Raw genomic sequence first — 56,777 nt, 5'->3', positions numbered from 1 at the left:
CCCCTTAATAAAATCAATCATCTCGCGGGCCTCCGCGTTCGAGAAAGCGTGCAAAACCGATCGTGGCGAGAAAGCCCATCAAGGCAATCACAATCGCCGCGTCGAGAAAGCTTGCCACATCGGTTTTGATCGTATAAACCGCGACTAATCCCACCACGGTGGTGGAAAAAAGCTCCAGCGCCACTACCCGGTCGGGAAGGCTCGGACCGCGCACGATGCGCACAAACACCAGAATAAGCGCCAAGCTCATAATCACTTGGCTAATGAGAATGACATGATCCATTAGCGAAATAGCTCCAGTGCCCGGTGCTCCATCTCTTTTAGGTTACGCCTTAGTTCTTCCTCATCATCGAGAAACATGGCGTGGATATATAGCACTTTGCGGTCATCCGAGACATCCAGGCTCAGCGTCCCTGGCGTCAGCGAAATTAAGTTAGCCACCAGCGTGATTTCCATCTCGGTGCGCGCGGATAGCGGCATGGCAATCACCCCCGGCTGCATGTGCCAGGGCGGAGTCACGATATCGAAGGCGACGCGCAAATTCGCTTGCGCCAGCTCCTTCATAAAGAACCCCAAAAACCCCACCATACGCGGTATTCGCGCCGGATAGCCTTTGAGCGAATCCAGATGGGGCTCAATCAGCACCAGTGTGATATAGCCAAACACCATCCCGACCAGCAGGTTCAGGCCTGAAAAGTCCCCGCTCAGCACCACCCAAGCGAGCCCCAGCAGCAAATTCCAGATGGCACCGGTCATGGTGTAACCTCCTGGTTGTCAGAGCGAGCCGACTCCCCCAAGACCGCTTCAATATAGCCCGCGGGATGAAAAAGCTGATCGCCGATCAGGTTCATCACCCGCATCACCGGTTCGGCGAATAGGCCAATAAAGACCGACAAGAGCGCTAAAATCACCACCGGGAGATACATCATCCACAAGCTGGGTTTCACCAGGCGGCCGTCATCGCCCGCCGGCGTGCTCTCTTTAGGTACCCGATTGTCATCGGGAAGCGCCTTCCAGAAAACCTCGTGCCAAATCTTCACCATCGAGTAGAGCGTCATCAGGCTCACCGCCAACGCGACGGCCGTGATGACGTAGGCCTCGGCCTCAATGCCGGCACGCACGATAACGAATTTGGCGAAAAAGCCCGACAGTGGCGGAATACCCGCGAGCGCGAACGCCGAGATAAAAAAGGCGACGGCAAGCCATGGGCGCTCGCGGTAAAGGCCGCCCATTTTTTTCAGCTGATAGGTGCCTTGCAGCCGGTGGGTAATGCCGCTGATCAAAAACAGGTTGGTTTTCACCACGATGTTGTGCACCACGGCGAACACTCCGCCCGCAATCGCCAGCGGCGTATAGAGCGCAAGCCCCAAGATCATGTAGCCAATCTGGCTGACGATATGAAACGACAAAATGCGCCGAAACTCGTACTGTGCGGCGGCTCCCAAGACCCCGGTCACCATGGTCAACCCCGCTCCCCATAGCAGGATGGTTTGGATATAGTCCATGGATTGGTCGAACAGCAGGGTAAAGACGCGAAACAGCGCATAGACGCCCACTTTGGTTAAAAGCCCGGCGAACAGTGCCGACACCGCCACCGGCGGTGTGTGGTAAGAGGCCGGCAGCCAGAAAAACAGCGGAAAGGCCGCTGCCTTAATCCCGAACGCGATCATGTACATCACGGCGAGCACTTCGAGCATGCCCTGATGCGCCACACGATCAAAGCGCAGCGCGATATCAGCCATGTTCAGCGTGCCGACGGTACCGTAGGTCAGGCCGATAGCGGTGAGAAAGATCACCGAGGCGAGCAGGTTCAGGGTGACGTACTTGATCGCTCCTTCCATCTGCGGTCGCTCACCGCCAAGAATTAACAGCGCGAAAGACGACACCAGCATCACTTCAAACCACACGTAGAGGTTGAAAATATCGCCGGTCAGAAAAGCGCCCGCCACTCCCGCCAGCAGCAGATGCATCAGCGGGTAATAGCCAAATTTTTCGTGCCCCCGGCCGGTGGTGGCGAGCGAATATATCCCAATCGCCAGACCAATGATGGCCGTCATCAACACCATCACAGCACTTAGGGTATCGGCGATCAGTGTAATCCCGAACGGCGCGGGCCAGCCGCCCATCTGCATGGTGATATAGCCATCCGTCAAGGTGACGATAAACAGCCAAAGGCTGACCACGAACAGGGCGATAGTGCCGGTGACGGCGATAAAGCGCTGCATCGGACGCGAACGCCAAAACAGCAACGAGATCGCCCCGGAGAGCAAGGGCAATAAGATAGGGAGCGCGACTTCAGGCCTCACGTATCGGTATCCTTCATTTTATCCAGATCATCCGCTTTGACGATTTCGTAAGCCCGCCGAATCAGCACCACCGCAAAGGCCAACACGCCAAAGGCAATCACAATCGCGGTGAGCACCACGGCTTGTGGCAGCGGGTCGGCGACTTCGCCTAGCGGCGCGGACAGGCCCTTGGGTATCAAGGGAGGCGCGCCTCGCGTCATACCCGCTGTGGTGAAAATCAGCAGGTTGGCGGCATTGGAGAGCAGCATCAAACCAATGACCAGTTTGACAATCGAGCGACGCAGCATGAGAAAGATCGCGGTGGCGTATAAAAGCCCTATTCCCATCGCCATTAGCGGCTCCATAGGTCACCTCCCTTTTTAGCTGCCCCTGTTATGACCTGTGGCTCATGGCTCATCTTTATCCACCTCCATCAGCGTCATCACCATGCCCGTCACCGAGCCAAGCACCGCGAGATACACCCCCATATCGAATATCAGTGGGGTAGAGGCTTTAAACTCGATCACCGGGATCGTCCACCACTGCGCGGTCATAAAGGGTTGATCAAGAAACCACGCGGGAAACACCGACACCATGCCCAAAAGCAGCCCAACGCCGATCAAGTCACGCGGGTCGACCATGCGCAGCACCTCTTTGGTCGCTGACACCCCAAAGGCAAAAAGGTAAAGCGTGAACGCACCGGCGGCGACCAATCCGGCGATAAACCCTCCTCCTGGCTCGTCATGACCCCGCAACAGCAAAAACACCGAGAACAACAGCTGCAACGGCATCAAAAAACGCGCCGCGGTATTGAGAATAATCGTGCCTGACTTAACCATCGTAAGTCTCCTTGCGCGCCGGTGGCTTGTTCTCGGGCGCTTTACTGCCTTCCGCTTGGCCATTGCCCGCTATGTTGTGCCCGTGGCGCAGTTTGAGCATGGCAATCACGCCAATCGCGGCGAGCGCGAGGACAAACATTTCACCCAGGGTATCCAGGGCGCGGTAATCGACCAAAATCACGTTGACGATGTTCAGCCCGTGGGCCAAGGGCACGCTATTCTCCACCATGTACTGGGAGATGGGTTCAAACTGCTGAATGCTCCACGCGGTAAGGATCAAAAGGCAGATCAGTATCCCCACAATAGCGGCCACAATCCCATCGCGAATGCGCTCAAGACTGCTGGAAAGATTGGAGAAACGTGGTAGCCGGAACAATACCAACACCAGCAAAATCACCGTCAGGGTTTCCACCAGCAGCTGGGTAATGCCTAAGTCGGGCGCGCTGAAAAGGATAAAAATCAGCGCGATCGAAAAGCCCATGACGCCCACGGAAACCACGGCCCCCAGACGCGAACGCGAAATAGCGGCAAATAGCGCGCCCATGGCCATCATGCCCACCACCACCACTTCGTGGAAACGTACATCAAACTCCAAGGTGATAATTGGCGAATGGCGCACCAGCAGCGACGTCCCCACCAGCGTAGAGAGTGTTAGCAGCATGATAAGAATGTAGTTGCGCATGTAGCCGTTCTGCAGCAGCCGCGTTTGCCACTCGGAAAAACGCACAATGGCCGCCATGACGGCCTCATAACCGGCTTCTGGGCTGTAGCGCATGAGCGGGGATAGCAGCAGCAGTTGTGCGCGAATGCGATCCCAGCGCCTGAAGAGCCAGTAGCCCAAGGCCAGGCTCACCACCGTCATCACAAGGGGTAAATTCACCCCGTGCCAGAGCGAGAGATACGCCTCGACGGACTCCCCCGCGACCGCCGATACTGCAGCGGTCGTTATCCCGGTCAAAAGTGATGGCACCACGCCAAGCAGCAGTGACAAACCCGCAAGCAAGGCAGGCCCGATCAGCATGGCCAGCGGTGCCTCATGGGGTACGCTCGGTGTTTGGTGGCGCTTGCCATAAAACGGACGCAGCGCAACAATGGCTGCCACGGCAATGGTCAGAAACGCCGCGGCAAAAGCCAACACGATTAAAAGCCCCCGAAAGCGACTCGCCTCCAGTACGGACTCAAGCATCAACTCCTTGCCAATAAAGCCCAGTAGCGGCGGCACTCCGGCAAGCGACAGTCCGGCGATCAGTGCCACGCCCGCGGTAATCGGCATGAGCGGGCGCAAGCCCCCCATCGCCGTCACGTCCTTGGTGCCCGTTTCGTGATCCAAAATGCCGGCCAGCATAAAAAGCGCCCCTTTGTAGAGCGAATGGGCAAGCAGAAACCCGACAAAGGCGACCATGGCACCTTGCGTGCCAATGCCCAGCAACATGGTCAGCGTTCCTAGCGCCATAATCGTGGAGTACGCCAGTAGCTTCTTGATATTGGTGAACTGAATGGCCATAAAGGCGCCGGTAAACATGGTCACACCGCCCACTAGCGTCAGTGTCCCCACCCAGAGCTCCGTGCCGCCTAGCTCCGACTGCAGCCGCGCCAATAAATAGATACCCGCCTTAACCATCGTCGCCGAATGCAGATACGCGGAGATCGGCGTGGGCGCGGCCATGGCATTGGGAAGCCAGAAATGAAAGGGAAACTGCGCCGACTTGGTAAAAGCGCCCAACATCAAACAGATGAGCATCGGCGTATAGAGCGTGTGCTCGCGCAGGTCAGTCTCTAAAGCGGCAATCTCATGAAGCGACCAACTGCCACTGGCCACACCCAAAAGCGTCAAGCCCGCCATCAGGGCAAGGCCCCCCGCCACGGTGACAAAAAGCCCTTGCCGCGCTGATTTTCGCGCTTCGAGATCGCCGTGATTAAAGCCAATCAAAAGGTAGGAGGTGATGCTGGTCAGCTCCCAAAATACAAAAATCGTCAGCAACCCATCGGCCAGCACCAGCCCCAGCATCGACGCCATAAACGCCATGAGGGCAACGTGAAAGCGAGCTAAATCGGGGTGGCCTTTCAAATACTCACCGGCATACACCAGCACACAGGTCCCAATGACAGTGATCAAAAGACCAAACAGCAGCGATAACCCATCGAGCAGAAACGACAGGCTAATTCCCAGAGACGGCACCCACGCCCACTCTAGCAGCAAAGGCCCCTCGGTGAAGACCGTCGGTGCCTGCAAGAACAACCACACCGCCAAAAGCGCCGGAAAAAGGGCCAGCACCATGCTGGTTCGCTCCGCAAACCAGCGTTGCAGCAGCGGTGATGTCGCCGCCAACACAAAACCCAGCAACACGGCCACCTGAATCAAGAGACTCTCCTTATTGGCTGCATCGTCATGGGCAACAAACTCATGGGCAATACCGTCATGGGCAGACCCTCTTCATGGCAACAAGAGAAAAGGCATGAATGGTTATAACAAAAAGTCGTAACTCATTATAGCCGTAGCAGAAGTACAAACGGCGAGCATTACGCTCGCCGTTGCGTTCACTGCTTTTTGCACAGCCACCGATTAGCCAAGCCAGCCGCCCAACTCGTTATTAACCACCTGCAGCAGCGCTTCGATATGGTCGTCACGGTCGTTCAGGCAAGGGATATAGGTAAACGTCTCACCCCCGGCTTCCATGAAGCTATCGTGAATCTCCTCCTGGATCTCCTCCAAGGTTTCCACGCAGTCTGAGGAGAACGCTGGGGACACCACGGCGATATGCTTGTGGCCTTGTTTTGCCAACTCCGCAACGTGATCCACCGTCTGCGGCCCCACCCACTTCTCCGGGCCAAACTGCGACTGAAACGCGGTGTCGACCTCTTCTTGGGTAAACCCGAGCTTTTCGCGTAGCAAGCGTGTGGTCTTCTGGCATTGGCAGTGGTAGGGGTCGCCTTCCAGCAAGTAGCGCTCTGGAACCCCATGATAACTGGCCACAAGTTTGCTTGGCCGCCCCTCCAAACCGTCGTAAGCCTCCTGCACCGAGTTCGCCAGTGCTTGAATATAGGCAGGATGCTCGTAGTAAGCGGGCACGGTGCGAATAGACGGCTGCCACTTCATTTTCATTAAGGTGCGAAAGGCCTGATCGTTCGCCGTGGCCGTCGTCGGCGAGCCATACTGCGGATACAGGGGGAAGAACACGATCCGCTCGCAGCCCTTCTCTTTCATGCGGTTCAGCACGCTCTCCGTGGACGGGTTGCCATAGCGCATGCAGAAATCCACCTCGACATCATCGCCGTAAAGCGCCTTGAGGCGTTCGGTCATTTTTTCCGTCTGCGCGCGGGTAATGGTCAACAAAGGACTTTCGTTTTTTTCCGTGTTCCAAATCCCCTTGTACGCCTCACCGGAAGAGAAAGGCCGCTTGGTCAAAATCACCAGCTGCAAGAGCGGCTGCCACTTCCAGCCGGCATAATCGACGACACGCTTATCGGAGAGAAATTCACTGAGATAGCGGCGCATTGACCAGTAGTCGGTGTTATCAGGGGTCCCTAGGTTTGCCAGCACCACCCCCACTTTTGCTCGAGCAATAGGGGGGTGATCACTAGGGGCGTGGGCCAAACGGCCTTCACCGGGCTGATCCATCGCAACATCGGTGGTCATGCAAATCTCCTCTCGCAGCGCCACTTGGGCGGACACGTAATTTGTGGGTTTAGCTTAGCATTTTTCGGCAAACGGGCGGCATGAAGTTATACTATCAACATTATTTGTATAACTATAGGCAAACCCATGTCCAAGCCGTTGATTCTTGTGTTGGGTGATCAGCTATCGCTCTCACTGCCTACGCTACGCCATGCGCCTGAAAACGCTGTAGTCGCCCTGTGCGAAGTAGCGGATGAGGCGCACTACGTCCCCCACCATATTCACAAAATCGGCCTCTTTTTGGCGGCAATGCGACACTTTGCCCAGGCCCTGCGCGAAAAGGGCTTCACCGTTCATTACACCGCCCTGGACGATCCTGATAACACGCACGCTATCATCAGCGAAGCCGAACGCTTAGCGACCGCTTACGACTGTGACCATATTGAAGCGGTCCGACCCGGCGAGTGGCGGCTTTGGCACGCCATGAAAAAACGCGAAACCGCCGAGCGTCCTTGGCGGTTGATCGAAGACGACCGCTTTTTCACCACGCCTGAGGATTTTGCCCAGTGGGCCAAGGGGCGCAAGCAGCTGCGCCTGGAGTATTTTTATCGCGAGCAGCGCAGGCACACCGGCCTTCTGATGAAAGACGGTGAGCCGGCAGGCGGACAGTGGAACTTTGATCACGACAACCGCGAGCCGCTATCCGAGAACGTAGAGCCCCCTCGCCCGCCGCAGCACCGTCAAGATGCCCTCACCCGCGAGGCGCTAGCGGTGGCCCAGCAGCATTTTGGCCATCACATGGGGACGCTTGAGACGTTCAACTGGCCGGTCACGCGGCGACAGGCGCTCGCGGATCTGCGCCACTTTATTGATCACAGCCTGCCCGATTTTGGCCGCTATCAAGACGCCATCAGCGATACCGACCCTTTTCTGTTTCACTCGCGTTTAGCGGTCGCGATGAATATAGGCCTTCTCTCACCGCGCGAGGTATGCGCCGCCGCCGAGAAGCAGTACGAAAAAGGCCGCGCACCGATTAACGCAGTGGAGGGCTTTATTCGGCAGATTCTTGGCTGGCGGGAGTACGTGCGCGGCCTGTACTGGACGCAAATGCCCGGTTACAAGCGCGAAAACCGGCTGGGTTTTTCCCGTGATTTGCCGGCCTTTTACTGGGACGGCAACACCGATATGCGCTGCCTGCAGCGCGCGATCGAGATGACCATCGACAACAGCTACGCCCACCATATTCAGCGCCTGATGGTAACCGGCAACTTCGCGCTGCTGTGTGGCGTGAAGCCTGAGGCACTGTGTGATTGGTACTTGGCGGTCTATGCCGACGCCTGTGAGTGGGTCGAACTGCCCAATACGCTCGGCATGGTGCTCCACGCGGATGGCGGCTTGATGGGCTCAAAACCTTACTGCGCCTCAGGTAAGTATATCGACAAGATGTCCGATCACTGCCAACACTGTCGCTACACACCAAAACAGGTCACCGGACCCAAGGCGTGCCCGTTGAATAGCCTCTATTGGCACTTTCTGGCCACCCATGAAGGCGAACTACGTGCCAACCCGCGTATGAAGCTGATATATGGCGCACTCGACAAAATGAAAGAGGAAAAACGCGACGCCATGCGGCAACAGGCTGAAGCATTCCTGACCCAACTCGAGACAGAATCAAGTTACGGAAAACCCTTCCATGTCAAGGGCTACTACTCATCCGACGATGGACGCAACGACTAACCCCTACCCCGAGAGGAGCGAAATGAGCCGTTTTTATCCGTTGAACGCCAAGGCGCCCGTCACCCTATTTCACGACGGTCACTGCCCCTTTTGTCGCGTTGAGGTTGCCTGGCTTGGCAAGCACCGCCACCGCGAGCACGTTAAGCTCGTGGATATCCAAGCTCCCTCCTTTCACGCCGACGCGCACGCGACCGACTTCGCCACCATGATGGGAAAGCTGCATGTGCTGGATAGTCAAGGGCAGTGGTATATCGGAATGGATGCCAGCCGGGCCCTCTATGCTGTGTTGGGCTACCGGCGGCTGGTGTGGCTCTCTTGCTTACCCGGTTTGCGCGGCGTGATGGACGCGGCCTACCGCTTTTTTGCGCGACGCCGGGTCAAGCTGGGTCGCTGGTGGGAAAAACGCAGGTTAAAAAACCAACGGCATACGTGAGGTTAGGGGCTCACTGTAGTGAGCGTCGCGGCCAATCACCTCGTCATGGGGCACATGCTGTACCAGATACGCGCGATGGATGCCGGCCCGTTTTAACTCGTTGTAAACGTCATCGAGTGAGCGAAACAGCATCGGCTTGCCCCGCTGGGTCAACATGTGCCGCTTGCCCTCTACGTCTTCTAGCTCAGCTTGATAGAAACGGCTGCCCGCATGCGTAATAACGCGAATTTCGAAGTTATCGTGCTTTTCGACAAATGCCTTAAGCGCTTTGAGTTCCATGGATCCCTCCTGTTATGAACCTTATAGTTATTGATGTCATATCGCTGGGTGTGCCACTGGGTGTCTGCATTAGTAGGGTTTAGCATGACGCGACCTAGTGACACTCCCATGGCGTTTTCATTTCAACCTTATGACGATCACAATATAGGAGAGTTCCCCACTTATTCACACTAGGTCAGGGTTAAAGCACACGTCAGGGCGCTGCATCGCGTCTTTCGACTACTGATACTCCGAAGGGTCGATCGCTTTGCCCAGCGAGTTGCGGTCAATCCAATTACCCGCTTTGGTCTCTTTATAGCGAAAGACCACTTGGTCGCCAATCGCGACCGGCAACTCAGCATCTTCGGTCTGATAGCTGTACTTCTCGCCATCGACGGTGAGAAAGTAGCGGTAGAGATCCGGCATACCCAACCACTCTTTAAACGGCCCTTCGCGCTCCATTGCTTGCAGTTCGCCCCGCGCTTGAAGTTTGGGTGTACGCTGCCGATTACCGCGTCGAAAACCACCTGCCATCGCTAATCCCCTCTGGTATGAAATCATGGATAAATAAGCGTAAAGGGCTGCGCATTATACGGGCTCGCCGCTAAGGCTCAAGTCAGTCGCCAAATGCCTCACCGTAGCTATCCGGCGCCAAGTCCTCAAAGCGCGTGTATTTACCGATAAACGCCATGTGAACCGTCCCAATTGGGCCGTTACGCTGCTTGCCGATAATCAGCTCCGCCAGCCCCTGGTTATCCGGGTTGTCTGGGTTGTACACCTCATCGCGATACACAAAGGCGATAACATCTGCATCCTGTTCAATCGCGCCGGAGTTATGACTGACAATGCCATCGGCTAACCAACACGCATTACCGGGCACGGTGAGGTCAAAGACCTCCTCCTCACCACAGGCCCGAATATCCACCACTCGATCCCAAAACATATCACTACTGGCAAGCTGTTTTAGCGTGTCGTTTTGCAGAAGATTGGCATAACTTTCAAGCGTCTCCCGGGAGGGATCAAAATTAAAGTGCGCAGTACCTCCGTAAGAGGTTCCTCGTAAAGAAGCCATCTTGCGCTGGCTAATACCTTGAGCCTGCATCTGATTTTTCACATAACTAAAGACGTCTCGCGGCAGCGTATCCAGATTCGTATTGCTCTTCAGCTCTTCTTTCAAAAGCCGTTCCACAATGGGTGCCTGATGCCCAAATGCGCCTACAAAAGACATGTAGCGACGCTGCTGCTCTGCACCTGATACATCAAGGGTAAACCAACCTTGTCCATTACCCGAGATCACATTCCGGATACGCCCGACGATACCAAATCTCAGTAAGAGTGCTGCGATATCATCGATCAACTTGCGGCTAACTGTGGTGAAGTAGAGGCGTACACGGTGGTTTTTATCTTGCGTGATGCTTCCGTCAGTCGCCCAGATATGCCGCAAAAATAGAGCAAGCTGATCATCAGAGAGCTGAAATACTTCATTAGGGATATGCTTTTCAGCCGAACGCTGCCCAAATATTCCCAGGTCTTTCAACCACCTGCCAACTCCAGCGGGATGCCAACGGTTTCCGTTCCCGGCAATGACCAATTGATGCCAATTGCCACGCCCGGCGTGCCGCGTCACCGTTGAGCCAAACGCTTCAGCTGCATCAGTCACGGCTTGGCTATTGGCTTCACATGCGGTCGTGTAACGCAGAGGCTGGTGCTTAATGTAGCTGCCATCACCGAGTAAATGGGCCAGTAATATAATGGCCTCCTCTCTCCAAACTTTGGGGGAAGTAGGCTCACTGACCTTTCGTGCAACAGCAAGGCGATCGCCTACCTTAAGCTCATTAATCCGCTTCCAATCAAACAGCCCCTTTAAACGGTGCTCAGCGGTACAACGTATCTGTCGACCACTCGCCAGCTTGACTTCAAAAACCGGTTTTTTTCCAACAGACCAAACTAAATCACTATAAGCTGGCTGGATACTTCCCTGCTCATTAACAGACAAAACCGCCGGTGTTTTACCTACCAGCTCCGCAATGGGTACTCTTTGCCCATCTGCCAACATCACCCGCGTATCGCCTGTGACACACTCACGAAGATCCGACATCACCGGGCGTTTGTTGGGGCGCTGCTCAAGGGAGCGGTTAAGCTGCGACAGTGCCACCACCGGGCAGTTAAACTCTTTGGCTAACCCTTTCAGTGAGCGAGAAATTTCGGAAATTTCACCGGTGCGATTTTCCGAAAAACCGGGGATCTGCATCAGCTGCAGATAGTCGATCATGATCAACGCCATGTTGCCGTGCTCGCGCACCACCCGGCGAATCCGCGAGCGCATTTCGTTGGGCGAAAGGGCCGCGGTATCATCGATAAAGAGCTGTTTATCCTTGAGCAGATTAACCGCAGACGTTAGACGCGGCCAATCCTCGTCTTCTAACTGACCGGTACGCACACGCGTTTGATCAATCCGTCCCAGCGAAGAGAGCATCCGCAACATCAACGATTCCGCCGGCATCTCCATGGAGAACACCATGACCGGCTTATCGCTGGAAATCACGGCATGTTCGACGATATTCATGGCGAACGTCGTGTTGTGAACACAAATATCTTCGGCGATGAAGTTATGCGTCTCATCCACCGTTAAATCAAAGACTTGCTGCATGCCAAGCGGCTCAATGGAGACAACCTCATCCCAATAAATATCGGAAGCCGCTAAATTTTCGAGGTAAGCATCCCCCCCTAACAACCGGGCAAACTCAGCCGCTCGGTGACGTGATAAACAGCGCTCACTACGGCCTGATAAGTGCGGGTTATACCCTACCGGTAAGGGTGCCTGCGTTTGCTCGAACAGCTCGCGCCAAGAACGCTCGCCTTTTTTAGCCAGCACATAACGATTAACCGATGGAGGCAAGCTATCGCGGTTGCTATGTATGCGCTTAGTGTCAATACAGGCGCTAAGCGCTTCTAATGCCCCCTCTTTGCTGAAGATCTCCACTTCCCGGATAAAACGTTTTTGACTAGTCTGATCAAGGATTTCAAGCTCCCAAGGAGATTGGCACAGATTGGCATCGCGGCTCTTTTTCTCACGAATTTTGCTCAAAATACCAAAGCGCAGTAGCAGATGTTGCACATCGCGGATCAACTCACGGCTTGACGATGCGTAGCTGATGCGCCCTTGGCCGTTTGCTTGGACAAAGGCGCTGCCATCACAGGCAAAGAGTCGGTTGAGAAATAGTGCCAACTGCTGTTTGGGCAAACGAAATATGCACTCCGGCATCCGCTTATCTAATGCCTTTTTTGCCCATACACCATGCACTTCAAGGAAGTGCCTCACGGGGTTAGGGGCATTTTTGGCCATGGCGGTATAGTCAGACGCAGAGTCGTCAACCGTTAAAGGTATATTCAGCGTCTCGCAAAGACGCATAAACGTTGGCTCAATGGGAACGGCCTTACCACTGCACCAGGCACTCACCGCCGCTTTACTCACATTTAGCAACGCAGCTAGCGCCTCCCCTGTCATGCTCTGCGCCTGGAGCTTCTCACGTAAGGTTTGTGAAAACTGCGCTCGCAATGGCTTTAAGCGTGCCGCATCGCGGCTCACCCGCAAAGTAGGTGTTCGATCAACGCTTTTTTGGGTATTTTCTACCAAACGGCACGTTACCCCAGGAAAATGGCTCACCGCTTGCGCAAAGTCAGCACGTAGCTCGGCGCTGGCGTTGGTGAACATGGGGCAGGTTTGCGTTGTGCCGCCGTCGGCCAGCATATAGGCCAAGATTTTTACTTGGTGCTCAGGCATTGCCTCGTGGCCAAATACCGGTATTTCGCGGGGTACCGCGATGCGCTCGCCAACGGCTATTTTTTGCAGCGGCTGCCAACCATCGCCGGTTAAAAACGGGTGCGTTAGCGTTGTCGCCACTTCTCTGCCTGTCGCGGTACGCACACGGAAAACCGGCTTTTCACCATCATCGACAAACGCCGATGCATGTGAGCGTCTCAGCTTAAAATCATCAGTTAACGTCAGCAGCGGCGCTTGTTGACGAGCCACTAGCTCATCAATGGTGACCAGCGCACCACTTTCCGGGTCGACCAGCCGCGAGCCACTCATCAAGCATTTCCCCATCGAGGGCCGTCCGGCAATGATGACCATATCGGAGGGCTGCAACCCGGAGGTCATTTCGTCCAAGTCGCGGAAGCCGGAGGAGAGGCCGGTCATCTCGCCTTTGAGATTGAAAAGCTCATCAATACGGTCAACTGCTTTGGTCAGAAGGTCACTCATGCCGATAGGACCGCCGGTTTTGGGTCGCTCCTCGGCAATTTGAAACACGAGCCGCTCGGCTTCGTTTAACAGCTCATCGGCGGGGCGCCCTTGCGGTGCAAAAGCCCCTTCGGCGATTTGGTTCGCTGCCCGAATCAGCTTACGCAGTGTCGCACGCTCGCGGACAATATCGGCGTATGCACGAATATTGCTTGCAGAGGGGGTATTGCGCGCCAGCTCGGCAAGAAAGGCCAACCCTCCGACGGTATCCAGCTGATCGCGCCCTTCGAGGGCTTCGGACAGTGTGACCACGTCAAGCGGCTGCCCTGCTTCGGCAAGATGGCTCATCACGTTGAAGACCAAGCGGTGTTCGTAGCGATAAAAGTCATCGGCGACGAGGCGATCCGAAATGTTGTCCCACGCCTGATTATCAAGCATTAACCCGCCCAGTACCGATTGCTCGGCTTCCAGGGAGTGTGGAGGCAGTTTCAGCGCTGCCGTTTCTTGATCAGCGGGGTCTTGCATCACGATCTCCTTCGCTCAATCGCCATGGCCAAACAGAGGGAATATCCTAACGGGGGGAGCATGCTATCACTAGCGTGACGGGCTGTTTCCAAGGACAAATGTACCGTCAAAAAGGATAGGGTTTCTTTTTAAGACAAAAACAAAGGGCGCGGGAATTCCCGCGCCCTTTGAGGCGTCAGCGTTGGCGAGAGCGTTTACTCTGCGACAACGACCACGCGAACAACGGCATCCACTTCAGCGTGCAGGTGGAGGTCGATGTCATATTCGCCAGTCTGGCGAATCGGGCCTTGCGGCATACGCACTTCGCTCTTCGCCACTTCGATACCGGCGGAAGAGATAGCGTCCGCCAGGTCGCGCGGGCCGATTGAGCCAAACAGTTTGCCTTCTTCACCGGCTTTCGATACCAGCGAAAGCTCGATGTCGTTAAGCTGCTCAGCGCGCGCTTCGGCTTCTGCCTTACGCTCTGCAGCCTGGGCTTCAAGCTCAGCACGCTGGGCTTCGAAGGCGGCAATGTTATCCTTGGTGGCCGGAACGGCTAAGCCGTAAGGTACCAAGTAGTTACGACCGTAACCGGGCTTAACGGTGACTTTGTCACCCAGGCCGCCCAGCTTACCAATTTTATCGAGCAGAATGACTTCCATCTCGTAAACCTCTTGTCAATTGCTGCGGGCAAGGCGTGCGCGAACGTTCGCGAATGTATCAATTAACCCTAACAGCAGCACAATGAGAATCGTGGGCCACGTGGTGATGAGCAGTATATAAAAAGCCACCAGCCACAGCCCGTTCATCCCCTTTAATCCAATAACACCATGCACCAGCGCGATACCCGCGACCAGCAGTGGCACCCAGATAAGCATCGAAAAGGCGGGTAGTCCGAAGAGCACACTCACCACACCCACCACCGCAAGAACCGCTAGCTCTTTTGGCGCCAGCCGCAGCGCATGAAACTCCTCGCGAAAGCCGCCCGGGTTGTAGAGGCCCGCTTGCCAACTGCGCGCTAATACCAAGCAAACAGTAGCCGCAATCAGAACCACTAACCCCGTGACGCCACCCACCACAAGCTCGGCCAGGGTTTGCGTATCATAGCCTTGCTGGGACAGCTCACTGAGCACGCTATTGACCTCTTGCGAACTCTCGCGCAGCTGAGTCAGCATAGCCTCGGTGCTGCCTGGCGGGGTAAAAATACCTATCTGCACCATTACAGCGGCGGCGATAGCGCCGGCGATGAGCGCCTCGCTCCAGCGCATACGCTCGCGTAGCACCACCGCCATTAAGGTCACCAGCAGAACACTGGCCAGCGGTATCACATCGCCTTGCATCCACCACCATCCGGCGGGAAGCGCGGCAGCGATAATCACGGGTAGCGCAGGTGCAAACCCTTTACGTAACGTGACAAGCCCAGCAATCGCCGCCCCCAGCCAAAAAAGCCAAGGGATTAATGACGCAAGGGCCGCGCCGCCTACAGCGTAAGGCGTCGCCTGCATCAACCAACGGGCGAGTGCCAGCATCACATTAACAACTTACTGGTGGCTATCGGTATAGGGCAGCAGTGCTAGGTAGCGCGCGCGCTTAACGGCGCTTGCCAGCTGGCGCTGATAGCGTGCTTTGGTGCCGGTGATACGGCTCGGAACGATCTTGCCGGTTTCGGTGATGTAAGCCTTTAGCGTGTCCAGATCTTTGTAGTCGATCTGCTTGACGCCTTCAGCGGTGAAGCGGCAAAACTTACGGCGACGGAAAAAACGTGCCATGGATAAGCTCCTTTATACGTGCGGTGAGGGTGAATTAAGCGGTTTCTTCGCGCGGCTTCTCTTCGCGACGCGGACGCTTCTCTTCAGCCGGCTTCATCATCGGTGAGGCTTCGGTGATCGCTTCTTTGCAGCGCACAACCAAGCTGCGGATGATGGCGTCGTTGAAGCGGAAGATGTTCTCGATCTCTTCGAGCGTCTCGCCGGTGCACTCAACGTTCATCAGCACGTAGTGGGCTTTGTGGATCTTGTTGATCGGGTAAGCCAGGTGACGGCGGCCCCAATCTTCTAAGCGATGCACAGTGCCACCGTTTTCGGTCACGATGCTGGTGTAGCGCTCGACCATAGCCGGCACTTGCTCGCTCTGATCCGGATGGACCATAAACACGATTTCGTAATGACGCATGGAATCTCCTTGCGGTTTGGCAGCTTCCATTGAGACGTTAACCGTTGGCGGCACGCACACAAGGAAGCAAGGAGTTAACTGAAATGCAATTTGCACCACTCACTTAAGCGCCAACGCTTAAGCAGTCGTGCTAAGGCATCAAGCAGTGCTGGTCGTGAACCAGCCGGTATAACAGCCTGCGCCTGTTTACAAGGCAAACAGGCGCAAGCATTTTAGTGGGGCATGGGTTAACTTGCAAGCTGGCGTTGGCGCACCGCTTCAAACAGGCAAATGCCGGTGGCAACAGACACATTAAGACTGGAGACTTGGCCTGCCATCGGCAACTTAGCGAGATGATCACACGCTTCACGGGTTAAGCGCCGCATGCCCTTCCCTTCGGCCCCCATCACTAGGGCAACGGGGCCGGTGAAGTCGATCTCGTAGACGCTCGCGCTGGCCTCCCCCGCCGTGCCGGTGATCCACACCCCGGCGTCCTTGAGCTTGCCCAGCGTGCGCGCGAGGTTGGTGACCTGGTAAACCGGCACGGTCTCCGCCGCGCCGCACGCCACTTTACGCACCGTCGCGTTGAGCGGTGCGGCCTTATCCTTCGCCACGATCACGCCGTGCGCCCCAGCGGCATCGGCGCTGCGCAGGCAGGCGCCGAAGTTGTGTACGTCGGTGACGCCATCAAGCACCAGAAAGAGCGGCGGCGTCGCCGGCTGCCAAGCGCGTAGCTTCAACAGTAACGACTCCTCCCCCTCTGGCGTCAGCGGCGGACAAAAAGCCACGACGCCCTGATGCGCGGCCCCTTGGGTAAGCTGATCCAGCGCCTCGCGCGGCTGCTCTTTCACGCTGGCACCGGCGGACTCGGCACGCGCGACAATGGTGTGCAGGCGCTTGCCCGCGCCCTGCTGCACCCATAGCACCTTCGGCGACTCACCGCGCTCTAGCAGGCTTTCCAACGCATGGACGCCAAACACCTGCTCTAAGCCCTCAGGCGGGCGTGGCCCGCGACGCGAAGAAGATGCTTTCACCCTGACCTCCGCGGACCACGACGCGAACGGCCCGAATGACGCCCCTTCTTGGACTTATCCTCGGAGGCGCTTTTTTCACTTGCCGCCCGACGCTTACGTGGCTGACGGCGTGGGCGTGGTTTGTCGTCAGTGAGGCTGAAGTCGATTTTGCGCTCATCCATATCCACACGCGCCACCTGAACCGTGACCCCGTCACCCAAGCGATACGAGGTGCCGGTACGCTCGCCCTTAAGACGGTGCTTTTCCGCTTCGTAGTGGTAGTAATCGGACGGTAGCGATGTCACATGCACCAGCCCTTCGACAAAGAACTCATCGAGGCGCACGAAGAGGCCAAATTGCGTCACGGACGCCACCGTGCCTTCAAAGGTTTCGCCGAGCTTATCGGACATAAACTCGCACTTCAGCCAGCTCTCAACGTCGCGGGTCGCGTCATCCGCGCGGCGCTCGGTCATGGAGCAGTGCTCGCCGAGCTCGACCATTTGCTCAAAGGTATAAGGGCACCACTTACTCGGCGGCTCGACCGGCGCGCCCTCTACGCGCAATACGGTATTGGTTTGCCGTGGGCCACGCAGCACCGAGCGAATCGCACGGTGCACCAGCAGATCCGGGTAGCGGCGAATCGGCGAAGTAAAGTGCGCATAGGCCTGATACGCCAAGCCAAAGTGGCCCTCGTTTTGCGGTGAGTAGACCGCCTGGTTCATCGAGCGCAGCATCACCGTCTGAATGATGTCGGCATCGGGGCGGTCGGCGATGGTTTCGCGTAGCGTCTGGAAATCTTGCGGGGTGGGATCGTCGCCCCCCGGCAGGGTCAGTCCCAGCTCGTTCAAGAACAGGCGCAGTTTATCCAGTCGCTCGGGGGTTGGCTTTTCGTGGATGCGGTAGAGCGCCGGTAGGTCGTGCTTATCCAAAAAGCGTGCCGTTGCTACGTTGGCCGCGAGCATGCACTCTTCGATGATCTTGTGTGCCTCGTTGCGGCTGCGCGGCACGATTTTCTCGATCTTGCGCTCTTCGTTAAAGATGATCGCCGTTTCGGTGGTGTCAAAATCGATCGCCCCCCGCGCTTCCCGCGCCTCGCGCAGTAACGTATAGAGCTCGTGAAGATTATGCAGCGGCGTCACGAGGTCGCGATACTCCTCGCGCAGTGTGGCGCCCTCGTCACTCTCTTGATCCAAGATGGCCGCGACCTTGTTGTACGTCAGGCGCGCATGCGAGTTCATCACCGCTTCATAGAAGCGGTAACGGCTAATCGCCCCGGTCTTGGAGATATTCATCTCGCAGACCATCACCAGACGGTCGACTTGCGGGTTAAGCGAACACAGCCCGTTGGAGAGCAACTCCGGCAGCATGGGAACCACTTGGCCGGGGAAATAGACCGAGTTGCCGCGCGTGCGCCCCTCGTCATCCAGCGGCGCACCCGGACGCACGTAATGGGAGACATCGGCAATCGCCACCAGTAGCTTCCAGCTACCGGATTTGGTTTTCCAGGCGCAGACAGCGTCGTCAAAGTCTTTGGCGGATTCGTCATCGATGGTGACCAGGGGCACATCGCGCAGGTCAACGCGATTCTGCTTGTCATGCTCGGCCACTTCCGCGGAGATCGTGGCGATTTGATCCATCACCTCCGGCGGAAACTCGGCGGGGATGTCGTAGCTGCGGATGGCAATGTCAATTTCCATGCCGGGGTCCATGCGTTCACCCAGCACTTCCACGACCTCGCCCACCGGCTGAACGCGCGTCTCCGGCTGCTGCGTAATGGTCGCGGAAATCACCTGGCCATCTTTTGCCCCGCCATTAGCACTGTGCGGAATGATGACTTCTTGGGTAATGCGCGGATTCTCCGGAATCAAAACGCCAAATTCGGGGGTGTTACTGCGGTAAACGCCGACCATGGTTTGCGTATTGCGCGCCAGCACCTCGACAATCGTGGCCTCATCGCGACCCCGGCGATCGCGGCCGCTGACCCTCACCAGCACATGGTCGCCGTGAAAGACGCGCCGCATCTGCCGCGGGGGTAAAACAAGATCGGGCTTTTTGCCATCATCGCGCAGCACAAAGCCAAAGCCATCGCGATGGCCCAGCACTTTCCCTTTGATCAAGTCGAGCTTATCAATCAGGGCGTAGGCACCGCGACGATCGCGCAATACCTGGCCATCGCGCTCCATAGCGGCAAGACGACGGCGCACCGCTTCTTGCAGGTCTTCATCGTCAAGACCGAGCATGCGACTCATGTTTTCATGTGTCATCGGTTTGCCGTAAGCTTCTAGGGCTTCTAGCAAATATTCCCGGCTGGGTGCGGGATTATCGTATTTATGCGCTTCACGGCTGGCGTGCGGATCATCACTTAACGACCAGTGCTTCATAGAGTCAACATCCTTGATGGCGTTATGGACAGACAGTGAGACATCGCGGGTGCCGTACACCGCGAGCGAGTGGGTTCAGCGCGATAGGCGCCAAAAAATGCGTGGTTTTGTTTGGTCATGCCCGCAGTATAGCGCCGCCAGGTCAATCACCCAACCGTCTAAGGCGCGAAAACCCTCGTCAATTCTTTGAATTAGGGCGCATAACGCATCGCTTGGCGATGCACATTCCGCCTCGCAAAAGGCCGCAAAAAGTCTTGCATTTCATCGCCGCCCCGGTATCATACGCGCCACTTGCCCAGATGGCGGAATTGGTAGACGCGCTAGCTTCAGGTGCTAGTGTCCTTTCGGACGTGGAGGTTCAAGTCCTCTTCTGGGCACCAATGATTGGCAATACCGCAGAGTATTCAGCCGCATGTTTCATTGGTGCAGGCAAGGCATTCAGGCAAGAGTTGTGTTCGCCCAGGTGGCGGAATTGGTAGACGCGCTAGCTTCAGGTGCTAGTGACCGTATGGTCGTGGAGGTTCAAGTCCTCTCCTGGGCACCACGCGAACACAAACAGCCGTACAAAAGACGAAAGGCCCAGGTGGCGGAATTGGTAGACGCGCTAGCTTCAGGTGCTAGTGACCGCATGGTCGTGGAGGTTCAAGTCCTCTCCTGGGCACCAAGTCGTTCGTAACACGCCCTCCTATCTTTCGTTTGTCTTTTCCCCATCCCCTATATAACGAATTCCACCGCTATTGAGCTTCTCAGCGCCCGCCTAAAGACGAGCACTTCTCTCTCCCTTTTTATTGATATCTTCCCGGCCGATTCGCCACTTGCTCGATCGCCCATCCCTGCGTTTGAACCGCTCCCTCTAGCGCTGATTCAAGCGGTGCGGAAAGCTCATGGAAGAAATCCAGCCCGGTGCGAGCTTCCACCTCGTCGATGGAGACCAAGTAGTCGTCTAACGGCTCATTGCCGCTCACGTTTTGCGGCATGATAAAGGCCAGTGCCCGCGGTGACTCGGGGTGCGGTGAGACAATAATCTTGTAGAACGCCTCGGGCACTTCGACAACCCCCACACGATTAAAGACGTTATCCATGAAGTTTTCGGGATAAATCGGCCCCGTTACCACCTGCAGACGCTCATAACGCGGCGCGAAATGGTCCATCACCGCCTCTTCCAGGCGCTGCCAAAGCTGCCGATTCAGGTTGGGCTTTTGCGGTAACATGTTGCTCATGAGAAACGTATCGATTTGAGCATCACGACCATGCACAGCGGCAATGGCGTAGTTGGGCGCTAGATGACCGCGGTCGTACCCACTGCCTGAATAGCTATCGGTACCAATCGGCCAAAGCGTGCGCCAATCGGCCTCGAAGCCGGGGCGAGAGCCAATGCGGGTATCCTCCACCGCTTCTACTTGGTAGCTGACCCATAGCGCTCCCGCACGCACATCCGACCAGCCGACTAAATAGCCGTCGTTACGCAATACACGGTGTAGCGACGTGAGGGTGACCTCCTCCCAACTCGGCACGCCCATCCAGGTATAATCATCCCGATGTTGGCGCTCCTGATACTGCCAAAGCACGGTGGCCAACAGCACGAACAACAACGAAATGGCGAAGCGGCGCGCTTGGCGGCGCCAGCGCGAAAACGAAATCCCCAAACGGTGACACTCCTAAACTGACCATACCTCTATCGTTGACCCTATCTACGGCTAGCGGTTACGCCGCTGACGTAGCGACTCAAGTCACTATCGCTTTTCCTAACCGAGCGGCATCACCAGCCGAGGGAAAACATCTTTTCCAAGTCGTGACGGGAGTGAACCTGCATCGCGTTTAGCGTTTCGGTATCGCTGATGCCCTCGACGGCATTCAAGCGCTCGGTGACGAGATCCGCGAGGCTTTCAAAATCGCGCGTGCGCGCAATGGCGACCAAATCGTAGCGGCCACAGGTCGAATAGACTTCACTAATGCCTTCAACGTCGGCTAGGCGCTCCGCCACGGCTTTTACCTGCCCCTTCTCGGTGTTGATTAAAATCACAGCGTTTTGCATTTCACGGCCTCGCTTGTCTACGGAAACATAACCCAGAAAGTACCAGGCCAGCAGTATAACAGCGCCCCGCTAAGCCGCGTAGCCTGCACAAGCCTGGCCTACTGAGTGAACCCGCGTGGCGAATTGTCGCTATCGCGCTAAGGTTATTAGCACTTCGCAATACCTTCCGCTACTATAGGATGAACTCCGCTAAGCAGGTCCTGTCGGAGCTTTGAAGAGGTGGAAAACCACCCGATCACCGTGACCAAACGTCAGACCGTGACGATTAAGGAGACATCATGGCTAATCAAAGTCGTCGTGACTTTATGCGTAACAGCGTGCTCGGCCTTGCCGCCTTGCCGCTAGGTGTCGGCATCCTGTCAAAGACAGCCTTTGCTCAAGACCTGCCGCCCTTGGACCCTTCGGCTGCCAACGCTAAAGCGCTAAACTATGTCGAAGAAGCGAGCGAAGCCAGCGATCACCCGGCTTACGAAGAAGGCGAGCGCTGCGACAACTGCATGTTCTACACGGCTGAAAACCAAGGTTGTCAGCTCTTCCCGCAGAACAGCGTTGCGCCAGGCGGCTGGTGCCAGTCTTGGGTTGCAGCAGGCTAAACGTCGCGTTATAAACTGACGCTAAGACGCAACGAAGCCCGCTAATGCGGGCTTCGTTGCGTTTAGGCGAAGCATCATGCGCCCACTTTATCCCGATTCGTCTTCCACCGGCCAGTGGTAGCGGCGCATCACGCGCCCCTCTTGAAGCGACACGAGCTGCACCGGAAACCCCCACAACTGGTGCAAGTAGCGCACCACCGGGTAAACGCTACGCGAAAGCGGCCGGCGACTGTCTTGAACATGGTGCAGGGTGAGCGAGCGGTCGCCGCGGATCGCGGCTTCGACCACCTGGATATTAGGCTCACGCACCGATAGCGCGTACTGGGTCGCTAATGCCTCGCGCACCCGGCGATAACCGCGCTCGTTATGAATGGCCGCCACATTCAGCATCTCCTCTTGGTCATTATCCACCACCATGAAAAGCTTGAGGTCGCGCATCACCTTGGGCGATAAGAACTGCAGAATAAACGACTCATCCTTGAAGTTGCGCATGGCGAATTCCAGCGTCTCCCGCCACGGACTGCCCGCCATGTCTGGAAACCACTCGTGATCCTCCTGCGTGGGCGCTTCGCAGATACGCTTGATATCCATAAAAATCGCAAACCCCAGCGCATAGGGATTGATGCCGCTGTAGTAGGGGCTGTCAAAATCGGGCTGGTTGATCACCGCCGCATGGGACTGCAAAAACTCCAGCATTAAGCCTTCATCGACCTGGCCGTCGTCGTACAGCCGATTCATCAAGGTATAGTGCCAGAAGCACGCCCAGCCCTCGTTCATCACCTGCGTTTGCCGCTGAGGGTAGAAATACTGCGCTAATTTGCGCACGATGCGCACAATTTCACGCTGCCAGGGCGCGAGCAGCGGCGCGTTTTTTTCGATGAAGTAGAGCAAGTTCTCCTGTGGCTCCGGCGGGTAGACCGCGCCCGCATGCAGCCCGAGCGGGTCATCCTCCAGGGAAAGCGTCCCAGGCAGCGGCTCACTGCCTTCGGGAACGTCCGGAATCGTGCGCCACAAAAGGTTCACCTGGGTTTGCAAATACGCCTCGCGCTCTTCCTGGCGCTTGACCTCTTCTTCGGCGGAGATCGGGGAGGGACGCTTATAGCGGTCAACGCCATAGTTCTGCAACGCGTGACACGCATCCAGCAACTGCTCCACCGCCGCGACCCCGTGGCGCTCTTCACACTTGGCGATGTATTTGCGTGCAAAAACCAGGTAATCGACGATCGAATCGGCGTCCGTCCAGGTACGAAACAGGTAGTTGCCTTTGAAAAATGAGTTGTGACCGTAGCAGGCGTGCGCCATTACCAGCACCTGCATCATGAGCGTATTCTCTTCCATGAGATAGGCGATACAGGGGTTGGAATTGATCACCAACTCATAGGCCAACCCCATCTGGCCGCGCTTGTACGCCTGCTCCACGGCCAGAAACTGCTTACCGAAGGACCAGTGGTGATATCCCACCGGCATGCCCACGCTGGCGTAAGCATCCATCATCTGCTCGGTGGTGATGATCTCCATCTGATTAGGGTAGGTATCCAAGCGGTACTCGTCGGCGAGCCTGGCAAGCTCCGTATCAAATCGTGCCAGTACGTCGAAATTCCAGTCGGAGCCAGTCGCGATAGGCTGGCGTTTTTTCCCAGTGGCACTCATCAACACCTCCTCACCCGGCTTGGCTTAAACGGCGCTTGAACAGCTCGCGGAATACCGGGTAGATTTCGCCCGCCTCGACGATTTGGCGCATGGCAAAGCGCTCGGGAAACTGCTCCGCCACGCCCTCATACTCGTGCCATAGCGATTGATGGTCGTGAGGGGTAATTTCCACGTAGGCGTAATACTGCAGTTGCGGCATCAGCTCTTTGACCAGCAGCTCACGGCAGGTATCGGAATCGTCGTCCCAGTTATCGCCGTCGCTGGCCTGCGCCACGTACAAGTTCCACTGACTCGGCGGGTAGCGCTTATCGATGATCTTTTTCACCAGCGTTAACGCGCTCGATACGATGGTCCCCCCGGTTTCGCGGGAGTAGAAAAACTCCTCCTCGCCCACTTCTCGGGCCGTGGTGTGGTGGCGCACAAACACCAGTTCGACCTTTTCGTAGTGCTTCTCTAAAAACAGATAGAGCAGCAGAAAAAAGCGCTTGGCGATGTCCTTATGGTGTTGCGTCATTGAACCGGAAACGTCCATCACACAGAACATCACCGCTTTGCTGGAAGGTTGCGGCTGGGCCTGCAACTGATGGTAGCGCAGGTCGTAGGTATCGATGAACGGCACGGCTTCGATGCGCTTTTGCAGCCGCTCGATCTCCGCTTTCAGCTCGCTGATACGCGCAGGATTGCGTAACACCGGGTCTTTGCGTTCTTCCGCCGTAAGCGCCGCCTCAGCTTCTCTGAGGGCGCGCTTGATCGGCGCGCGCATGGCGATGCGGCGGGCGTAAGCCTCGCGCATCGAACGGCTAATACTGATGCGCGATGGCACACCGTCTCGCGCCAGCCCCGCCCGCACCATTTTGACTTCATCTAATGATTTCAACGGTTTACGCTGAAGGTGCGGCAACTCCAAACCATCGAACACAAACTCCAAAAACTCCTCCCGGCTTAGGGTAAAGGCGAACTCGTCCATCCCATCGCCCTGATTAGAGGCACCGCCCTCGCCTGCGCCACCGCCGCCCCCCTGGCCATCGGGGCGGCGAATTTTGTCACCCTCAACGAACTCCTTATTACCCGGTGCGACAATGCTTCTCTCCCCGCCCTGCCCGTGCTGAAAAACGGGCTCGGAGATATCCTTAGTCGGGATCGAGACTTTTTCGCCGCGCTCCATATCAGTGATGGAACGACGGTTGACCGCCTCCTCCACCGAGCGCTTGATATGCTTGCGGTAGCGTTCCAGAAAGCGCTGCCGGTTGACCGCGCTCTTGTGCTTGGCATTGGGCCGCCGATCGATAAAGTAGGTCATACGACCTCCTTGAACACGCTAGAAAGGGCGCTATTGCGACTTGCGCACGCGCAGATACCACTCGGAAAGCAGGCGCACCTGCTTTTCGGTATAGCCGCGCTCCTTCATGCGCTCGACAAAATCTTCATGCTTTTTCTGGTCGGACTTCGAGGCTTTGGCGTTGAACGAAATCACCGGCAGAAGCTCTTCGGTGTTGGCGAACATCTTGTGTTCGATCACCCCCTTGAGCTTTTCATACGACTGCCAGCTCGGGTTCATGCCGTTGTTTTGCGCCCGCGCCCGCAGCACAAAATTGACCACTTCGTGGCGGAAGTCCTTGGGGTTGGAAATACCCGCCGGCTTCTCGATCTTCTCCAGCTCCTCGTTGAGCGCCTGACGATCCAGAAGCTCGCCGGTTTCCGGGTCCCGGTACTCCTGATCCTGAATCCAGAAGTCAGCGTAGATCACGTAGCGATCAAAGATGTTCTGGCCATACTCGCTATACGACTCCAAATACGCGGTTTGAATCTCTTTACCGATAAAGTCGACGTAGCGCGGGGCCAGGAACTCCTTGATAAAGCCCAGGTAGCGCTCGAACACCTCGGAGGGTAGCTGCTCGCGCTCAAGCGCCTGCTCCAACACATACAAAAGATGGACGGGGTTGGCCGCGACCTCGGTGCTATCGAAGTTGAACACCTTAGAGAGAATCTTGAACGCAAAGCGGGTCGAGAGCCCCTCCATGCCTTCGTCGACGCCGGCCGCATCGCGATACTCCTGGATTGACTTTGCTCTCGGGTCGGTATCCTTCAGGTTCTCGCCGTCGTAGACCCGCATCTTGGAGTAGATGCTGGAGTTTTCCGGCACCTTCAAGCGCGACAGCACCGAGAACTGTGCCAGCATACGCAGCGTATCCGGCGCGCAAGGGGCATGGCTAAGCGAAGAGTCCTCTAGCAGTTTCTGATAGATCTTGATCTCTTCGGAGACGCGCAAACAGTACGGCACTTTAACGATGTAAACCCGGTCGAGAAACGCCTCGTTATTGCGGTTATTGCGAAAGGCCTGCCACTCGCTCTCGTTAGAGTGGGCGAGAATAACGCCGTCGAACGGAATCGCGCCCATGCCTTCGGTGGGGTTGTAATTGCCCTCCTGAGTCGCCGTGAGCAGCGGATGCAGGACCTTGATGGGCGCCTTGAACATCTCGACGAACTCCATCAACCCCTGGTTGGCGCGGCAAAGCCCGCCGGAGAAGCTGTAGGCATCCGGGTCGTCCTGGGAGTAAAGCTCTAGCTGGCGGATATCCACCTTGCCCACCAGCGAGGAGATATCTTGGTTATTCTCATCGCCCGGCTCGGTTTTGGAGATGGCGATTTGATTAAGCCGCGAAGGATAGAGGCGCACCACGCGAAACTGGGAAATATCGCCGCCGTACTCTTTCAAGCGTTTGGCCGCCCAGGGCGACATCACGCTCTTCAAGTAGCGCTGCGGAATACCGAACTCTTGCTCCAGAAGCTCGCCATCCTCCTCCGGCGAAAAGAGGCCCAAGGGGGATTCGTATACCGGCGAGCCTTTAATGGCATAAAAGGGAATCCGCTCCATGAGCAGCTTCAAGCGCTCGGCAAGCGATGATTTACCCCCACCCACTGGCCCCAACAGGTAAAGAATCTGTTTACGCTCCTCTAGCCCCTGCGCGGCGTGGCGGAAGTAAGAGACAATCTGCTCAATGGCCTCCTCCATGCCGTGAAACTCAGCAAAGGCCGGGTAGCGGCGGATCACCTTGTTGGAAAAAATCCGCGAAAGCCGGGGATCTTTGGCCGTATCAATCACCTCGGGCTCGCCAATCGCTTCCAACATTCGCTCCGCCGCGCTGGCGTACGCGGACGGGTCGCGCTTACACAGCGCTAGGTACTCCTCCAGGCTCATGTCTTCTTGCTGAACACGGGCGAAACGGTCTTGAACGTGATCAAAGATGCTCATGGAACTCTCCTATAGCCCAGACTCGGAAGTTACAAAACCAGCGGGCTGATTCGCTCCCAAGTGTCGCTTTATCAGCTTAGTCAGCATTAGCGAAACGTGATGGCATTCCCTTCAACGCAGACGCGTTAGCCGTTTGCTGATGCGGTCGCTACTAGCTAAGAGAACCCAACTAAAAAATAAGTTGCGTTGAATATGGCAACGCCCATTGAACGCAGGCCCGCCTCATCCAAGCGACGAAGCGGCAAACGACGTAAGATAGGAGAGTTCGCAAGGCGATAAAGAAAAGTAAAACTAGCCAAATAAGAGGCGACAGTATCAAGCGTTTAAGGTCGCGCGGATATCGCTAAGTAGCTGATCTAGCAAGGCGGTCGAGGTATTCCACGCGCACACAAAGCGGGCGCCGCCCGCGCCGATAAAGGTGTAGAAGGTCCAACCCTTGGCTTTCAACGCTTCAATAGCGCTTGGCGGCAGCTCAACGAAAACGCTATTGGCTTCAACGGGAAACATCAGCGAGGCACCGGGCAAATCGGCCAGCCCATCGGCGAGATAACGCGCCATGGCATTGGCGTGTGCCGCGTTATGCCACCACACGTCATTTTCCAAAAGCCCCAGCCATGGCGCGGCGATAAAGCGCATTTTGGATGCCAGCTGCCCGGCCTGTTTGCAGCGGTAAGCGAAATCCTCGGCCAGGTCACGGTTGAAAAACAGAATGGCTTCGCCAAACGCCAGCCCGTTTTTAGTGCCGGAAAAACAGAGCGCGTCGATCCCCACTTGCCAGGTCAACTCGGCGGGAGAGGCGTTTAACCCGACGCAGGCATTGGCAAAGCGGGCACCGTCCATATGCAAGCGCAAATCGTATTTATCCGCCATCGCGCGGATCGCAAGAAGCTCCTCGCGCGTATACAGCGTGCCGACCTCAGTCGCCTGCGTGAGCGAGATAACCTTGGGCTTGGGATAGTGAATATCGCTGCGCTTGGTCACCAGCGCCTCGATGCCCTCCGGCGTGAGCTTGCCGTCGGCCCCGGCGGAGGTCAGCAGTTTTGCCCCGTTGGAGAAAAATTCCGGCCCGCCGCACTCATCGGTTTCGATATGCGCGAGCTCATGGCAGATCACGCTGTGGTAGCTGCGCCCCATCGCCGAAAGCGCCAGCGAATTGGCCGCCGTACCGTTGAAGACGAAGAACACCTCGCAGTCGTAGTCGAACATTTCACGAAAGCGATCCGCCGCTCGGGCCGTCCAGCGATCGTTGCCGTACGCCAAGTCGTCCGCGTCGTTGGCCTGCTGCAGCATCTCCATCGCCTCCGGGCACATGCCGGAGGTATTATCACTGGCTAAAAATCGCGGGGTACACGCCGAGGTCATGACGATTGTCCTTTTATCTGGCAATAAACCGACGCGGGCCGGGTGCCACTCGCGCCGTCGTCACGCGTTAGGGTTGGCTAACGCATGGGCGAATCAGTCTAGCGCCATTTGAACGTTATAAGGAAGCCGCCAGACGCATGCCCTGATCGATCGCGCGCTTGGCATCCAGCTCCGCCGCCTCAAAAGCCCCGCCGATCACATGAGCTCGCACGCCACGCCGCTCAAGTGGCCCTAATAGTTCGCGCACCGACTCCTGCCCCGCGCACACCACCACCGTATCGACCGACAGTGTCTGTGGCACGTCTTGATGGAGGATATGCAGCCCCTCATCGTCGATCTTGACGTACTCGCACCCGGCAAGCATCGCCACGCCGTGCTGCTTGAGCGAGGCGCGATGCACCCAACCGGTGGTTTTGCCCAGGTGCTTACCTGGCTTGGAGGTTTTACGCTGCAGCAACGTGACCTCGCGGGGCACCTTGGGCGGCGTGGGTGTTTTCAGCCCACCACGCTGGCTGACGCTTAAATCCACGCCCCACTCATCGCACCAGGCGGCGAGATCCAGCGCCGTTGCCTCTTGGGTCACGAGCCGTTCGGCCACGTCGAAACCAATACCCCCCGCGCCGATAATCGCGACCTTATGGCCCACGCGTTCGGGCTGGATAATCGCTTCCGCGTAGGAGAGCACCTTCGGGTGGTCCGCGCCGGGCAGCGAAAGCTCGCGCGGGCGAACGCCGGTGGCGAGCACGACCTCGTCAAAATCGGCCAGTTGCTCGGCGCTTGCCGATGTATTGAGGCGCACCTCCACCGCGTGCTTTTCGAGCATCACACGAAAGTAGCGCAGCGTCTCGTTGAACTCCTCTTTGCCGGGAATGTTACGCGCGAAGTTAAACTGCCCGCCAAGTTCGGCATTACGCTCAAACAGGGTCACTCGGTGGCCGCATTGGGCCGCGCTCACCGCCGTGGCAAGACCCGCCGGTCCGCCGCCAACCACCGCGATACGCTTGGGCGTTGCGGCGGCTTCAAGGGCAAATTCGGTTTCGTGGCACGCGCGCGGATTAACCAAACAGGAGGTGAGCTTGCCAGCGAAGGTGTGATCCAAGCACGCCTGATTGCAGGCGATGCAGGTGTTGATCTCGTCTGCCTTACCGCCGCGGGCCTTGGCCACCCACTCGGGGTCGGCCAGAAACGGCCGCGCCATCGAGACCATGTCGGCGTGGCCCTCGGCCAGCACGCGCTCCGCCACCTCGGGCATGTTGATACGGTTGGTGGTGATCAGCGGGATCTTCACCTCGGCGCGCAGCTTTTGCGTCACCTGGGTGAACGCCGCCCGGGGCACGCTCGTCACGATGGTGGGCACGCGCGCCTCGTGCCAGCCGATGCCGGTATTGAGCGCATCCGCACCGGCGGCTTCGATGGCTTTCGCCAGCGTGACCACCTCCTCCCAACTGCTGCCCTCATCGACCAGATCGATCATCGAGAGGCGAAAAATCAGCGCGAAATTAGGCCCTACCGCATCGCGTACCTGGCGCACGATTTCAAGGGCAAAGCGGCAGCGGTTGTCGAAGCTGCCCCCCCATTGGTCGTCGCGATGGTTGGTGCGCCGGCAAATAAACTGGTTGATCAGATACCCCTCCGAGCCCATGATCTCAACGCCGTCGTACCCCGCCGCCTGGGCCAGCCGCGCGCAGCGCACGTAGTCGTTAATTTGCTGTTCGACCTCCTCAGTGCTGAGCGCACGCGGGGTAAAGGGGTTAATCGGCGCCTGAATCGCCGAGGGGGCGACCAGCTCCGGCGAGTACGCATAGCGCCCGGCGTGCAAAATCTGCATGCACAGATATCCGCCTTCGCGGTGAACGGCATCCACCACCTGACGGTGCTCCGCTAGCTGCGCCTCATCGGTGAGGGCATTCGCTCCCTGAAACACCGCGCCTTCGGCATTGGGCGCGATGCCGCCGGTCACGATCATCCCCACACCCGCCCGCACCCGCTCGGCATAAAACGCCGCCAGGCGCGCAAACCCGTCCGGCGCCTCTTCGAGGTTGGTGTGCATCGAGCCCATCAGCACACGGTTGGAAAGCCTAAGCGGGCCAAGCGTAAGCGGTTGGAACAGGTGCGGGTAAGCGGTCATTACGGTCTCCTGACAGGAAGTGGTTATTATTCGAACCCAATTTCAAACAAGCGTATGACATCCAGCGCGCGGCGTACACCCCTTGCTGTTGGAAGCAAGACAGGTCACATTAACCGGCTAACGAAATAGGTGACACCCTCATAAGGAACACCATGCCGCTGATCTATTTTTTACCCCCGCTGGCCACGGTGCTGATCTGGTCGGGCAACATGACCATCAACCAGCTCACCGTGGGGGCGATCGCCCCCAGCAGTATCGCGTTTTTGCGCTGGCTGCTCGCGCTTTTGGTGTTAACGCCCTTTGTGCTGCCCGCCGCGTGGCGCCATCGCGCTGAGATTCGCCGCGAATGGCCCAAGCTTGCGCTGCTCGGCTTGCTAGGCATGGGGCTTTGGCAAGGGCTTGCCTATGTCGCCGCGCAAACCACCTCGGCGACCAACATGGGCATTCTCGCCGCCATGGTGCCGCTGTTAACCGTGCTGCTCAGCGCACTGATCCTGCGTGAAGCACCCACGATAGGCGGTGTCATGGGCGGGGTGCTGGCGTTTTTCGGCGTCACCGTGCTTCTTGGGCAGGGCAACCCGCTTTCGCTGCTGCGCCTTGAGGTCTCCCCCGGGGATGCGCTGATGGTCGTCGCGGCGACCTGCTACGCGCTTTATGGCGTGATGCTCAAACGCTGGCAGATGGGACTGCCGCCGTGGGTGATGCTTTACGCCCAGGTCTGTTTTGCCGTGCTGTTTCTGCTACCGCCCTATCTCATCGGGCCGATGACGCCGGTAGATAGCCACAATATCGGGCTGATTGTGTATGCCGGCATTCCCGCCTCCATCATTACCACGTTCTTATGGATGCGCGCGGTGCGCCAGATCGGAGCGAGCCAAGCGAGCATTTTCATTAACCTGATGCCGCTTTTCAGCGCGGTGATCGCGATGGTGTTTCTGGCCGAGCGGTTAGCGGCTTTCCACCTCATCGGCGGCTTTTTGATTTTGGCCGGCGTCATCATGGCGCAACGGCTCACCCAGCCGTTCAAGCAGACGCTCGCGGCGCGCGGTGTCAAGCGCGCTCAGCAGTGAACGCTCACCGGTGTTACGATGGTGGCAATGTTATTGAGCAACGGGACCCGCTGATATGTCTTTAGAAGACCTGCATTTAAACCTGCGCAACTTAAACACTGAGGACTACCCTCAGCTTAAAATGCTGATGGATGCCGTCTACCACGACATTGGCGGTGCCTGGCCGAAGCACACCATCGACAAACTGATCCAGGAGTTTCCCGATGGGCAGATCGCCATCGAGGACGACGGTATCATTGTGGGCGTCGCGCTCACCGTGCGGGTGGATTACGACGAGTTCTCCAACCCGCACAAGTACGACGACTTGATCGGCCATCGCGAGATCATTCGCAACGATGCCGATGGCGATGCCATGTACGGGCTCGACGTACTGATACACCCGGACTACCGTGGCTACCGCCTCGGCCGGCGACTTTACGAGGCGCGCAAGGAGCTGTGCCGCTCGCTTAATATGCGCGCCATCCTGGCCGGTGGCCGTATTCCCGAGTATTACCAGCACGCCAACGAGCTAAGCCCCACCGAGTACATCGAGAAAGTCGCGCGCAAGGAGATTCACGACCCGATCCTCTCCTTCCAGCTCGCCAATGACTTTCAGGTCAAGCGCCTGCTGCGCAAATACCTGCCCGAAGACGAGCAGTCCAAGGGTTACGCCACGCTGCTTGAGTGGAACAACATCCTCTTCGAGCCGGCGGAGAACGTGCTCGACACGCGCCCCACCCAGGTGCGCGTTGGCGCCGTGCAGTGGCAAATGCGCGAGTTTGATTCGGTGGAAGCCGCGCTTCAGCAGATTGAGTACTTCGTTGATGCGCTCTCCGATTACCAAAGCGACTTCGCGGTCTTCCCGGAGCTGTTCAACGCGCCGCTGATGGGCCTGCAGGACCGCGCCGCCCAGCAGGATCAAATGAGCGCGATTCGCTTTCTGGCCGGCTTTACCGATAAGTTCAAAACCGAGCTTTCGCGCATGGCGGTCTCCTACAACATCAACATCGTCGGCGGGTCGATGATTGAAGTGGGGGAAGATGACCGGCTCTACAATGTCGCGTATGTGTTTCACCGCGACGGCAGCGTCGAGCACCAGGCCAAACTGCACATTACCCCGCAGGAGCGCCGCGACTGGGTGATCGAGGGGGGCGATAATTTGCGTGTATTCGACACCGACGCCGGGCGCATCGGGGTGCTGATCTGTTATGACGTCGAGTTCCCCGAGCTTAGCCGCCTGCTGGCCGACCAGGACATGGACATGCTTTTCGTGCCGTTTTGGACCGACACCAAAAACGGCTACCTGCGCGTGCGCCACTGCGCCCAGGCCCGCGCCATCGAGAACGAGTGCTACGTGGTGCTGTGCGGCAGCGTAGGGAACCTGCCGTCGATCGAGAACCTGGATATCCAGTACGCTCAGTCAGCGGTGTTCTCGCCATCGGATTTTGCCTTCCCCCACGACGCGGTGCTGGCCGAAACCACGCCCAATACCGAGATGGTGCTGTTCTCTGACCTTGATCTGACGCGCTTGACCGGTACTGCACCGATATCGCTAAGATGGTTCAGGCGCCGATTTTCCACGTTAATGGCGACGACCCCGACGCGGTTCTGCATGCGACCCAAGTGGCCCTGGATTACCGCCAGCAGTTTAAGAAAGACGTGGTGATTGACCTGGTGTGCTACCGTCGTCGTGGCCATAACGAAGCGGATGAGCCCTCCGGCACCCAGCCGATGATGTACTCCAAAATCAAGCAGCACCCTTCATCGCGCACCCTCTTTGTTGAACGCCTGATAAAAGATGGTGTCGTCAGCGAGGACGATGCCAAAGCGATGGTGGAGAAGTACCGCGAAGACTTNAGACGATGCCCGGCGGGCAAGTGACGCATCGCGGCGCCCACCGAGCGCGGCGTGGCGCCCTCGGTCATCGCCGCGATGCGGCCATAAGTGGTAATGCGCCCCTCGGGTATTTGATCCACGATGGTGTAAATCTGCTCCAGTAACTCGGCCCGGGGCATAACGGCCTCCTACCTTTTCACGGCATTTGCATCGGTGTCGCCCTTACACAGCCACTGCCATAGCCACTGGGCTTCATCGCTTACCTGGCGTCGGCTCGGACGAACCAGCAAAAAGCCCTCTTCACTGGGCAGCGGTTGATCAAACGGCGCGACAAGATCCTTTCGTCCTTCCAGCAAGCGCTGATGAGACAGCGCGACACCGGCCCCTTGGGCGGCGAGAGCCAAGGTCATGACCTGATTATCACAGGTCAGCGCATAGCACTGCTGCTCCACCTCGGGCATTTCCACCAACGCAAACCACGCCGGCCAGCCGCTGCCAAAGCCCACGGCGTGCAGCAGCGTATGCCCGGCCAAGGCCGCAGGCGTATCGAACGCTTTTGCCAGCGCGGGGGAGCACACTGGCAAAAGCGCCTCATCTCCTAGCGAGCAAACCTCAACACCCGGCCAGTCGCCGTGACCATAGCGAATTTCGATGTCGGCGCCTTCGGGGCCAAAATCGTCCGGCCAGATCGCGCTTACCGTGCGCACCGCGATATGCGGCGCCCAGCGATGGAACGCCACCAAGCGCGGTGCCAACCACGCCTGCTGAATCACCGGTGTGGCCCGCAACGTGACCGGCTGGCCGCCGGTATGCCCAAACACTTCCGAGGTGCCCTCCTGAAGCCGGGCAAAGGCATCATGAATACTCGGCAGCCACGCCTGCCCGGCCGGGGTGAGCGACAGACTGCGGGGATGGCGTACAAACAGCTTCTGCCCCAACCGATCCTCCAAGAGCCGAATACGCTGACTGATCGCCGCCTGGGTAACCCCCAGCTCGTGCCCCGCCGCGGTAAAACTGAGCGTGCGCGCGGCGGCCTCAAACGCCTGCAGCCATATCAAGGGCGGAAGTGTGCTCATGAAAAACCTACCTATTAGCTGAGCTTGGCCTTAGACGCCAGATTAATCGTTTGTCACTGCCCTGGCCAGCCCCCATCCTGGACGCACTTCACGGCGCCCACAACAGCGATAACGGAGAGAATACGATGAACAGCGTGGCGACCCCCACCGCCCCCGATATGCAGGAGCTTTACCCCTATGCCGACGGCCCTCTGCTCGCCGAGGCCGACGCCGATACTGCTAGCCTTAAGCTCACTTGGCAAAACGGCGATACCACGGCGCTTCCCTGGGTATGGCTTCGCGATCACTGCGCCTGCGCCGAGTGCCGCCACCCACAAACTCGCGAACGGCTCTATACGCCGCTGCACGAGGTGAAAGCGCCCGATAGCGTTAACGTGATTGACGGGCATCTGTGGCTAACCTGGGCCGACGGCCACCGCAGCGCTTTTCATAGCGGCTGGCTACACCAGCGCCGCCCGGAAACCCCGCTGCCCAACGTGCTGCCTAACGCCACCCCGTGGCGCGACCACTTTACTCCCGAGCGCATCGCCCACGCCGACTTTCTGACCCCGCAGGGCGAGCAAGCCTGGCTGAGCGCGATGCTGCGCGACGGGCTGGCGCTGATTACCGATGGGCCGCTGGTAGAGGAAGAAGTCAGCCGCCTGGCCGAGAAGATCGGCCCCCAGCGCGCGACCAACTTCGGCGCCCGCTTTGATGTGAAGTCCAAACCCAACCCCAACAACGCCGCCTATACGCCGGTCGAGCTGGCGCTGCACATCGACCTGCCCAACTGGCGCCATCCGCCGGACATTCAGCTCCTCTACTGCCTACAAAACGGCGCCACGGGCGGCGAGTCCACCTTTGCCGATGGCGCTCGGGTGATAGAGGCGCTGCGCGCGCAGGACCCCAGCGCTTTGCGGATTCTCAGCGAAACGCCGATCGATTTCCGCTTTCAGGATGAGACCCACGATATCGCCGTGCGCGCCCCACTAATCGACCTGAATCCGGACGGCACCCTGCGCGAGCTGCGCTTCAACAACTGGATTCGCGATACCCTGCACTTGCCCGCTGAACAGATGGAGGGCTGGTACCGCGCTTATCGCACGCTATGGCAACTCTTCCATAGCAGCGCCCATGAGCTAGAGTTCACGCTCCAACCCGGCCAGATGGTGGCTTTCGACAACCGCCGCGTGCTGCATGGGCGGCGCTCCTTCGATCCCAATAGCGGCCCGCGCCACTTGCAGGGCACCTATCTCGACCGTGATATGCTCGAATCACGTTTGCGCGTCATTGCCCGCCAGCAGGGTTAACCTGATCGCAGCACTCATTTAATAAGGAGAACGATAGATATGCCGACTTCCTTGACCAAAACTACGCTTACCATCGCCCTGAGTGCAGTGAGCCTATATGGCCTTAGCGCCCACGCCGATGACGAGACCTTAGATTTCGGTGTTCCGGCGTGGCCGGGGATCACTGTCAAAACGGCCATCGCCGAGCAACTGCTCGCCCCACTAGGTTACGACACGCGCACCCACGACATTGGCCTGCAGGTGATTTACCAAGGCCTTGAGAGCGGAGATATCGACGCCTTTCTGGGCGCTTGGCTACCCGCGCAACGCGAGATGTATGCTCCGCGCGAAGCCTCGGGCGTGATTCGCGGCATCGGTAACAACGTCGACGGCGCACAAATGACGCTGGCCGTGCCGGCCTATACCTATGACGCCGGCGTGCAGAGCTTCGCCGACCTCGACGAGCATCGTGAGCAATTCGGCGGCGAGATTTACGGCTTTGGCGCAGGCTCCGCCGCCAGCGAAATTCTGCATAACGCGATCGATGACGATGTGTGGGGCCTGGGCGACTGGGAAGTGGTCGATACCAGCGAGGTCGGCATGCTCTCCGCCGCACGCGACGCCATCTCCCGCGAGGAGCCGATTGTCTGGGTCGGCTGGACGCCGCACTGGATGAACCTTGAGCTTCCCATGCGCTACCTCGACGACGCCAAGGACTTATTTGGTGAAAATAACGGCGAGAGCGACGTTCTTACGGTCATGCGTAGCGAGTATGCCGACAAGCACCCGAATGTGGCGGCCTTTTTTGAAGGCTTCACCTTTACCGCCGAAGAGCAGAGCTGGATGATTCAGCAATTCGGCCAAAAAGAGCGTGACCTAGACACCGTTGCCGCTACTTGGATCCGCGATAACCGGGATAAAGTCGAAACCATGCTCGACGGCGTGACCACTCGCGACGGCGAGCCGGCCTGGCCAGCGGTCAAGGCAGCGCTCAGCGAGTAAATCGCTACCCTACCTCCGATAAGGCGGCTGGCGACGTTAACCGTGGGCTAGCCGCCTAAGCATTGCAAATCAGCCTATCCGTTAGTATAAGTTGGTCAAGCCGTTCCCCTACCCACGGCCCGATTCACAGTCCTATTTCAAAGCACTATTTCAAAGCACTATTTCAAAGCACTATCCGCTCCACTAACAGGCTTACGCTCATGCTGTTTCGCTGGTTCAGCACGCGCTCTTCCTCACGCTCGTTTCCGGTTGCTGATTGGCAAGCCGCGTGCCAGCGCGTGGCGCTATTGCGCTCGCTGACAGAGGAGGAAGCCGAGCGCCTGGGCCAGCGCGCCTGGCACTTTCTTGAGCATAAGCGCATCACCTTGCACCCTACCCTCGAAACAACCCCTTTCGATCGCCCCGCACAGCTGGTGTTGGCCGGGCAGGCCTGTCTAATGACGCTCGGGTGGAGCGATTTCGAGCACGCGGATGCGTTTTCCAATGTGCATGAAATCGTGGTACTGCCCGATGGCTTTACCCGCGAGGTGGAGGAGATGGATGAATTTGGCGTGGTACACGCATTCACGGACACGCGTGCCGGCGAGACCTCCTACCAAGGCCCAGTGGTGGTGGCTTTCACCGACCTCATGCAAAGCGGCGATTTCACTGGTTTCAACGTCCTGATTCACGAGCTCGCGCACAAGCTGGATATGGGCAACTCCATCGATATCGATGGCTTCCCGCCCCTGCCGAGTAGCATCACGCCAGCGGAGTGGCACGGTATCTTTACCCAGGTGTGGAATGACCTGCAGCGCTGTATCCGCCAGGGCGAATCACCCCCCATTGACGATTACGCGGCGAGCCACCCCGGTGAGTGTTTCGCCGTTTGCTGCGAGACGTTTTTCTGCGACCCTGAGCGGTTCGCCGATGCGTATCCCGACCTGTATGGGTTACTCTGTCGCTACTTTAATCAGCAACCGCTCACCAGGATTCACCATGCTTAGACCACTTGGCGGCAGCCTCGCCGCGACGGCGCTACTGGCCGGCTGTACCGGTATGCCTTCCGGCACCGAGCCGGTCACGGATTTTGAGCTCGACCGCTACCTCGGCCAGTGGTATGAAATCGCCCGTTTGGATCACTCTTTCGAGCGCGGCCTCGACTGCGTGACCGCCCACTACCGCTTGCGCGATGACGACGGCGTCAAGGTCATCAACCGCGGTTACAACATTGAAGAGCAGAGGTGGGACGAGGCCGAAGGACGCGCCTATTTTATTGAGGATGAGACGGTCGGCCGGCTGAAAGTGAGCTTTTTCGGCCCCTTCTTTGGCGGCTATAACATTCTAGAGCTCGATGATGCGTATCAGTGGGCGCTGGTGGCCGGGCCCAACCGCGACTACCTGTGGATTCTCTCGCGCACCCCGCAGATGGATGCCGACACCGAAGCGCGCTTGCGTGCACGCGCCGCTGAACTCGACTTTCCCACCGACGAGCTTATCGACGTGAAACAAGGCGAGGCCTGCCCCTCCGACTGACACCCCTCTTTTTTATCTGACCTGTTCAGGAGAGCAACAACATGGCACAGCGTATTGCTGTCATTGCCGGCGACGGTATCGGCACCGAAGTCATGCCCGAAGGCGTGCGCGCCCTTGAAGCCGCCGCTAAGCGCTTCAACCTTGATCTCGACTTTCACACCTTTGAATTTGGTAGCTGCGATTACTATCTCGAACACGGCCAGATGCTGCCGGATGACTGGTTTGCGCAGCTGAAAGATGTCGATGCCATTTTTTACGGCGCGGTCGGCTGGCCGGAGACGGTACCCGACCACATCTCGCTATGGGGCTCGCTTCTGCAGTTCCGGCGCCAGTTTGACCAATACATTAACCTGCGCCCGTGTAAGTTGATGCCGGGGATCAAAAGCCCGCTGGCAGGCCGTGAGCCGGGCGATATCGACTTTTACGTCGTGCGCGAAAATACCGAGGGCGAGTACTCCAGCGTCGGCGGCAAGATGTTTGAAGGCACCGAGCGCGAAGTCGTGATTCAAGAGACGGTGATGAGCCGCACCGGGGTCGATCGCGTGCTGAAATACGCCTTCGATCTGGCGCAATCCCGCCCGCGTAAAAAGCTCACCTCGGCGACCAAATCCAATGGCATCTCGATCACCATGCCGTACTGGGATGAGCGCGTGGCGGAAATGGCCACGAACTACCCCGATGTCGCGGTGGATAAATTCCACATTGATATTTTGACCGCCAACTTCGTCCTCCACCCCGACTGGTTCGACGTGGTGGTGGGTAGCAACCTGTTCGGCGATATCCTCTCCGACCTGGGCCCGGCCTGTACCGGGACGATTGGCATTGCACCTTCGGCCAATATCAACCCGGAGGGCAAATTCCCCAGCCTATTCGAGCCGGTGCACGGCAGCGCGCCGGATATCGCGGGCAAAGGCATCGCCAACCCCATCGGGCAGATCTGGTCGGGAGCGATGATGCTAGAACATCTGGGTCATAACGACGCGGCCAAGGCGATGGTTGACGCCATCGAAGCGGTACTCGCGGAGGGCGACGCCAACGTGCTCACCGCCGATGTTGGCGGGCAGGGCACCACAAAAACGCTGGGCAGTGCGATTGCCCAGCGTATTCAAAGCGCCTAGTGCGAGGGAAGCGGTACTCTTAGCCGGCCAGCTTGACGGCGGTCTTCGCGACCAGCTCGCCTTGGAAGCGGGCGATTTTCAGCTCACGTTCATCGGGTTGGCGCGAGCCATCACCGCCGGCGATCGTTGCCGCGCCGTAAGGCGTGCCGCCGCTGACTTTGGAGATATCGAACTGCTCTTCCAAGCCGTAGCCGATCGGCACGATCACCATGCCGTGGTGGGCGAGCGTGGTCCAGGTGGAGGTAATGGTCTGCTCGTCGCCACCGCCGGTACCCGTGGAGGTAAACACGCTCGCCACCTTGCCTCGCAGCGCGCCTTTTGCCCACAGACCGCCGGTTTGGTCAAAAAAGGTGCGCATTTGACCGGCCATGTTGCCAAAGCGGGTTGGCGTGCCCACGATAATGGCATCGTAATCCGCTAGCTCATCCGGCGTTGCCTCCGGTGTGTCAAAATCCTGCTTGCCGCCGGCGTTTTTGTACGCGTCTTCGGGCATGGTTTCCGGGACGCGTTTTACGCTTACCTCGACGCCATCAACGCTTTTTGCGCCTTCCGCGACCGCGTGTGCCATGGTATCGATGTGGCCATACATGGAGTAGTAAAGCACCAGTACCTTTGTCATCTATCGCTCCTTTACCGTCGTTCTTGACTTGCGTTATTGCTGATTACCGTTATGGGTGATCACGGTGTGTGCGCTTTACAATAGCCGACCCACTATCAGATAAAAGCGAATGTTTTCGACACAGAGCATCGAATTACTTCACAGGAGCTCGCTATGCTAAGCGAATGGCTCGACTTAACCCTCGAAGGCGCCCCCTCGTCGCACCGCAGCGGCCCGCTTCCTTCCGGCCACTACACGCTGCTCGCCCCTGGCGTGCTGGAGCTCGTGCCGATGACGCCGGCCGAAGGCGCTCATGCCTGCGTTTTCTCCGCCGCCATTCACGGCAATGAAACCGCCCCGGTGGAGCTTCTTGGCGAGCTACTCGCCCGCATTGAGGCCGGCGTCTTGCCGTTGGGCGCGCCGGTGCTGGTAATTCTCGGCAACCTACCTGCACTGCGCGAAAGCCAGCGTTTTATCAGCACCAACCTTAACCGCTTATTTGAGCGCGGTTTATCCGCCACGGGGCATGAGCCGGCCCGCGCCCGCGAACTCATGGCGCAAGTGGATGCGTTTTACGCCCGCCACGCTAAGCTCTCCCCGCTGCACTACGATTTGCACACCGCCATTCGCGAGAGTCGCTACCCGCGATTTGTGGTCGAGCCGTACGCCGACACCGCCACCGAACCGCAACAGTGGCGCTGGCTGGCCGCCGCCGATATGCAGGCGGTGCTACAGCAGCGCACGCCGAGTTTTACCTTCTCTCACTACAGCAAGCACTACCACGGCGCCCAAGCGTTCACCTTTGAGCTCGGTCGCGTCGCGCCCTTTGGTCATAATGACCTTGCCTCTCTCGCGCCGATGCTTGAGCTGCTCAGCGCCTTAGCAAGCGGCCAGGCCCCGGCACAAGCCGCCCCCGAGCAGATGGCGTTCTTTCACGTGGCGCATGAAATTAGGCGCCAAGCCGAGGATTTTCAGCTCTGCTTTGCCGATGACACGCCGAATTTCACCGCCTTTCCCCCGGGCACGCTGCTCGCGCAAGACGGACAGCAGGGGGAAGTCTGCGTGGGTGAGACGCCCCTGCATGTGGTCTTTCCCAACGCCTGCGTGGAGATTGGCGCCCGCGCGTGCTTGTTAGTAAGATCGAGTGCGCCCCCACACGGCGCTAATCGGTGATAGAATCGCCCCCTTTTTCGCGCTGAGCGCCACGACAACCGAATCAACCGCGCAACCGGCGCCACGCCTTTTCGGCGCTTACGTTCTTGGAGCCCTGCTATGGCCGCAACGCCTACCCCTCTTGAAGTGCGCAATATCAAAAAGCGCTTCGGCGATACGGAAGTCCTTAAAGGGCTGTCACTCCAAGCCCACAAGGGCGATGTCATCACGCTGATTGGTGCCTCCGGCTCGGGCAAGAGCACCTTTTTGCGCTGCATGAACCTGTTAGAGCAGCCGGATGAGGGCGATTTGATCGTTCACGGCGAAGAGATACGCTTTAAATCTACCAAGCATGGGCGCGAGCCCGCCGACTGGAAACAGGTCGTGCGGATGCGCGCACGCCTGTCGATGGTGTTTCAAAGCTTCAACCTTTGGGCGCACATGACGCTTTTGGAAAACATCATCGAGGCCCCCATTCACGTGCTCGGCAAGCCTAAAAAAGAGGCCGTTGCGCACGCGCACGCCCTGCTTGAGCGCGTGGGGCTCTCCCACCGCAGTGAGGCCTACCCCGCGCAAATGTCCGGCGGGCAGCAGCAGCGCGGTGCCATCGCCCGGGCGCTGGCCATGGACCCGGAGGTGATGCTGTTTGATGAGCCTACCTCCGCGCTCGACCCCGAGTTGGTTGGCGACGTGCTCAAGGTAATGCGCGATCTGGCCGATGAGGGGCGCACGATGATCGTGGTCACCCATGAAATGGGCTTTGCCCGCGACGTCTCAAGCCAGGTGATCTACTTGCATCAAGGCTTGGTCGAAGAGGCCGGCGCACCGGCCGATGTGCTGGGTAACCCGCAATCGCCGCGCTTAAAGCAGTTTCTGGCGCCTAAATACTGACATGTCTTGCGAGGCTCACCATGCTTGACCTACACGGTTACGGCCCGCGCCTGCTGGAGGGGGCGGGGGTGACGATTATGCTTGCCCTCCTCGCGCTGGCCTTAGCCATTGTGCTGGGGCTTGTGACCGCCAGTGCCAAAATGTCGCGCAGTTGGCTCGCGCACCGTCTCGCCACGCTCTACACCACGGTGATCCGCGGCGTACCTGACCTTGTGCTGATGATGCTGCTGTTCTTTGGCGGCCAAATCGGGGTCAACATGATCAGCGATTGGCTCTACGAGCAGTGGGCCATTGATATCTTCATCAACATCAACGCCTTCGTGGCAGGCGTTGTCACCATTGGCCTAATTTTTGGCGCCTATATGGGCGAGACGTTTCGCGGCGCGTTCATGGCGGTCGATCAGGGCCAGATCGAAGCGGGCAAAGCCTACGGCATGAGCGATTCGCTGGTGTTCCGGCGCATTCGCTTTCCGCAGATGATGCGCCACGCCCTTCCCGGGCTCTCCAATAACTGGATGGTGCTGTTAAAAACCACGGCGCTTGTGTCCGTTATCGGTTTATCGGACATGGTGCGCGTGGCCGCGGAAGCGTCCAAAGCCACCCGCGAGCCGTTCGTGTTTATGATGATCGTAGCGGTGATTTATCTGTTGATCGCCAGCGTCTCCGAATGGCTGTTTGCCCGGCTGCAAAAGCGCTACAACATCGGCTACGGGGAGGCGGACTAATGGAAGCCCTGCTAAACCGCCTGGAAGCGCTGCTCGCCGAGAACAGCATTTTTACCCTGCAGACCCTCTCGTATTATGGCGAGGGGCTTGTCACCACCGTTCAACTCGTTTTTCTTTCGCTGCTGATCGGGCTGGTTGCCGCCGTGCCGCTGGCCATTGGCCGTGGCGCTAAACGGCGCTTGATCAAGTGGCCGATTTTTGCCTACACCTATGTGTTTCGCGGCACGCCGCTGCTGATCCAGCTCTATTTGATCTACTACGGCGTGGTGTTTGTCGATGGCATTCAAGACACGTGGCTGTGGGTGCTTTTGAAAGAGCCCTTTGTGCCGGCTTTGGTGGCATTCACCCTCAACACGGCGGCCTACACCACCGAAATCTTTCACGGCGCCATCAAGGCCACCCCCAAAGGGGAAATCGAAGCCGCGCGCGCCTACGGCATGTCACCGACGCTCACCCTGCGCCGCATCGTGATACCGAGCGCTTTTCGCCGCGCCCTGCCCGCCTACGGCAACGAGGTGATTTTCATGCTTCACGCCAGCGCCATCGCAAGCGTGGTCACCATCATGGATCTCACCGGCGCCGCGCGCTTTGTGTACGCGCGTTTTTACGCGCCGTTTGATGCGTTTCTGTTCGTAGCGGCGATTTATCTCTGCCTCACCTTTGCGATTCTCTACCTATTCCGCTATTTGGAAAAAAAGCTACTCGCGCATTTGCAGCCCATGGCATAACGCCCTTCGACGAGTTCAGGGTGAGCGGTTCGGGTAACCTGGCGCCGTTCGCGCTGAGCCTGTCGAAGCGCCTGCTAGCACGTTGGGCTTTGCCTCAACGCAAAGCTTAGGTAAGTTAAAGGGGATCACCCAAAAGGTGAACCCATCACGTTCGGAGAGCTTTTCTATGCAACGCAACACCATGAAAAAAGTGCTGTCACTGTCGCTTCTCGGCTTGGCCGTTGCCGCCACCAGCGCTCAAGCGCGCGATTACGAGGAGATCCGCATCGGCGTGGATGTGCCGTACGAGCCCATGGAGTACCGCACCCCCGACGGCGAGCTGACCGGCTTCGATATCGACTTAGGCAACGCCTTGTGCGCCGAGATCGGCATCGAGTGCGAATGGGTCGTGCAGGGTTGGGACGGCATCATCCCTGGCCTTATGGCGCGCAAGTACGACGCCATCATGTCGTCGATGACCATCAACGATGAGCGCCGCGAGCAAGTGCTCTTCTCTGACCCCTACTTTACGCCGCCTTCGGCCTGGTTTGCGCCGGCCACCAGCGACCTCGAGGAAACGACAGAGGCCTCGCTTGAGGATCTCACCATTGGCGTTCAGCGCGGCACGCTGCAGGACAACTACGTCACTGATATGTACGGCGATGCAGCTAACGTGAACCGCTACGCCACCGCCGACGACATGGTCCTCGACATGGAAGCCGAGCGCCTGGATATCCTCTTCCTCGACTACCCGGTGGGCAAGGCAACGCTTTTGGATAGCGATAACCGTGACTACAAAGTCGTGGGCGAAATGATCACCGAGCCGAAAGAGTACTTTGGCGACGGCTTTGGTATCGCGTTCCGCCAGCGCGACGAAGCGCTTGCCGAAAAGTTCAACGAGGCCCTGGACACGCTTCAAGAAGACGGCACTTACGACGAAATTTACCAGCGCTATTTCGGCGAAGAGTAACGTCTCAAAGCGGTACTTCAGCACGCAAAAGCCCGGCATCCGCCGGGCTTTTGCGTTAGTCATGTCAGCTTAGCGATGAGCTGCAGTGCTACGTTCGGCGATACGTTGAAAATCATCGCCCATCTCGGCCTGGTAGCGGCACATGCGATCACGCCCCGCTGTCTTTGCCCGATACATGGCAATGTCAGCTTGTTTGAGCGCCTCTTCGTGGTCGGATGCATCGCTATTGATACAGGTGTAACCAATACTTGGAGTCACATCGACCCAGCGGCTCTCTAACCGATACGGCGCCGAAAGCGCCTGCTTAACGCGCTCGGCATAGGCCGTGACGCGGACCTCTACGTCGCGACGCTTCGTACCCTCAAAGCACGCCAAGAGCACAAACTCGTCGCCGCTTAAGCGCGCGACGATATCCTCCTCGCCCAGGCAGCTCTCTAGCCGGCGGGCGACCTGCACCAGCAAATCATCCCCGGCCGCGTGCCCTAGGGTATCGTTGATTAGCTTAAAGCGGTCAAGGTCAAGAAACATCAGGATGCCCTGGCATGGCATAGGAGACCGCCAGAGGGTTTCGAGCCGCTCGATGAACAGCCGCCGGTTGGGTAAGTCGGTCAACGCATCGTAATAGGCCTGACGATAAATAATCGCCTCGTAGCGCTTGCGCTCGGTAAAGTCTTCGATGATCGCCACGCCACCGACTTTCTCGTTGCCGGCGCTGTGCACGGCGTTAAAAATCGCCCGCAATGGCGTGCCCTGCTCGGCTTTGGGTAACACATAGGTGCCTTCGTAGTAGCCGGTGCCGCGGGTTAGCGCATCGCGCACCCCTTGGGCCACCTCTTGATTGGCGGAGGGCGCTAGCATGGCGTAACCTATCATCTGCCCGCGCTCCACGCCCAAAATCGACAACACCTTATCGTTGCAGTCGGTAATTTGGCCCTCGCAGTCGAAGTGCAACACCCCAAGCGGCGAGTGGTTAAAGATCGAGCGGTAGCGGTTTTCGCTCTCCAGCAGCAGCGCCTCGCGCGCGGCCATGCTCACGCGCAGGGCGATGTTATCGTGGATAATGCGGCTGAAGCGGCGACTGGCCACAAAAATCAACCCCAAAAACAGCACCAGCACCGCCCCAATCAATAGCGCTAGCGGGGTACCAAGCAGCAGAAACTGGATCAGTAGCGGCAGCATGATCGGTAGCACAAACCCCAGCGCTACCCACCACACGGCGGAAAGCGTGGTCACCCCGCCAGCGGTAATGCCCGCCATCACAATCGAGAGCGCCGCGAGCTGACCGTGGTGCTCCGGGGTAAAAAGTAGCACGCTCCCCGCGCCCCACACGCAGCCCGCCGCAATGGCCCCCAGGCTAAAGCGCCGCAGCCACCGGTAGCGCTGCTGCTGCATACTCGGAAGGCGGTGATAACGGTACGCCAACCCCAAGCGCACGCTGGAGACCAGTACCACCGCCGCCAACCAACCCAGTAAGACAGCGGGGGAGATGACCGGCCACATGGCGGCCACCAACAAAAAAGCCGCCAGCACACTGGCCAGCACCGGCTGCCAAAGCTTGTCGTAGAGTAAACGCACTTTCTCACCGCGCAGCCGCTTCAGCGTGACATAGTGGTCACGGCGAAACCCGCTGCGCAGCCCCGAAGCCGTCGCGATGGATGCGGCGTTAGGCATATAAACTCCGTTTTTTTATGCGCTGACGATCGGCGTCATTGCTCGCCCGTGATACGAGCTTGTTGTTATGTACTCATCTAAACGTAGCAGACAGTCAGGCCGCCCTCAGGCGACCTGACTAGATGGTTAATTATCTTTACCGCAAAAGAGCGGTTAGCGCCAGGGGGATGCGCGTTAGGGCACAAAATGAAAGGTCGGGGGCGGCGCATCTGGCACCAGTGCCGCGCATGCCTGCACCTGTTTGAAAAGCGCCTCATGGGTGCTCGCCACCAGGTTGATATGCGCCAACTTACGCCCGGCGCGCTCGCTCTTGTCATAGCGGTGCAAGTGCGCGTTGGGCAGCTTCAACACATCGGCGCTTGCCGGCTCACGACCAATCACATTCACCATGCAGGTCGGCGCAATGGCGTGGGTATCGCCCAGCGGCAACCCTTGTACGGCGCGCAGGTGGTTTTCAAACTGGCTGGTCACCGCCCCATTCATGGTCCAGTGGCCGGAGTTGTGCACGCGCGGCGCCATTTCGTTGGCGAGCAACCCCCCATCGCGGGTTTGAAAAAGCTCCAGCGCCAGCACGCCGACGTAATCAAGCTCATCAAGCAGCGCGCGAATATAACTATCCGCCGTCTGCTGCACACTGTCGTCAAGATCCGGCAGCGGCGCGATCGAGTAGCGCAGAATGCCATCAACGTGCACGTTTTCCGCCATGGGGTAGAACTTGACCTCACCGTCGCGGCCGCGCACGGCGATCATCGAGACTTCGCGGACAAAATCCACAAACGCCTCCACGATCAGTTGCGTGTGACCGATGCTCTCCCACGCCCCGCCCGCTTGCCCGGGAGCCTTCAGCACCGCTTGGCCTTTGCCGTCGTAGCCTTCGGTGACCGATTTCGCCACAACGGGGCAGCCCAGCTCACGCGCCGCGGCCTCTAACTGCTCGGCGCTCTCGACCACCCGGTACGCCGGCGTGGGAATATTGAGCCGATCAAACAGCGCCTTCTCTTCCACGCGGTTTTGGCATACCTCGATGGCGCGACTGCCGGGGTAGACGGGTTTGTGCTGCTCGATTTCGCGCACAAGTTGAACCGGCAGGTGCTCGAACTCGTAGGTCACCACGTCGACCTTAGCCAGAAAGGCCGCCAGGTGCTGGTTGTCGGGGTCGACGATCACCTCGCCAATCCCGGCGCTCGGCTTACCGGTGGTATCCAAGAAGGTGAAGCGGTTGCCCAGCGGGTAGCCCGAAAGCGCCAGCATCCGCCCGAGCTGGCCTGCGCCCAATACGCCGATATGCATGTCTGCCTCCTTTACGCGTCAGGGCGTGGGTCAGGATTATCGAGCACGGCCTGGGTTTGTTCGGCGCGAAAGGCCTCGACCGCCTCACGTACGCCAGCGTCTTGCAGGCCAACGATCTGCGCGGCCAGAAGGCCCGCATTGGTCGCCCCCGCCTTGCCGATCGCCAAGGTCCCCACCGCGATACCGCCGGGCATTTGCGCGATCGAGAGCAGCGAGTCCAGCCCTTTCAGCGCTTTGGACTCCACCGGTACGCCTAAAACAGGCAGCGGCGTTTGCGCGGCGACCATGCCGGGCAGGTGGGCGGCACCGCCGGCGCCGGCCACGATCACCTGTAGGCCGCGTTCGGCCGCCCCCTTGGAGTAGTCAAACAGCAAATCGGGCGTGCGGTGCGCCGACACCACGCGGGTTTCATACGCCACGCCTAACCGTTCCAGCATGGCCACGGCGTGCTCCATCACCGGCCAATCCGATTTAGACCCCATGATCACCCCGACTTTGGGTGCGCTGTTTGACGACATTTTCTACTCCTCGGCGCGTTTAACGCTACATTAAAAACAGGGCCGATAGTCTAACAGAGCGCACCCCCTAGCGGGCGCTTTGCAAGACCATCAAATTCCTTTGCCTAGCGCGGCGCTTGGCGGCAATGTTGGAGCCGCGAAGCGGTGGAAAAATCGTCCGGCAACAGCGGGCTTGTTATGCACTATTCGTAGTGGCTCCAGAGCCTGAGAACTTTCACCACTTGCTCGTCCTCGAGCACTTGGTAAACCAAACGATGCTGAATATTAATGCGGCGCGAATAGGCCCCCGCAAGATCACCAATTAGCTTTTCAAACGGAGGCGGCTTGCGGTATGGATCCTCCGCTAGCAGCGCTAACAGTGCCTGAGCTTTAGGTTTGATGCCGCTGGAGGCCAACTTCTTAGCGTCTTTCTGGGCTTGCTTGGTGTAAACCAACGTCCATGTCACCAGTCCAGCTCCTCATCGCATTCATCCACCGGGGTATCCATCCCCTCACGAATAGACTCCCGCATTCCGGGTACGGAGAGCAGGTAAAGTGTTTCCTGAATGGCAGACCAGTCTTCCTCGGAAACCAGGACGGCTTTGTTTCGCTTGCCCATGATAACGATCGGCTGGTGGGACTCCGCCGTTTCATCGATCAACCGATACAGGTTGCTGCGAGCCTCGGTAGCAGTGATTCCGGCCATGACGCACCTCTTGCGTGATTAACGTATGACCAAATGTACGCCCTTATGCACGTACGTCAAGACGAACGTTTTGTATAAAAACATCGAGAAAGTAGAGAATTCGTGGGCGTGCGCAGCTCCTGGGTTGAAGAAACACCCATCCACGCTAAATTAACTCTAAGAAGTATTGAAAACCCCGCCAAGTGGCGGCATTGTGTGGATGTCATTTCAGACTAGATGGAGCCTCATGAGTACGGCACGCTCATATGCAAACGCGGAACTGACCGACCCTCCGCGAAGTGGCCCTGACGAATTAGACGTCAGGGAGCTAGAAAAACGTACGCGCTTGATGCGTATTATTATCCGTCTTATCGCCGTATCCGATCTCGGCAGTCGTGAGATTGCCCGGCGGGCCGGATTACCGGTGCAGAAGGTAAGCGATATTCTCGCCGGAAGGCTTGAGCACCTTAACGTGGACGAACTCTACGTTTTGCGTCGCACGCTGGAGACGGAGGCGCCATTGCATTAACGCGCCCTAAAAAGAGACCATCGCCTTTAGCGCACACCGTCGAGTGGCGCCAAACAAAGCGCCCCAAACCGCGTGATTCAACCGCGTTTTGGGGCGCTTTTTATCTATTAAGGACCGATGAGCAGTCCACCCAGCGCCATGATGATCACCACCGCCCAGGCGGGCAGCTGCCAACGCACTAACAGCAAAAAGCCAGTCAGCGCCAAGGCAAACTCCGGCGTGTCGATAATCGCGCTCGTCCACACCGGCTGGTAGAGCGCAGCACCCAGAATGCCCACCACCGCCGCGTTGGCGCCGCGCATCAACGCCTGAGCGCTGTCCCACTGCCGAAAGCGGTTCCAGAACGGCAACACGCCCACCAGCAGCAAAAAACCGGGAATGAAGATCGCCAGCAGCGCCACCATGGCGATAAACACGCCGCCGCTCCCCGGCATCAATGCGCCCAAATACGCCGAGAACGTGAAAAGCGGCCCGGGAATCGCCTGCGCGGCGCCGTAGCCGGCCAAAAACGCCTCCGCGCTTACCCAGCCCGACTGCACCACTTCCGCTTCCAACAGCGGCAGCACCACATGCCCACCGCCAAACACCAGCGCACCCGAGCGGTAAAACGCATCGATCACGTTCAGCGTCTGCCGGTCGAACGCGGCGGCAAGCACGGGTAGACCGACCAATAAGCCCGCGAAGAGTGCAAGCGAAAGCACGCCGACTTTTGCAGTGACCGCGAAATGCAGCGATTCGCTCGGCGCGTCGGCCGCGGCCTGACGGCAAAGAACCAGCCCGGCCACACCTGTCTGTTATACGCAGCGAAATGTGTGTTAGAGACAGGGCAAGCCCGGCCACACCGCCCAGGGCAATCGCCGCCACCTGCCCCAGCGGCCCGCTCACTGCCGCCACGGCCAACACCGCCGCAAGCGCGATGCCCGTGCGGGTTCTGTCCGGGCAGAGATTGCGCGCCATTCCCCATACCGCATGGGCGACAATCGCCACCGCGGCCACCTTTAACCCATGAACGATGCCGCTGGCGACGGGGCCCTCCAACAGCGCCGCGCCCAACGCGAATAGCACCAGCACCACCGCCGAGGGCAGCGTGAACGCCAGCCACGCCATGGCCGCGCCCCAAGGCCCACCGCGCATTAGCCCCAGCGCAAAGCCGACCTGGCTGCTCGCCGGCCCGGGCAAAAATTGACACAGCGCGACCAGATCGGCGTACGCCTGCTCGCTTAGCCACTGGCGGCGCGCGACAAACTCCGTGCGAAAATAACCCAAGTGCGCCACGGGCCCGCCAAAAGAGGTCAGCCCGAGGAGCAAAAACGCCTTGAACACCTCAGTGATGCGCCCGCGGTTGTGTAAATGCTCTGCCATTGTGTCCCCGCTTAGCCCATAAAAAAAACGCAAGGCGTTGATGTTACGCCTTGCGCTTTATCGCTTTATGACACTCTGATAATTACGCCACGTTACTCGAAGTCCGTCACCGCGCCGGTGCTGGCGGAGCTCACAAGCCGGGCGTATTTCGCCAACACGCCGCGTGCATAGCGCGGCGCGGGCTTGCGCCATGCCGTGCGGCGACGCATTAACTCGTCGTCGCTTACGCTAAGCTCTATGGTGTCGGCTTCGGCATCGATGGTGATGGTGTCGCCATCTTCAACTAGCGCCAACGGGCCGCCATCGTACGCCTCGGGGGAGACATGCCCCACCACGAAACCGTGGCTGCCGCCGGAGAAGCGCCCATCGGTAATCAACGCCACATCGTTCCCCAGACCGCGACCCATAATCGCCGAGGTGGGCGTGAGCATCTCGCGCATACCCGGGCCGCCTTTGGGGCCTTCGTAGCGAATCACCACCACGTCACCCGCCACCACGGTGCCATCGTTAATCCGCGCCTGGGCCTCCTCTTCCGAACCAAATACCCGCGCTGAACCGCTAAAACGGGTGCCCTCTTTTCCGGTGATTTTCGCCACCGCGCCTTCGGGCGCCAGGTTGCCCCAGAGGATACGCAGGTGGCTTTCACTTTTAATCGGCTTATCCAACGGCGCGATAATTTGCTGATCCCCCGGGTAGGGCTCGACATCGGCCAGGTTTTCCGCCAGCGTTTTACCGGTAACCGTCAGGCAGTCGCCGTGCAGCAAGCCGGCGTCGAGCAGCGTTTTCATCAGCGGCTGAATGCCACCAATCGCCACCAGCTCGCTCATCATGTAGTGACCGCTAGGGCGCAAATCGGCGACCACCGGCACTCGCTTGCCGATTTGGGTAAAGTCATCAAGCGAGAGCTCAACCCCAATGGTGCGCGCCATGCCGATCAAGTGCAGTACCGCATTGGTCGAACCGCCGAGGGCAATCACCACGGTAATCGCGTTTTCGAACGCCTCGCGGGTCATGATATCGGAGGGCTTGATGTCATCGGCCAGCAGCGCGAGCACGGCCTCCCCCGCCGCCTTGCAGTCGTCGCGCTTGTCGCGGGAGATGGCGTTTTGCGCCGAGCTACCCGGCAGGCTCATGCCCAGCGCCTCGATCGCCGAGGCCATGGTATTGGCGGTGTACATGCCACCGCACGAGCCCGGGCCGGGAATCGCGGTTTCCTCGATCTGTTTGAGTTCGATCAGGTCGATATCGCCGCGCGAGTGCGCGCCCATGGCCTCGAATACCGAGACAATATCGGTATGGTTCTTGCCCGGCATGATGGTGCCGCCATACACAAAGACACTCGGGCGATTGAGCCTGGCCAGGCCCATGACACAGCCCGGCATGTTCTTATCGCAGCCGCCAATCGCGACCAAACCATCAAACCCTTCACAGCCGGCCACGGTTTCGATGGAGTCGGCGATCACTTCCCGCGACACCAGCGAATACTTCATGCCCTCGGTGCCGTTGGCGATACCATCGGAAATGGTGATGGTGTTAAAAATCACGCCCTTGCCACCGGCCGCATCGGCGCCGTCGCGGGCAAACTCGGCCAACTCGCCAATATGGCTGTTGCACGGCGTCACCATGCTCCAGGTCGAGGCCACCCCCACCTGGGGCTTATTGAAATCGTCGTCGTTAAAGCCCACCGCGCGCAACATCGCGCGGCTGGCGGCTTTGCCGGGGCCGTCGACCACGGGGGCAGAGTGGCGGCGCGTCGTGTTCGAAGATTCGGTCATGGGAGGCTCCTCTCGGCATTGTTCACGGTATCCGCACAGCTTGGCGTTGCCATCACTTTCACGCAAGGCTAAAGACGCCATAAGTTCAGTTATCCAATACACATTATTGCCAAGAGCGAGCGTCACGAGGCAGATCACCACGCGGATCGAAGGCTTCTAATACATTTGTACTCGGCCAGCGCTGTTTGATCATCAAGCGCTAAATATCAGGCAGCCACGCCGGGGCGGTTTAATCGACCACCATGTTCTCTCGCTCCAGCACCGCTAGTGGGCGAAAATGCCCATTTTGGCACATGCACACGATAGGCCTGAGTATTTAACGCTGGCAGTACAATCATCCCACCACACCAGCTTGCAGCGCTTTGACATAACGAAGAAGGTCATCGGCACGCCCTTCACTCACCAATTGCTCGGGGGTTTTATAATCAAAGGCACCGATAGGCTCATTGCGAAACCAAAACAATGCATCGTGGAAATCGCCATTAATATCAGCCGCCGCTCCCAATACCCGAAGTGCATCACGCAGAAAGCGTTGGAGCTTCTCCGCGCCCTGCGCCCTAGAGATAGTTGTGCGATGCACGTGCGCGTGACTGGCCAACGTTTGAATATCCATGCTCAGGGCGCTGGCAAGCAGTTTAGGATTAATGAGCGGCTGGCGCTCTTCCCGAGCGACCCCTTTCAAGTCAGCAAGAAACCGAGCAAAGGAGTCTGGGGCTTGATAGCCCATCGGGTCGCTATTTGATTCCTCTATCGCTGTCACCATGACAAGCCTCCCGCTACGCTTATGCAACTAAAAAACAACATATATTCGTCATAGCAGTTGAGAACCAAGATGCTAACGCATTGAGCTTTGGCCAACCACTTATGGCACCATACGGCTAGCCCACCACCGCCGTGAAGGAACACTGCCTTATGTCCACACACTCGCTGCTTGCACAAACGCCGTTAACCCCGGGCTTTATGGTGGTGCATGGCAACCGCCTGGAAGATCTGCGCGGGTTGGCGGTTCAGTGGATGCGCCTGCACCCGCTGGGGCCGCTGGAGAACGAAACCATTCTGGTGCAGAGCAACGGCATCGGGCAGTGGCTGAAATTGGCGCTGGCGGAAGACCCGGACAACGGCGGCGCGGGGATCGCAGCGGCGCTGGATGTGATGCTGCCCGCGCGGTTTTTGTGGCAGGCCTACCGCACGGTGCTGACTCACACTGTCCAGAACGGTGCAGGGCACAATGAAGACGCCGTGCCGGAAACCTCGCCGTTCGATAAATCGCGCTTGGTCTGGCGGCTTTTACGCCTGCTGCCCACGCTTGCCGGGCAGCCGGTGTTCAAGCCGCTGGCGCAGTTTCTGGAAACCGACCGCGACCAGCGCAAGCACTACCAGCTAGCCGAGCGGCTGGCGGACCTGTTCGACCAGTATCAGGTCTACCGCGCCGACTGGCTGGACGCCTGGGCCAACGGCGACGACGTGCTGATTACCGCCCGCGGCGAGGCCCGCCCCCTGGAAGACCACCAGCGCTGGCAGCCTGCCTTGTGGCGCATTCTGCGCGACGACGTGGCCGCCACCCAGGGCGGGGCGGGACTCAACAGCAGCCGCGCCCAAGTGCATCGACGCTTCTTGAAAGCCACCGAGCAGCTGGATGGCCAACCCTGCCCGCCGGGCCTGCCCCGGCGGCTGATTATTTTCGGTATTTCATCATTGCCCCAGCAGACGCTGGAAGCCCTGGCGGCGCTTTCGCGCTGCTGCCAGATCGTGCTCTGCGTGCACAACCCGTGTCAGTTCTACTGGGCGGATATCATCGAGCACAAGGATCTGCTGCGCGCCAGCCGCTATCGCCAGCGACGCAAGACCGGCATGCCCGAAGCGCTGGATGTGCTCGGCACGGGTGATGCCATTGATGCTCTGCACCTCCACGCCCAGCCGCTGCTTGCCGCTTGGGGCAAACAGGGCCGCGACTACCTGCGCCTGCTGGATGAACACGACGACACGGGCGACTACCAAACCCTTTTTGAGCAGCAGGCGCTGCGCATCGATATGTTCGAGCCGTTCTCCGGCGAGCGCGGCTGCCTGCTCAGCCAGCTGCAGGACGATATCCGCGAGCTGCGCCCGGTGGCCGAAACGCAGACCCACTGGCCCGCCCTCGACCCAGCGGACGACTCCCTGGTGTTTCATATCGCCCACGGCCCCCAGCGGGAAGTCGAGATTCTCCACGACCAGCTGCTCGCCGCGTTTAGCGCCGACCCCGAGCTGCGCCCGCGGGATATCATCGTCATGGTGCCGGACATCGACCGCTACGCGCCGCACATCGACGCGGTGTTCGGCCAGCTGTCTTCGGACGACCCGCGCTTTATTCCCTATACGCTCTCCGACCAGGCCAGCCGCCACCGCCTGCCGCTGATGATTGCGCTGGAAAAGCTGCTGCGCCTGCCGGAGCTACGACTTTCCGTCAGCGACTTGCTGGATCTTTTGGACGTGCCCGCCCTGCGCCAGCGCTTTGGGCTTACCGAGCGCGACCTGCCGGTGCTCGAGCGCTGGATGGAGGGCGCGGGCATCCGCTGGGGACTGAATGCCAAGCAGCGCCAAACGCTCGAATTGCCCGGCGGGCTCAGCCAGAACACCTGGGCGTTTGGCCTGCGCCGCCTGCTGCTGGGTTACACCGTGGGCGAAGGCCACGCCTGGCAGGGCATCGAGCCGTTCGACGATATCGGCGGGCTCGAAGCGGGCCTCACCGGGCCGCTGGCGACGCTGTTGGAAAAGCTTGAAGCCACCTGGGAAACGTTTCGCCAGCCCACCGATGCCGCCGGTTGGGTAGCGCGGCTGCGCGCCCTGCTGGAAACCTTCTTCCTCACCGACGACGCCCAGGAAAGCGTGATGCTCACCAAGCTGGAAAATGGCCTGCAGCAACTCCTCGAAAGCAGCCGCGAAGCGAAGCTTGACGACCCGCTGCCGCTCTCCATGGTCCGCGAGCACTGGCTGGCGCAGATCGACGAGCACAGCCTCTCCCAGCGCTTTTTGGCCGGAGCGGTGAATTTCGCCACGCTGATGCCCATGCGCGCCATTCCGTTCAAGCGTGTCTGCCTTTTGGGCATGAACGATGGCGAATACCCCCGCTCCCAGCCGCCGCTGGACTTCGACCTGATGGGCAGCGACTACCGTCCCGGCGACCGCTCACGCCGGGAAGATGACCGCTACCTGTTTTTGGAAGCGCTGCTCTCCGCCCGGGATCAGCTCTACGTCAGCTGGGTGGGCCGCAGCCAGATCGACAACACGACGCTTCCGCCCTCGGTGCTGGTCGGCCAGCTGCGTGACCACCTGGAAGCCGGCTGGCGGATTGAGAGCGGCACGCCGCTACTCGATGCGCTTACCACCGAGCACCCGCTACAGCCGTTTAGCCGCGTTTACTTCAACGACGCCGCCAGCCGACTGTTCACCTATGCCCATGAATGGCGTGGGGCCCACGAATGGCGAGAGGAGTACGCCCCGCGCACGCCCCCAAGCGCCCAGGCGCCGCTACCCAAACCGGAAAACGCCCCTGCGAGCCTCAACCTCGGCCAGTTGGGCGGCTTTCTACGCGAGCCGGTGCGCACCTTCTTTAATACTCGGCTAGGGGTGTATTTCGAGCAGGAAGCCATCGCCGAGCTGGATGCCGAACCCTTCACGCTGGACGGCCTGCAAAACTGGCAGCTGCAAGACCGGCTGATTGCCGCCCAGCGCCGCGCGGTGGATAACGGCGAGCCGCGCCTTGAAGCACTGAACACAGAGCTTGAACGCTTCCAGCGCCAGGGTGTGCTCGCCATGGGCGCCTTTGGTGATCGCATGCGCGACGCCCTGGCCGAGCCGATGGACGACCTATTCAGCGCCTACCAAGACGCGCTGGCCCAATGGCCGGTGGCACTTAGTGCGCCGGAAGCGATTCACTTGGAAGGTAATGACGGCATCGTGCTGGAAGACTGGCTGGGTGAGCTGCGCCACAGCGAACACGGTGAGCGATGCCGATTGCTGCTGCTCAGCAGCAGCCTGATCAAGAAAAGCAAGTACCAGTGGCATCATTTGCTGCGCCACTGGGTCGCGCATTTGGCGGGCAATCTCAGCGGCCCGATGACCACCCAACTGCTTTCCAAAGCGGGCAATATCACGCTAGATCCCATCGCCGCCGATACCGCCCTTGCCCATCTCCACACCCAGCTAAACGCCTGGCAAGCAGGCCTACAAGCCCCGCTGCCGCTGGCGCCTCAGGCGGCATTTGCCTGGCTGACCAAACTCGGCACGCCGGAGATGGCGGAAGAGAAAGGCCGGGAAAGCGACGCCTACGTCGCCGCCGAAGCCGCCTATGAAGGCGGGCGCTACCAGACCGGCGAAGTCGCCCAAAGCGCCTACCTAAGCCACCAGTGGCCCCGCTTCGAACGGCTATTCAACGAGCCAACCCAACACGGCCACCGTTTTGCTACGCTCACCGAGGCGCTCTACGCGCCGCTGTTTTATGCGGTCAAGGGTTAGACTCGATACAGTGCTAGACTTTATAAACAGGCTCAGAGGAAAGGAGAGGCCTTCTTCATGCGACTCACTCAATCACAGCGTTCCAT

General features: G+C 58.7%; 53 protein-coding genes, 3 tRNA genes and 2 pseudogenes (2 of these 58 cut by a window edge). 22 read left to right on the top strand and 36 right to left on the bottom strand.

Translation table 11 applies throughout. The annotated features are described in order from the left end of the window. The 8 genes from mnhG to hemH all read right to left on the bottom strand — a co-directional run. A protein-coding gene (mnhG, locus tag BQ9846_RS01700) for a monovalent cation/H(+) antiporter subunit G (protein WP_075878886.1) crosses the window boundary here: on the bottom strand, positions 1 to 21 show its start. Its footprint begins 384 nt before the window's first position; 21 of the gene's 405 nt are visible here — the first part of the coding sequence; its start codon is at positions 19 to 21; its stop codon lies beyond the left edge, outside the window. Continuing rightward, positions 14 to 283, bottom strand: a complete 270-nt coding sequence (locus BQ9846_RS01695; RefSeq protein ID WP_075878885.1) for an MrpF/PhaF family protein — start codon at positions 281 to 283, stop codon at positions 14 to 16. Before BQ9846_RS01695 ends, mnhG begins: the two co-directional genes overlap by 8 nt. Next, positions 283 to 756 carry a Na+/H+ antiporter subunit E gene (locus BQ9846_RS01690; RefSeq protein WP_075878884.1) on the bottom strand — a complete coding sequence of 158 codons (474 nt, stop codon included), beginning with the start codon at positions 754 to 756 and terminating at the stop codon, positions 283 to 285. The genes BQ9846_RS01695 and BQ9846_RS01690 overlap by 1 nt, the downstream gene beginning before the upstream one ends. Beyond that, positions 753 to 2,306 carry a Na+/H+ antiporter subunit D gene (locus BQ9846_RS01685; protein WP_075878883.1) on the bottom strand — a complete coding sequence of 518 codons (1,554 nt, stop codon included), beginning with the start codon at positions 2,304 to 2,306 and terminating at the stop codon, positions 753 to 755. Before BQ9846_RS01685 ends, BQ9846_RS01690 begins: the two co-directional genes overlap by 4 nt. Further along, positions 2,303 to 2,650 carry a Na+/H+ antiporter subunit C gene (locus tag BQ9846_RS01680; protein WP_075878882.1) on the bottom strand — a complete coding sequence of 116 codons (348 nt, stop codon included), beginning with the start codon at positions 2,648 to 2,650 and terminating at the stop codon, positions 2,303 to 2,305. The genes BQ9846_RS01685 and BQ9846_RS01680 overlap by 4 nt, the downstream gene beginning before the upstream one ends. Positions 2,651 to 2,692: 42 nt before the next feature. Then, positions 2,693 to 3,124 (bottom strand): Na+/H+ antiporter subunit B, encoded by a 432-nt coding sequence (locus tag BQ9846_RS01675; protein ID WP_075878881.1) that lies wholly within the window; start codon positions 3,122 to 3,124, stop codon positions 2,693 to 2,695. Further along, entirely contained in the window at positions 3,117 to 5,483 is a 2,367-nt protein-coding gene (locus BQ9846_RS01670; RefSeq protein WP_075879451.1) for a putative monovalent cation/H+ antiporter subunit A, read from the bottom strand. Before BQ9846_RS01670 ends, BQ9846_RS01675 begins: the two co-directional genes overlap by 8 nt. Before the next feature lie 204 nt (positions 5,484 to 5,687). Continuing rightward, complete coding sequence (gene hemH, locus BQ9846_RS01665; RefSeq protein WP_075878880.1) at positions 5,688 to 6,761, bottom strand: ferrochelatase; 1,074 nt, start codon at positions 6,759 to 6,761, stop codon at positions 5,688 to 5,690. A 126-nt stretch (positions 6,762 to 6,887) separates the two neighbouring features. Between hemH and BQ9846_RS01660 the strand changes: the two genes are divergently transcribed. Both BQ9846_RS01660 and BQ9846_RS01655 read left to right on the top strand, forming a co-directional pair. Continuing rightward, positions 6,888 to 8,477: a cryptochrome/photolyase family protein gene (locus BQ9846_RS01660; RefSeq protein ID WP_075878879.1), complete on the top strand. Its 1,590-nt coding sequence runs from the start codon at positions 6,888 to 6,890 to the stop codon at positions 8,475 to 8,477. Positions 8,478 to 8,499: 22 nt separating this feature from the next. Further along, positions 8,500 to 8,910, top strand: coding sequence for a thiol-disulfide oxidoreductase DCC family protein (locus tag BQ9846_RS01655; RefSeq protein WP_075878878.1), 411 nt, complete (start codon positions 8,500 to 8,502; stop codon positions 8,908 to 8,910). On the opposite strand, the gene BQ9846_RS01650 is transcribed toward BQ9846_RS01655, so the two are convergent. The 9 genes from BQ9846_RS01650 to rnr form a co-directional block, all read right to left on the bottom strand. Continuing rightward, positions 8,887 to 9,189, bottom strand: a complete 303-nt coding sequence (locus BQ9846_RS01650; RefSeq protein WP_075878877.1) for a DUF6482 family protein — start codon at positions 9,187 to 9,189, stop codon at positions 8,887 to 8,889. The genes BQ9846_RS01655 and BQ9846_RS01650 overlap by 24 nt on opposite strands. Before the next feature lie 219 nt (positions 9,190 to 9,408). Continuing rightward, a complete protein-coding gene (locus BQ9846_RS01645; RefSeq protein WP_075878876.1) occupies positions 9,409 to 9,702 on the bottom strand; it encodes a hypothetical protein in 294 nt (97 codons plus the stop codon). 82 nt (positions 9,703 to 9,784) lie between these two features. Continuing rightward, entirely contained in the window at positions 9,785 to 13,936 is a 4,152-nt protein-coding gene (dnaB, locus tag BQ9846_RS01640; RefSeq protein ID WP_075878875.1) for a replicative DNA helicase, read from the bottom strand. Between the two features lie 194 nt (positions 13,937 to 14,130). Then, positions 14,131 to 14,577 (bottom strand): 50S ribosomal protein L9, encoded by a 447-nt coding sequence (rplI, locus tag BQ9846_RS01635; protein WP_075878874.1) that lies wholly within the window; start codon positions 14,575 to 14,577, stop codon positions 14,131 to 14,133. 15 nt (positions 14,578 to 14,592) lie between these two features. Beyond that, on the bottom strand, positions 14,593 to 15,444 hold the full coding sequence (locus BQ9846_RS01630) for a hypothetical protein (RefSeq protein WP_075878873.1): 852 nt from the start codon (positions 15,442 to 15,444) through the stop codon (positions 14,593 to 14,595). A gap of 12 nt (positions 15,445 to 15,456) precedes the next feature. Then, complete coding sequence (gene rpsR / locus BQ9846_RS01625; RefSeq protein ID WP_075878872.1) at positions 15,457 to 15,684, bottom strand: 30S ribosomal protein S18; 228 nt, start codon at positions 15,682 to 15,684, stop codon at positions 15,457 to 15,459. A gap of 34 nt (positions 15,685 to 15,718) precedes the next feature. After that, a complete protein-coding gene (gene rpsF, locus BQ9846_RS01620) occupies positions 15,719 to 16,087 on the bottom strand; it encodes a 30S ribosomal protein S6 (protein ID WP_075878871.1) in 369 nt (122 codons plus the stop codon). Positions 16,088 to 16,314: 227 nt separating this feature from the next. Next, positions 16,315 to 17,100: a 23S rRNA (guanosine(2251)-2'-O)-methyltransferase RlmB gene (gene rlmB, locus BQ9846_RS01615; protein ID WP_075878870.1), complete on the bottom strand. Its 786-nt coding sequence runs from the start codon at positions 17,098 to 17,100 to the stop codon at positions 16,315 to 16,317. Then, positions 17,097 to 19,460 (bottom strand): ribonuclease R, encoded by a 2,364-nt coding sequence (rnr, locus tag BQ9846_RS01610; RefSeq protein ID WP_075878869.1) that lies wholly within the window; start codon positions 19,458 to 19,460, stop codon positions 17,097 to 17,099. The genes rlmB and rnr overlap by 4 nt, the downstream gene beginning before the upstream one ends. A 293-nt stretch (positions 19,461 to 19,753) precedes the next feature. On the opposite strand from rnr, the gene BQ9846_RS01605 reads away from it, so the two are divergent. The 3 genes from BQ9846_RS01605 to BQ9846_RS01595 all read left to right on the top strand — a co-directional run bounded on the left by BQ9846_RS01605 (position 19,754) and on the right by BQ9846_RS01595 (position 20,124). Beyond that, positions 19,754 to 19,840 (top strand) — tRNA-Leu (locus BQ9846_RS01605). 77 nt (positions 19,841 to 19,917) lie between these two features. Next, positions 19,918 to 20,004 (top strand) — tRNA-Leu (locus BQ9846_RS01600). A 33-nt stretch (positions 20,005 to 20,037) separates the two neighbouring features. After that, positions 20,038 to 20,124, top strand: a tRNA-Leu gene (locus BQ9846_RS01595). 121 nt (positions 20,125 to 20,245) lie between these two features. On the opposite strand, the gene BQ9846_RS01590 is transcribed toward BQ9846_RS01595, so the two are convergent. Together BQ9846_RS01590 and BQ9846_RS01585 are read right to left on the bottom strand one after the other, a co-directional pair. Then, positions 20,246 to 21,106, bottom strand: coding sequence for a DNA/RNA non-specific endonuclease (locus tag BQ9846_RS01590; protein WP_075878868.1), 861 nt, complete (start codon positions 21,104 to 21,106; stop codon positions 20,246 to 20,248). A gap of 113 nt (positions 21,107 to 21,219) precedes the next feature. Beyond that, on the bottom strand, positions 21,220 to 21,495 hold the full coding sequence (locus BQ9846_RS01585; RefSeq protein ID WP_075878867.1) for an Lrp/AsnC family transcriptional regulator: 276 nt from the start codon (positions 21,493 to 21,495) through the stop codon (positions 21,220 to 21,222). A 278-nt stretch (positions 21,496 to 21,773) separates the two neighbouring features. On the opposite strand from BQ9846_RS01585, the gene BQ9846_RS01580 reads away from it, so the two are divergent. Then, the gene (locus BQ9846_RS01580; RefSeq protein WP_075878866.1) at positions 21,774 to 22,088 is read left to right on the top strand and encodes a high-potential iron-sulfur protein; all 315 of its coding nucleotides are present in this window, start codon (positions 21,774 to 21,776) and stop codon (positions 22,086 to 22,088) included. Between the two features lie 87 nt (positions 22,089 to 22,175). Here the strand turns inward: BQ9846_RS01580 and BQ9846_RS01575 are convergent, their stop codons facing one another. The 5 genes from BQ9846_RS01575 to BQ9846_RS01555 all read right to left on the bottom strand — a co-directional run bounded on the left by BQ9846_RS01575 (position 22,176) and on the right by BQ9846_RS01555 (position 30,481). Then, positions 22,176 to 23,738, bottom strand: a complete 1,563-nt coding sequence (locus BQ9846_RS01575; protein WP_075878865.1) for a SpoVR family protein — start codon at positions 23,736 to 23,738, stop codon at positions 22,176 to 22,178. 10 nt (positions 23,739 to 23,748) lie between these two features. Beyond that, entirely contained in the window at positions 23,749 to 25,038 is a 1,290-nt protein-coding gene (locus BQ9846_RS01570) for a YeaH/YhbH family protein (RefSeq protein WP_075878864.1), read from the bottom strand. A 30-nt stretch (positions 25,039 to 25,068) separates the two neighbouring features. After that, entirely contained in the window at positions 25,069 to 26,991 is a 1,923-nt protein-coding gene (locus BQ9846_RS01565) for a PrkA family serine protein kinase (protein WP_075878863.1), read from the bottom strand. Positions 26,992 to 27,306: 315 nt separating this feature from the next. Next, on the bottom strand, positions 27,307 to 28,353 hold the full coding sequence (locus BQ9846_RS01560; RefSeq protein ID WP_075878862.1) for a threonine aldolase family protein: 1,047 nt from the start codon (positions 28,351 to 28,353) through the stop codon (positions 27,307 to 27,309). Between the two features lie 115 nt (positions 28,354 to 28,468). Beyond that, entirely contained in the window at positions 28,469 to 30,481 is a 2,013-nt protein-coding gene (locus BQ9846_RS01555; protein ID WP_075878861.1) for an NADPH-dependent 2,4-dienoyl-CoA reductase, read from the bottom strand. Between the two features lie 152 nt (positions 30,482 to 30,633). On the opposite strand from BQ9846_RS01555, the gene BQ9846_RS01550 reads away from it, so the two are divergent. The 3 genes and pseudogenes from BQ9846_RS01550 to BQ9846_RS16440 form a co-directional block, all read left to right on the top strand. After that, entirely contained in the window at positions 30,634 to 31,551 is a 918-nt protein-coding gene (locus tag BQ9846_RS01550) for a DMT family transporter (RefSeq protein ID WP_075878860.1), read from the top strand. A gap of 55 nt (positions 31,552 to 31,606) precedes the next feature. Further along, on the top strand, positions 31,607 to 33,196 hold the full coding sequence (locus BQ9846_RS01545) for a bifunctional GNAT family N-acetyltransferase/carbon-nitrogen hydrolase family protein (protein ID WP_235818883.1): 1,590 nt from the start codon (positions 31,607 to 31,609) through the stop codon (positions 33,194 to 33,196). Next, a pseudogene (locus tag BQ9846_RS16440) lies at positions 33,088 to 33,321 on the top strand (thiamine pyrophosphate-dependent enzyme); the annotation flags it as partial. The gene BQ9846_RS01545 and the pseudogene BQ9846_RS16440, both read left to right, overlap by 109 nt. Here the strand turns inward: BQ9846_RS16440 and BQ9846_RS17190 are convergent. Together BQ9846_RS17190 and BQ9846_RS01535 are read right to left on the bottom strand one after the other, a co-directional pair. Continuing rightward, a complete protein-coding gene (locus tag BQ9846_RS17190) occupies positions 33,210 to 33,545 on the bottom strand; it encodes an MGMT family protein (RefSeq protein ID WP_075878859.1) in 336 nt (111 codons plus the stop codon). The pseudogene BQ9846_RS16440 and the gene BQ9846_RS17190 overlap by 112 nt on opposite strands. A gap of 9 nt (positions 33,546 to 33,554) precedes the next feature. Next, positions 33,555 to 34,442, bottom strand: a complete 888-nt coding sequence (locus tag BQ9846_RS01535; RefSeq protein ID WP_075878858.1) for a LysR family transcriptional regulator — start codon at positions 34,440 to 34,442, stop codon at positions 33,555 to 33,557. Positions 34,443 to 34,567: 125 nt separating this feature from the next. Here BQ9846_RS01535 and BQ9846_RS01530 point away from each other — a divergent pair, with 125 nt between their 5' ends. The 5 genes from BQ9846_RS01530 to BQ9846_RS01510 all read left to right on the top strand — a co-directional run bounded on the left by BQ9846_RS01530 (position 34,568) and on the right by BQ9846_RS01510 (position 39,345). Continuing rightward, positions 34,568 to 35,731, top strand: coding sequence for a TauD/TfdA family dioxygenase (locus BQ9846_RS01530; protein ID WP_075878857.1), 1,164 nt, complete (start codon positions 34,568 to 34,570; stop codon positions 35,729 to 35,731). A 39-nt stretch (positions 35,732 to 35,770) separates the two neighbouring features. Beyond that, positions 35,771 to 36,712: an ABC transporter substrate-binding protein gene (locus tag BQ9846_RS01525; protein ID WP_075878856.1), complete on the top strand. Its 942-nt coding sequence runs from the start codon at positions 35,771 to 35,773 to the stop codon at positions 36,710 to 36,712. A 200-nt stretch (positions 36,713 to 36,912) separates the two neighbouring features. Then, the gene (locus tag BQ9846_RS01520; protein WP_075878855.1) at positions 36,913 to 37,698 is read left to right on the top strand and encodes a M90 family metallopeptidase; all 786 of its coding nucleotides are present in this window, start codon (positions 36,913 to 36,915) and stop codon (positions 37,696 to 37,698) included. Beyond that, a complete protein-coding gene (locus tag BQ9846_RS01515) occupies positions 37,691 to 38,227 on the top strand; it encodes a lipocalin family protein (RefSeq protein WP_075878854.1) in 537 nt (178 codons plus the stop codon). The genes BQ9846_RS01520 and BQ9846_RS01515 overlap by 8 nt, the downstream gene beginning before the upstream one ends. Positions 38,228 to 38,268: 41 nt before the next feature. Further along, the gene (locus tag BQ9846_RS01510) at positions 38,269 to 39,345 is read left to right on the top strand and encodes a tartrate dehydrogenase (protein WP_075878853.1); all 1,077 of its coding nucleotides are present in this window, start codon (positions 38,269 to 38,271) and stop codon (positions 39,343 to 39,345) included. A 19-nt stretch (positions 39,346 to 39,364) separates the two neighbouring features. Here BQ9846_RS01510 and wrbA read toward each other — a convergent pair whose 3' ends face one another. After that, complete coding sequence (gene wrbA, locus BQ9846_RS01505; protein WP_075878852.1) at positions 39,365 to 39,964, bottom strand: NAD(P)H:quinone oxidoreductase; 600 nt, start codon at positions 39,962 to 39,964, stop codon at positions 39,365 to 39,367. Between the two features lie 153 nt (positions 39,965 to 40,117). Here wrbA and BQ9846_RS01500 point away from each other — a divergent pair, with 153 nt between their 5' ends. The 5 genes from BQ9846_RS01500 (at position 40,118) to BQ9846_RS01480 (ending at position 44,388) form a co-directional block, all read left to right on the top strand. Next, entirely contained in the window at positions 40,118 to 41,116 is a 999-nt protein-coding gene (locus tag BQ9846_RS01500; RefSeq protein WP_075878851.1) for a succinylglutamate desuccinylase, read from the top strand. A 99-nt stretch (positions 41,117 to 41,215) separates the two neighbouring features. Beyond that, positions 41,216 to 41,986 carry an ABC transporter ATP-binding protein gene (locus BQ9846_RS01495; protein ID WP_075878850.1) on the top strand — a complete coding sequence of 257 codons (771 nt, stop codon included), beginning with the start codon at positions 41,216 to 41,218 and terminating at the stop codon, positions 41,984 to 41,986. 20 nt (positions 41,987 to 42,006) lie between these two features. Next, entirely contained in the window at positions 42,007 to 42,711 is a 705-nt protein-coding gene (locus BQ9846_RS01490) for an ABC transporter permease (protein ID WP_075878849.1), read from the top strand. Next, positions 42,711 to 43,439, top strand: a complete 729-nt coding sequence (locus BQ9846_RS01485; protein WP_075878848.1) for an ABC transporter permease — start codon at positions 42,711 to 42,713, stop codon at positions 43,437 to 43,439. Before BQ9846_RS01490 ends, BQ9846_RS01485 begins: the two co-directional genes overlap by 1 nt. 181 nt (positions 43,440 to 43,620) lie before the next feature. Continuing rightward, the gene (locus tag BQ9846_RS01480; protein WP_075879450.1) at positions 43,621 to 44,388 is read left to right on the top strand and encodes a transporter substrate-binding domain-containing protein; all 768 of its coding nucleotides are present in this window, start codon (positions 43,621 to 43,623) and stop codon (positions 44,386 to 44,388) included. 69 nt (positions 44,389 to 44,457) lie between these two features. Here BQ9846_RS01480 and BQ9846_RS01475 read toward each other — a convergent pair whose 3' ends face one another. The 5 genes from BQ9846_RS01475 to BQ9846_RS01455 form a co-directional block, all read right to left on the bottom strand. Beyond that, positions 44,458 to 46,059, bottom strand: coding sequence for a diguanylate cyclase domain-containing protein (locus tag BQ9846_RS01475; RefSeq protein WP_075878847.1), 1,602 nt, complete (start codon positions 46,057 to 46,059; stop codon positions 44,458 to 44,460). A gap of 174 nt (positions 46,060 to 46,233) precedes the next feature. Then, a complete protein-coding gene (locus BQ9846_RS01470) occupies positions 46,234 to 47,349 on the bottom strand; it encodes a 5-(carboxyamino)imidazole ribonucleotide synthase (protein ID WP_075878846.1) in 1,116 nt (371 codons plus the stop codon). Between the two features lie 11 nt (positions 47,350 to 47,360). Further along, positions 47,361 to 47,867 (bottom strand): 5-(carboxyamino)imidazole ribonucleotide mutase, encoded by a 507-nt coding sequence (purE, locus tag BQ9846_RS01465; protein WP_075878845.1) that lies wholly within the window; start codon positions 47,865 to 47,867, stop codon positions 47,361 to 47,363. A gap of 182 nt (positions 47,868 to 48,049) precedes the next feature. Next, the gene (locus BQ9846_RS01460; protein ID WP_075878844.1) at positions 48,050 to 48,313 is read right to left on the bottom strand and encodes a Txe/YoeB family addiction module toxin; all 264 of its coding nucleotides are present in this window, start codon (positions 48,311 to 48,313) and stop codon (positions 48,050 to 48,052) included. Beyond that, positions 48,310 to 48,552 carry a type II toxin-antitoxin system Phd/YefM family antitoxin gene (locus BQ9846_RS01455; RefSeq protein WP_075878843.1) on the bottom strand — a complete coding sequence of 81 codons (243 nt, stop codon included), beginning with the start codon at positions 48,550 to 48,552 and terminating at the stop codon, positions 48,310 to 48,312. The genes BQ9846_RS01460 and BQ9846_RS01455 overlap by 4 nt, the downstream gene beginning before the upstream one ends. Positions 48,553 to 48,778: 226 nt before the next feature. Here BQ9846_RS01455 and BQ9846_RS01450 point away from each other — a divergent pair, with 226 nt between their 5' ends. Then, positions 48,779 to 49,060: an XRE family transcriptional regulator gene (locus tag BQ9846_RS01450; protein WP_075878842.1), complete on the top strand. Its 282-nt coding sequence runs from the start codon at positions 48,779 to 48,781 to the stop codon at positions 49,058 to 49,060. A gap of 107 nt (positions 49,061 to 49,167) precedes the next feature. Here the strand turns inward: BQ9846_RS01450 and chrA are convergent. The 4 genes and pseudogenes from chrA to BQ9846_RS01430 all read right to left on the bottom strand — a co-directional run bounded on the left by chrA (position 49,168) and on the right by BQ9846_RS01430 (position 52,960). Further along, positions 49,168 to 50,422 (bottom strand): annotated as a pseudogene (chrA, locus tag BQ9846_RS01445) (chromate efflux transporter). 92 nt (positions 50,423 to 50,514) lie between these two features. After that, a complete protein-coding gene (gene ilvD / locus BQ9846_RS01440) occupies positions 50,515 to 52,197 on the bottom strand; it encodes a dihydroxy-acid dehydratase (RefSeq protein ID WP_075878841.1) in 1,683 nt (560 codons plus the stop codon). 206 nt (positions 52,198 to 52,403) lie between these two features. Next, complete coding sequence (locus BQ9846_RS17130) at positions 52,404 to 52,535, bottom strand: RES domain-containing protein (RefSeq protein WP_328585362.1); 132 nt, start codon at positions 52,533 to 52,535, stop codon at positions 52,404 to 52,406. Beyond that, positions 52,532 to 52,960 (bottom strand): DUF2384 domain-containing protein, encoded by a 429-nt coding sequence (locus BQ9846_RS01430; protein WP_075878840.1) that lies wholly within the window; start codon positions 52,958 to 52,960, stop codon positions 52,532 to 52,534. Before BQ9846_RS01430 ends, BQ9846_RS17130 begins: the two co-directional genes overlap by 4 nt. A 149-nt stretch (positions 52,961 to 53,109) precedes the next feature. On the opposite strand from BQ9846_RS01430, the gene recC reads away from it, so the two are divergent. Further along, a complete protein-coding gene (gene recC / locus BQ9846_RS01425) occupies positions 53,110 to 56,691 on the top strand; it encodes an exodeoxyribonuclease V subunit gamma (RefSeq protein WP_075878839.1) in 3,582 nt (1,193 codons plus the stop codon). Between the two features lie 57 nt (positions 56,692 to 56,748). Next, a protein-coding gene (locus BQ9846_RS01420; protein ID WP_075878838.1) for a nucleotidyltransferase domain-containing protein crosses the window boundary here: on the top strand, positions 56,749 to 56,777 show its start. The gene runs 280 nt beyond the window's last position; 29 of the gene's 309 nt are visible here — the first part of the coding sequence; its start codon is at positions 56,749 to 56,751; its stop codon lies off the right edge, out of view.

This window comes from Vreelandella massiliensis, from assembly GCF_900155385.1.
GTDB lineage: Bacteria > Pseudomonadota > Gammaproteobacteria > Pseudomonadales > Halomonadaceae > Vreelandella > Vreelandella massiliensis.
The sequence above is the reverse complement of the archived record's forward strand: the minus strand, read 5'-3'. Positions and strand labels throughout refer to the sequence as shown.

Coding starts and splice junctions, on each gene's coding strand:
- purE (WP_075878845.1), bottom strand. CDS start 47,867: ATGTCGTCAAACAGCGCACCCAAAGTCGGGGTGATCATGGGGTCTAAA.
- BQ9846_RS01485 (WP_075878848.1), top strand. CDS start 42,711: ATGGAAGCCCTGCTAAACCGCCTGGAAGCGCTGCTCGCCGAGAACAGC.
- BQ9846_RS01695 (WP_075878885.1), bottom strand. CDS start 283: ATGGATCATGTCATTCTCATTAGCCAAGTGATTATGAGCTTGGCGCTT.
- BQ9846_RS01430 (WP_075878840.1), bottom strand. CDS start 52,960: ATGGTGACAGCGATAGAGGAATCAAATAGCGACCCGATGGGCTATCAA.
- BQ9846_RS01450 (WP_075878842.1), top strand. CDS start 48,779: ATGAGTACGGCACGCTCATATGCAAACGCGGAACTGACCGACCCTCCG.
- BQ9846_RS01655 (WP_075878878.1), top strand. CDS start 8,500: ATGAGCCGTTTTTATCCGTTGAACGCCAAGGCGCCCGTCACCCTATTT.
- BQ9846_RS01495 (WP_075878850.1), top strand. CDS start 41,216: ATGGCCGCAACGCCTACCCCTCTTGAAGTGCGCAATATCAAAAAGCGC.
- BQ9846_RS01535 (WP_075878858.1), bottom strand. CDS start 34,442: ATGAGCACACTTCCGCCCTTGATATGGCTGCAGGCGTTTGAGGCCGCC.
- dnaB (WP_075878875.1), bottom strand. CDS start 13,936: ATGCAAGACCCCGCTGATCAAGAAACGGCAGCGCTGAAACTGCCTCCA.
- hemH (WP_075878880.1), bottom strand. CDS start 6,761: ATGACCACCGATGTTGCGATGGATCAGCCCGGTGAAGGCCGTTTGGCC.
- BQ9846_RS01570 (WP_075878864.1), bottom strand. CDS start 25,038: ATGACCTACTTTATCGATCGGCGGCCCAATGCCAAGCACAAGAGCGCG.
- BQ9846_RS01490 (WP_075878849.1), top strand. CDS start 42,007: ATGCTTGACCTACACGGTTACGGCCCGCGCCTGCTGGAGGGGGCGGGG.
- BQ9846_RS01475 (WP_075878847.1), bottom strand. CDS start 46,059: ATGCCTAACGCCGCATCCATCGCGACGGCTTCGGGGCTGCGCAGCGGG.
- BQ9846_RS01575 (WP_075878865.1), bottom strand. CDS start 23,738: ATGAGTGCCACTGGGAAAAAACGCCAGCCTATCGCGACTGGCTCCGAC.
- BQ9846_RS01690 (WP_075878884.1), bottom strand. CDS start 756: ATGACCGGTGCCATCTGGAATTTGCTGCTGGGGCTCGCTTGGGTGGTG.
- BQ9846_RS01525 (WP_075878856.1), top strand. CDS start 35,771: ATGCCGACTTCCTTGACCAAAACTACGCTTACCATCGCCCTGAGTGCA.
- BQ9846_RS01645 (WP_075878876.1), bottom strand. CDS start 9,702: ATGGCAGGTGGTTTTCGACGCGGTAATCGGCAGCGTACACCCAAACTT.
- BQ9846_RS01565 (WP_075878863.1), bottom strand. CDS start 26,991: ATGAGCATCTTTGATCACGTTCAAGACCGTTTCGCCCGTGTTCAGCAA.
- BQ9846_RS01580 (WP_075878866.1), top strand. CDS start 21,774: ATGGCTAATCAAAGTCGTCGTGACTTTATGCGTAACAGCGTGCTCGGC.
- BQ9846_RS01500 (WP_075878851.1), top strand. CDS start 40,118: ATGCTAAGCGAATGGCTCGACTTAACCCTCGAAGGCGCCCCCTCGTCG.
- BQ9846_RS01480 (WP_075879450.1), top strand. CDS start 43,621: ATGAAAAAAGTGCTGTCACTGTCGCTTCTCGGCTTGGCCGTTGCCGCC.
- BQ9846_RS01530 (WP_075878857.1), top strand. CDS start 34,568: ATGAACAGCGTGGCGACCCCCACCGCCCCCGATATGCAGGAGCTTTAC.
- BQ9846_RS17130 (WP_328585362.1), bottom strand. CDS start 52,535: ATGATTGTACTGCCAGCGTTAAATACTCAGGCCTATCGTGTGCATGTG.
- BQ9846_RS01545 (WP_235818883.1), top strand. CDS start 31,607: ATGTCTTTAGAAGACCTGCATTTAAACCTGCGCAACTTAAACACTGAG.
- BQ9846_RS01585 (WP_075878867.1), bottom strand. CDS start 21,495: ATGCAAAACGCTGTGATTTTAATCAACACCGAGAAGGGGCAGGTAAAA.
- BQ9846_RS01560 (WP_075878862.1), bottom strand. CDS start 28,353: ATGACCTCGGCGTGTACCCCGCGATTTTTAGCCAGTGATAATACCTCC.
- BQ9846_RS01550 (WP_075878860.1), top strand. CDS start 30,634: ATGCCGCTGATCTATTTTTTACCCCCGCTGGCCACGGTGCTGATCTGG.
- recC (WP_075878839.1), top strand. CDS start 53,110: ATGTCCACACACTCGCTGCTTGCACAAACGCCGTTAACCCCGGGCTTT.
- ilvD (WP_075878841.1), bottom strand. CDS start 52,197: ATGACCGAATCTTCGAACACGACGCGCCGCCACTCTGCCCCCGTGGTC.
- rnr (WP_075878869.1), bottom strand. CDS start 19,460: ATGAAGCACTGGTCGTTAAGTGATGATCCGCACGCCAGCCGTGAAGCG.
- rplI (WP_075878874.1), bottom strand. CDS start 14,577: ATGGAAGTCATTCTGCTCGATAAAATTGGTAAGCTGGGCGGCCTGGGT.
- wrbA (WP_075878852.1), bottom strand. CDS start 39,964: ATGACAAAGGTACTGGTGCTTTACTACTCCATGTATGGCCACATCGAT.
- BQ9846_RS01630 (WP_075878873.1), bottom strand. CDS start 15,444: ATGCTGGCACTCGCCCGTTGGTTGATGCAGGCGACGCCTTACGCTGTA.
- BQ9846_RS01470 (WP_075878846.1), bottom strand. CDS start 47,349: ATGCATATCGGCGTATTGGGCGCAGGCCAGCTCGGGCGGATGCTGGCG.
- BQ9846_RS01510 (WP_075878853.1), top strand. CDS start 38,269: ATGGCACAGCGTATTGCTGTCATTGCCGGCGACGGTATCGGCACCGAA.
- rpsR (WP_075878872.1), bottom strand. CDS start 15,684: ATGGCACGTTTTTTCCGTCGCCGTAAGTTTTGCCGCTTCACCGCTGAA.
- BQ9846_RS01675 (WP_075878881.1), bottom strand. CDS start 3,124: ATGGTTAAGTCAGGCACGATTATTCTCAATACCGCGGCGCGTTTTTTG.
- BQ9846_RS01455 (WP_075878843.1), bottom strand. CDS start 48,552: ATGGCCGGAATCACTGCTACCGAGGCTCGCAGCAACCTGTATCGGTTG.
- BQ9846_RS01660 (WP_075878879.1), top strand. CDS start 6,888: ATGTCCAAGCCGTTGATTCTTGTGTTGGGTGATCAGCTATCGCTCTCA.
- BQ9846_RS01680 (WP_075878882.1), bottom strand. CDS start 2,650: ATGGAGCCGCTAATGGCGATGGGAATAGGGCTTTTATACGCCACCGCG.
- rpsF (WP_075878871.1), bottom strand. CDS start 16,087: ATGCGTCATTACGAAATCGTGTTTATGGTCCATCCGGATCAGAGCGAG.
- BQ9846_RS01515 (WP_075878854.1), top strand. CDS start 37,691: ATGCTTAGACCACTTGGCGGCAGCCTCGCCGCGACGGCGCTACTGGCC.
- BQ9846_RS01520 (WP_075878855.1), top strand. CDS start 36,913: ATGCTGTTTCGCTGGTTCAGCACGCGCTCTTCCTCACGCTCGTTTCCG.
- BQ9846_RS01650 (WP_075878877.1), bottom strand. CDS start 9,189: ATGGAACTCAAAGCGCTTAAGGCATTTGTCGAAAAGCACGATAACTTC.
- BQ9846_RS01555 (WP_075878861.1), bottom strand. CDS start 30,481: ATGACCGCTTACCCGCACCTGTTCCAACCGCTTACGCTTGGCCCGCTT.